This is a genomic window from Mesorhizobium sp. WSM3868, assembly GCF_002294785.1.
Taxonomy (GTDB): Bacteria; Pseudomonadota; Alphaproteobacteria; order Rhizobiales; family Rhizobiaceae; genus Mesorhizobium.
On the sequence record NZ_NSGB01000006.1, the window covers coordinates 283,977 to 330,642 of the forward strand.

Annotated in this window: 49 protein-coding genes and 1 riboswitch (1 of these 50 running past the window's edge); of the genes, 15 read left to right on the forward strand and 34 right to left on the reverse strand. The window is 64.0% G+C overall.

What is annotated here, in order from left to right; genetic code table 11:
* Window positions 1-521: the 5' portion of a YqgE/AlgH family protein gene (locus tag CK221_RS12865; protein ID WP_095777977.1), read on the reverse strand. It extends 88 nt beyond the left edge of the window; the window shows 521 of its 609 coding nt (coding positions 1-521); the start codon lies at window positions 519-521; its stop codon lies off the left edge, out of view.
* 127 nt (window positions 522-648) lie between these two features.
* Between CK221_RS12865 and CK221_RS12870 the strand changes: the two genes are divergently transcribed.
* The 3 genes from CK221_RS12870 (at window position 649) to CK221_RS12880 (ending at window position 2,553) form a co-directional block, all read left to right on the forward strand.
* Entirely contained in the window at window positions 649-1,455 is an 807-nt protein-coding gene (locus CK221_RS12870; protein WP_095777978.1) for a protein-disulfide reductase DsbD domain-containing protein, read from the forward strand.
* Window positions 1,456-1,594: 139 nt separating this feature from the next.
* Entirely contained in the window at window positions 1,595-2,077 is a 483-nt protein-coding gene (locus CK221_RS12875; RefSeq protein WP_066998201.1) for a peroxiredoxin, read from the forward strand.
* Window positions 2,077-2,553 carry a DUF2938 domain-containing protein gene (locus CK221_RS12880; RefSeq protein WP_095777979.1) on the forward strand — a complete coding sequence of 159 codons (477 nt, stop codon included), beginning with the start codon at window positions 2,077-2,079 and terminating at the stop codon, window positions 2,551-2,553. The genes CK221_RS12875 and CK221_RS12880 overlap by 1 nt, the downstream gene beginning before the upstream one ends.
* A 15-nt stretch (window positions 2,554-2,568) precedes the next feature.
* On the opposite strand, the gene rnhA is transcribed toward CK221_RS12880, so the two are convergent.
* The 11 genes from rnhA to coxB all read right to left on the reverse strand — a co-directional run bounded on the left by rnhA (window position 2,569) and on the right by coxB (window position 11,636).
* A complete protein-coding gene (rnhA, locus tag CK221_RS12885) occupies window positions 2,569-3,102 on the reverse strand; it encodes a ribonuclease HI (RefSeq protein ID WP_095777980.1) in 534 nt (177 codons plus the stop codon).
* Complete coding sequence (locus tag CK221_RS12890; protein WP_095777981.1) at window positions 3,099-4,061, reverse strand: homoserine kinase; 963 nt, start codon at window positions 4,059-4,061, stop codon at window positions 3,099-3,101. Before CK221_RS12890 ends, rnhA begins: the two co-directional genes overlap by 4 nt.
* 6 nt (window positions 4,062-4,067) lie before the next feature.
* Window positions 4,068-5,072 (reverse strand): 4-hydroxy-3-methylbut-2-enyl diphosphate reductase, encoded by a 1,005-nt coding sequence (ispH, locus tag CK221_RS12895; protein ID WP_095777982.1) that lies wholly within the window; start codon window positions 5,070-5,072, stop codon window positions 4,068-4,070.
* 73 nt (window positions 5,073-5,145) lie between these two features.
* Window positions 5,146-5,901: an SURF1 family protein gene (locus CK221_RS12900; RefSeq protein WP_179295118.1), complete on the reverse strand. Its 756-nt coding sequence runs from the start codon at window positions 5,899-5,901 to the stop codon at window positions 5,146-5,148.
* Complete coding sequence (locus tag CK221_RS12905) at window positions 5,898-6,284, reverse strand: DUF983 domain-containing protein (protein ID WP_067327857.1); 387 nt, start codon at window positions 6,282-6,284, stop codon at window positions 5,898-5,900. The genes CK221_RS12900 and CK221_RS12905 overlap by 4 nt, the downstream gene beginning before the upstream one ends.
* Window positions 6,285-6,365: 81 nt before the next feature.
* Complete coding sequence (locus tag CK221_RS12910; RefSeq protein ID WP_095777983.1) at window positions 6,366-7,247, reverse strand: cytochrome c oxidase subunit 3; 882 nt, start codon at window positions 7,245-7,247, stop codon at window positions 6,366-6,368.
* Between the two features lies 1 nt (window position 7,248).
* Window positions 7,249-7,875, reverse strand: a complete 627-nt coding sequence (locus tag CK221_RS12915) for a cytochrome c oxidase assembly protein (protein ID WP_066998010.1) — start codon at window positions 7,873-7,875, stop codon at window positions 7,249-7,251.
* A gap of 7 nt (window positions 7,876-7,882) precedes the next feature.
* Window positions 7,883-8,065, reverse strand: coding sequence for a hypothetical protein (locus tag CK221_RS12920; protein WP_066998013.1), 183 nt, complete (start codon window positions 8,063-8,065; stop codon window positions 7,883-7,885).
* Window positions 8,062-9,006 carry a heme o synthase gene (locus tag CK221_RS12925; protein ID WP_066998016.1) on the reverse strand — a complete coding sequence of 315 codons (945 nt, stop codon included), beginning with the start codon at window positions 9,004-9,006 and terminating at the stop codon, window positions 8,062-8,064. Before CK221_RS12925 ends, CK221_RS12920 begins: the two co-directional genes overlap by 4 nt.
* Before the next feature lie 69 nt (window positions 9,007-9,075).
* Window positions 9,076-10,725: a cytochrome c oxidase subunit I gene (gene ctaD, locus CK221_RS12930; RefSeq protein ID WP_066998019.1), complete on the reverse strand. Its 1,650-nt coding sequence runs from the start codon at window positions 10,723-10,725 to the stop codon at window positions 9,076-9,078.
* Window positions 10,726-10,763: 38 nt separating this feature from the next.
* On the reverse strand, window positions 10,764-11,636 hold the full coding sequence (coxB, locus tag CK221_RS12935) for a cytochrome c oxidase subunit II (protein WP_245299655.1): 873 nt from the start codon (window positions 11,634-11,636) through the stop codon (window positions 10,764-10,766).
* A gap of 339 nt (window positions 11,637-11,975) precedes the next feature.
* Here coxB and CK221_RS12940 point away from each other — a divergent pair, with 339 nt between their 5' ends.
* The 4 genes from CK221_RS12940 (at window position 11,976) to CK221_RS12955 (ending at window position 15,258) form a co-directional block, all read left to right on the forward strand.
* Window positions 11,976-12,509 carry an invasion associated locus B family protein gene (locus CK221_RS12940; RefSeq protein ID WP_066998026.1) on the forward strand — a complete coding sequence of 178 codons (534 nt, stop codon included), beginning with the start codon at window positions 11,976-11,978 and terminating at the stop codon, window positions 12,507-12,509.
* Between the two features lie 131 nt (window positions 12,510-12,640).
* The gene (gene tldD / locus CK221_RS12945; protein WP_095777984.1) at window positions 12,641-14,053 is read left to right on the forward strand and encodes a metalloprotease TldD; all 1,413 of its coding nucleotides are present in this window, start codon (window positions 12,641-12,643) and stop codon (window positions 14,051-14,053) included.
* Between the two features lie 80 nt (window positions 14,054-14,133).
* Window positions 14,134-14,409 (forward strand): AbrB/MazE/SpoVT family DNA-binding domain-containing protein, encoded by a 276-nt coding sequence (locus CK221_RS12950; protein ID WP_095777985.1) that lies wholly within the window; start codon window positions 14,134-14,136, stop codon window positions 14,407-14,409.
* A 255-nt stretch (window positions 14,410-14,664) separates the two neighbouring features.
* Window positions 14,665-15,258, forward strand: a complete 594-nt coding sequence (locus CK221_RS12955; RefSeq protein ID WP_245418640.1) for a transglutaminase-like cysteine peptidase — start codon at window positions 14,665-14,667, stop codon at window positions 15,256-15,258.
* Between the two features lie 126 nt (window positions 15,259-15,384).
* On the opposite strand, the gene CK221_RS12960 is transcribed toward CK221_RS12955, so the two are convergent.
* From CK221_RS12960 to CK221_RS12970, 3 genes are all read right to left on the reverse strand, one after another.
* The gene (locus tag CK221_RS12960; protein ID WP_095778032.1) at window positions 15,385-18,054 is read right to left on the reverse strand and encodes a caspase domain-containing protein; all 2,670 of its coding nucleotides are present in this window, start codon (window positions 18,052-18,054) and stop codon (window positions 15,385-15,387) included.
* Window positions 18,055-18,224: 170 nt separating this feature from the next.
* On the reverse strand, window positions 18,225-19,466 hold the full coding sequence (locus CK221_RS12965) for a class I SAM-dependent RNA methyltransferase (protein ID WP_095777987.1): 1,242 nt from the start codon (window positions 19,464-19,466) through the stop codon (window positions 18,225-18,227).
* Complete coding sequence (locus tag CK221_RS12970) at window positions 19,463-20,236, reverse strand: TlyA family RNA methyltransferase (protein ID WP_095777988.1); 774 nt, start codon at window positions 20,234-20,236, stop codon at window positions 19,463-19,465. Before CK221_RS12970 ends, CK221_RS12965 begins: the two co-directional genes overlap by 4 nt.
* Before the next feature lie 114 nt (window positions 20,237-20,350).
* Between CK221_RS12970 and CK221_RS12975 the strand changes: the two genes are divergently transcribed.
* On the forward strand, window positions 20,351-20,752 hold the full coding sequence (locus CK221_RS12975) for a GFA family protein (RefSeq protein WP_095777989.1): 402 nt from the start codon (window positions 20,351-20,353) through the stop codon (window positions 20,750-20,752).
* Here CK221_RS12975 and CK221_RS12980 read toward each other — a convergent pair.
* The 6 genes from CK221_RS12980 to CK221_RS13005 form a co-directional block, all read right to left on the reverse strand.
* Window positions 20,749-21,033, reverse strand: a complete 285-nt coding sequence (locus tag CK221_RS12980; protein ID WP_095777990.1) for a hypothetical protein — start codon at window positions 21,031-21,033, stop codon at window positions 20,749-20,751. The genes CK221_RS12975 and CK221_RS12980 overlap by 4 nt on opposite strands.
* 150 nt (window positions 21,034-21,183) lie before the next feature.
* Window positions 21,184-23,097: a 1-deoxy-D-xylulose-5-phosphate synthase gene (gene dxs / locus CK221_RS12985; protein WP_095777991.1), complete on the reverse strand. Its 1,914-nt coding sequence runs from the start codon at window positions 23,095-23,097 to the stop codon at window positions 21,184-21,186.
* A gap of 132 nt (window positions 23,098-23,229) precedes the next feature.
* Entirely contained in the window at window positions 23,230-24,150 is a 921-nt protein-coding gene (locus CK221_RS12990; RefSeq protein WP_095777992.1) for a pirin family protein, read from the reverse strand.
* Window positions 24,151-24,158: 8 nt separating this feature from the next.
* Complete coding sequence (locus CK221_RS12995; RefSeq protein WP_066998050.1) at window positions 24,159-24,425, reverse strand: DUF2277 domain-containing protein; 267 nt, start codon at window positions 24,423-24,425, stop codon at window positions 24,159-24,161.
* A 191-nt stretch (window positions 24,426-24,616) separates the two neighbouring features.
* Window positions 24,617-24,868: an exodeoxyribonuclease VII small subunit gene (locus CK221_RS13000; RefSeq protein WP_095778033.1), complete on the reverse strand. Its 252-nt coding sequence runs from the start codon at window positions 24,866-24,868 to the stop codon at window positions 24,617-24,619.
* A gap of 3 nt (window positions 24,869-24,871) precedes the next feature.
* Entirely contained in the window at window positions 24,872-25,798 is a 927-nt protein-coding gene (locus tag CK221_RS13005) for a histone deacetylase family protein (protein ID WP_095777993.1), read from the reverse strand.
* A 114-nt stretch (window positions 25,799-25,912) separates the two neighbouring features.
* Window positions 25,913-26,091: riboswitch (cobalamin riboswitch) on the forward strand.
* A gap of 42 nt (window positions 26,092-26,133) precedes the next feature.
* Here CK221_RS13005 and bluB point away from each other — a divergent pair.
* The gene (bluB, locus tag CK221_RS13010; protein WP_095777994.1) at window positions 26,134-26,871 is read left to right on the forward strand and encodes a 5,6-dimethylbenzimidazole synthase; all 738 of its coding nucleotides are present in this window, start codon (window positions 26,134-26,136) and stop codon (window positions 26,869-26,871) included.
* 30 nt (window positions 26,872-26,901) lie between these two features.
* Here the strand turns inward: bluB and CK221_RS13015 are convergent, their stop codons facing one another.
* Together CK221_RS13015 and CK221_RS13020 are read right to left on the reverse strand one after the other, a co-directional pair.
* On the reverse strand, window positions 26,902-27,882 hold the full coding sequence (locus CK221_RS13015) for a hypothetical protein (protein WP_095777995.1): 981 nt from the start codon (window positions 27,880-27,882) through the stop codon (window positions 26,902-26,904).
* A 144-nt stretch (window positions 27,883-28,026) separates the two neighbouring features.
* Window positions 28,027-28,617 (reverse strand): TetR/AcrR family transcriptional regulator, encoded by a 591-nt coding sequence (locus CK221_RS13020; protein WP_066998060.1) that lies wholly within the window; start codon window positions 28,615-28,617, stop codon window positions 28,027-28,029.
* 121 nt (window positions 28,618-28,738) lie between these two features.
* On the opposite strand from CK221_RS13020, the gene CK221_RS13025 reads away from it, so the two are divergent.
* A complete protein-coding gene (locus CK221_RS13025; protein ID WP_095777996.1) occupies window positions 28,739-29,962 on the forward strand; it encodes an MFS transporter in 1,224 nt (407 codons plus the stop codon).
* Between the two features lie 25 nt (window positions 29,963-29,987).
* Here the strand turns inward: CK221_RS13025 and CK221_RS13030 are convergent, their stop codons facing one another.
* From CK221_RS13030 to aroC, 3 genes are all read right to left on the reverse strand, one after another.
* Window positions 29,988-30,524 carry a GNAT family N-acetyltransferase gene (locus CK221_RS13030; RefSeq protein ID WP_095777997.1) on the reverse strand — a complete coding sequence of 179 codons (537 nt, stop codon included), beginning with the start codon at window positions 30,522-30,524 and terminating at the stop codon, window positions 29,988-29,990.
* 31 nt (window positions 30,525-30,555) lie between these two features.
* Complete coding sequence (gene ribB / locus CK221_RS13035) at window positions 30,556-31,656, reverse strand: 3,4-dihydroxy-2-butanone-4-phosphate synthase (RefSeq protein ID WP_095777998.1); 1,101 nt, start codon at window positions 31,654-31,656, stop codon at window positions 30,556-30,558.
* 101 nt (window positions 31,657-31,757) lie between these two features.
* Window positions 31,758-32,858 carry a chorismate synthase gene (gene aroC, locus CK221_RS13040; protein WP_095777999.1) on the reverse strand — a complete coding sequence of 367 codons (1,101 nt, stop codon included), beginning with the start codon at window positions 32,856-32,858 and terminating at the stop codon, window positions 31,758-31,760.
* 211 nt (window positions 32,859-33,069) lie between these two features.
* On the opposite strand from aroC, the gene CK221_RS13045 reads away from it, so the two are divergent.
* Window positions 33,070-33,327, forward strand: coding sequence for a DUF1344 domain-containing protein (locus CK221_RS13045; protein WP_066998075.1), 258 nt, complete (start codon window positions 33,070-33,072; stop codon window positions 33,325-33,327).
* A gap of 18 nt (window positions 33,328-33,345) precedes the next feature.
* On the opposite strand, the gene CK221_RS29755 is transcribed toward CK221_RS13045, so the two are convergent.
* The 5 genes from CK221_RS29755 to CK221_RS13070 form a co-directional block, all read right to left on the reverse strand.
* Entirely contained in the window at window positions 33,346-33,804 is a 459-nt protein-coding gene (locus CK221_RS29755; protein WP_141245808.1) for a hypothetical protein, read from the reverse strand.
* Window positions 33,805-34,136: 332 nt separating this feature from the next.
* A complete protein-coding gene (locus CK221_RS13055; protein ID WP_095778001.1) occupies window positions 34,137-34,724 on the reverse strand; it encodes a histidine phosphatase family protein in 588 nt (195 codons plus the stop codon).
* A 51-nt stretch (window positions 34,725-34,775) separates the two neighbouring features.
* A complete protein-coding gene (gene fabI, locus CK221_RS13060; protein ID WP_059186698.1) occupies window positions 34,776-35,594 on the reverse strand; it encodes an enoyl-ACP reductase FabI in 819 nt (272 codons plus the stop codon).
* A gap of 107 nt (window positions 35,595-35,701) precedes the next feature.
* A complete protein-coding gene (locus tag CK221_RS13065; RefSeq protein ID WP_095778002.1) occupies window positions 35,702-36,628 on the reverse strand; it encodes a DnaJ C-terminal domain-containing protein in 927 nt (308 codons plus the stop codon).
* Between the two features lie 99 nt (window positions 36,629-36,727).
* On the reverse strand, window positions 36,728-37,192 hold the full coding sequence (locus tag CK221_RS13070; protein WP_067327836.1) for an RT0821/Lpp0805 family surface protein: 465 nt from the start codon (window positions 37,190-37,192) through the stop codon (window positions 36,728-36,730).
* A gap of 40 nt (window positions 37,193-37,232) precedes the next feature.
* On the opposite strand from CK221_RS13070, the gene pdxH reads away from it, so the two are divergent.
* Window positions 37,233-37,850 (forward strand): pyridoxamine 5'-phosphate oxidase, encoded by a 618-nt coding sequence (pdxH, locus tag CK221_RS13075; protein ID WP_095778003.1) that lies wholly within the window; start codon window positions 37,233-37,235, stop codon window positions 37,848-37,850.
* Window positions 37,851-37,872: 22 nt separating this feature from the next.
* Here the strand turns inward: pdxH and CK221_RS13080 are convergent, their stop codons facing one another.
* Entirely contained in the window at window positions 37,873-38,625 is a 753-nt protein-coding gene (locus CK221_RS13080) for a crotonase/enoyl-CoA hydratase family protein (RefSeq protein WP_095778004.1), read from the reverse strand.
* 27 nt (window positions 38,626-38,652) lie between these two features.
* Window positions 38,653-40,419 carry an acyl-CoA dehydrogenase family protein gene (locus CK221_RS13085; RefSeq protein WP_095778005.1) on the reverse strand — a complete coding sequence of 589 codons (1,767 nt, stop codon included), beginning with the start codon at window positions 40,417-40,419 and terminating at the stop codon, window positions 38,653-38,655.
* A 250-nt stretch (window positions 40,420-40,669) separates the two neighbouring features.
* Between CK221_RS13085 and CK221_RS13090 the strand changes: the two genes are divergently transcribed.
* Entirely contained in the window at window positions 40,670-41,830 is a 1,161-nt protein-coding gene (locus CK221_RS13090) for a glycoside hydrolase family 25 protein (protein WP_095778006.1), read from the forward strand.
* Between the two features lie 11 nt (window positions 41,831-41,841).
* Here the strand turns inward: CK221_RS13090 and CK221_RS13095 are convergent, their stop codons facing one another.
* On the reverse strand, window positions 41,842-42,684 hold the full coding sequence (locus tag CK221_RS13095; RefSeq protein ID WP_095778034.1) for an AraC family transcriptional regulator: 843 nt from the start codon (window positions 42,682-42,684) through the stop codon (window positions 41,842-41,844).
* A gap of 251 nt (window positions 42,685-42,935) precedes the next feature.
* On the opposite strand from CK221_RS13095, the gene CK221_RS13100 reads away from it, so the two are divergent.
* Together CK221_RS13100 and CK221_RS13105 are read left to right on the forward strand one after the other, a co-directional pair.
* Window positions 42,936-44,402, forward strand: coding sequence for an alpha-glucosidase/alpha-galactosidase (locus CK221_RS13100; RefSeq protein WP_095778007.1), 1,467 nt, complete (start codon window positions 42,936-42,938; stop codon window positions 44,400-44,402).
* 107 nt (window positions 44,403-44,509) lie between these two features.
* Complete coding sequence (locus CK221_RS13105) at window positions 44,510-46,594, forward strand: ABC transporter substrate-binding protein (protein WP_095778008.1); 2,085 nt, start codon at window positions 44,510-44,512, stop codon at window positions 46,592-46,594.
* The last annotated feature ends 72 nt before the right edge of the window (window positions 46,595-46,666 follow it).

Genomic DNA, 46,666 nt, shown 5'->3' on the forward strand with positions numbered 1-46,666 from the left:
TCGAACAGCAGCTCAGGCGTCGCCGGGCAGGTCAGCCAGCCATTCTCGGCGATCTCGCTTTCGAGCTGGCCTGCGCCCCAGCCGGAATAGCCGAGCGCCATCAGGGCATGACGCGGCCCGCGACCCGTCGAGATGGCGCGCAGGATGTCGACCGTGGCGGTCAGGCAGATGTCGTCGGAGACGTTGAGCGAGGATTCCACGCGATAGTCGCCGGAATGCAGCACGAAGCCGCGGCTGCGGTCGACAGGCCCGCCATTGCGCACGACGAAATCGCGGGCATGCGCCGGCAAGCGGATGGCTTCCTGCTCGTTCACGATGCCAAGCTGCACCAGAAGGTCCGGGAACAGCATCTGCTGCGTCTGATTGATGATCAGGCCCATGGCGCCCTCGTCGCTGTGGGCGCAGATATAGATGACGGAGCGCGTGAAGCGGTCGTCCTTCATGCCGGGCATGGCAATCAGGAACTGATCGTCGAGAAAGCCGCGTCCGGCCAACTTCTTTTTGTGACGCAACAAGTCCATGGAGCTGAGGGTAACCCGTTTCCGCGGCGCCGAAAAGATGGTCAGGCTGCCCGATGTCACGCAAATATGATACGGGCGGGAACATGAAATCATTGCGCGGCCAAGAACGGGCGATCAAATCACCGTCATGCGATACCTGAAAATTGTGGCGCTCGGCGCCGTCGTCGGCCTGGCAGCGGGGCAGCCGGCCGAGGCATCATCCTCGGCCTGGTACAACAGCGAAGGCGGCAAGGTGCGGCTGGTGACCAGCGGCAAGCCGGACGAGACGGGCAAGATCCACGGCGTGCTCGACATCGCGCTGAAGCCAGGCTGGAAAACCTATTGGCGCGATCCCGGCGACGCCGGTGTGCCGCCGCAGATCGACATCTCGGCCAGCACCAACATCGCAGATGCAAAGCTGTCGTTTCCGCCGCCGCAGCGCCACGACGACGGCTACGGCAAATGGGCCGGCTACGACCGTCCCGTATCGCTGCCGGTGACCTTCACGCTGTCGGCGCCCGACCAGCCGGCGACGATCGATGCCAACGTCTTTCTCGGCATTTGCGAGACGATCTGCATTCCGGTGCAAACGAGGCTCAGCCTCGATCCTGCTTCCGATCCGGACAACCCCACCGACGCGGCGCTGGTGAAGACGGCGCTTGCAACGCTCCCTGCCCCGGCGCGACCTGATTTCGGCATCCGCGTGCTGCCCGGCGATCACGAGACGCTCATCGTCGAGGCGCATTCGCCCGGCGATGCCGAGTCCGTCGACTTTTTCATCGCGGGCGAGCGCGACTATATGTTCGGCGCGCCGGTGCGCAGCGAGAAGGACGGCAAGCTTGTTTTCACCGTGCCGATCCTCGACCGGCCGTCGGCGACGCCCACGGATGGCGGGCTCTACTACACGCTGACAAGCGCCGAAGGTGCGGTGGACGGGATGCTGCCTTTCCCTTGAGCCAATTCGTCGTGGAGCCGCAATTCCGAATGGAAAACCGCTGGGCACTTTTCCTGGCATTGCTCTGAACGGTTGCGGAATGCGCCCCGGTTCGATATCGCAGGCACAGATCCTTCCCAATCTCCCGAACGAGGAAACCATGACCATTTCGGTTGGCGAAAAACTGCCCGAGGCGACTTTCAAGGTGATGACCGCCGATGGCGCCAAGCCGATGACCAGCGCCGAGATTTTCGCCGGCAAGAAGGTGGTGCTGTTCGGCGTTCCCGGCGCCTTCACGCCGACCTGCAGCAACAACCATCTGCCGGGCTATCTCGAGAACCACGACGCCATCGTGGCGCGCGGCGTCGACACTATCGCGGTCGTCTCGGTCAACGACGTCCATGTCATGGGCGCCTGGGCACGCTTCACCGGTGGCGAAGGCAAGATCCTCTATCTCGCCGACGGCAGCGGAGACTTCGCCAAGTCGGTCGGACTCGACAACGACCTTTCCGCGAACGGCATGGGGCTGCGCTCGAAGCGCTTTTCGATGATCGTCGATGACAGCAAGGTCGTGGCGCTCAATGTCGAAGCCAAGCCGGGTGTCGACGAGAGTGGGGCGGCCAAGATCCTCGAGCAGCTCTGATGCTCGACATCGTCTGGCGCGCCATCGCGATCGGCATCGGCGCCACGGTCTTCATGGACGTCTGGGCGATTATCCTCAACAAGGCGTTCGGGCTGCCGCGGCCGAATTGGGGCATGGTCGGCCGCTGGGTCCGGCATCTGCCCGAGAAGGTCTTCCATGACGATATCAGTCAGGCCGCCCTCTACACGCATGAAAAGGCGCTGGGCTGGGCGTTCCACTATCTCGTCGGAATTCTCTACGGCGTGATCCTGATCGTGCTGGCGGGAACGGGCTGGCTGGCGGCGCCGACCTTCCTGCCGGCCTTCATCCTCGGCATCGTCACCGTCGGCGCCGGCTGGTTCCTGCTGGCGCCCGGCATGGGCGCCGGCTGGGCAGCGTCGAGGACGCCCAACCCGATGCTGGTGCGCGCGCTCAACCTCGTCTCGCACACGGTCTTCGCCCTCGGCCTGTTCTCCACGGCGCTGGCGATCCGGTAGAGAACGTCAGGCGCGTCAATAGCTCTGCGTCGAACGCCTGGCCGCCGGCTTACGGGTCGGAGCACCAGCCTTCTGCGGCGCAGCCGCAACCAGTGCCGGCCGCGCCTGCTTCGGCTTGAACGGCGCCATGCCTTGCCTTGCCAGTTCGTCGGCGCGCTCGTTCTCCGGGTGGCCGGCATGGCCCTTCACCCAATGCCAGATAACCTTGTGGCGCCTGTTGGCCTCGTCGAGCGCCTGCCAGAGCTCACCGTTCTTGACCGGCTTCCTCTCGCCGGTCTTCCAGCCGTTCTTCTTCCAGCCATGGATCCATTTGGAAATGCCGTCCATGACGTATTTGCTGTCGGTATAGAGATCGACCGTGCACGGCTCCTTCAGCGCATCGAGCGCGCTGATGGCGGCAAGCAGTTCCATGCGGTTGTTGGTGGTCTCGGCCTCGCCGCCCGACAGCTCCTTGGTGACGCCGTTGTAGCGCAGCACCGCGCCCCAGCCGCCCGGCCCGGGATTGCCCGAGCAGGCGCCGTCGGTGAAGATCTCGATTTGCTTGTTCATGTCAGTCCGTATTCGGATGGAGACTTGATCGCCCGGTGGAAGCGCATGCGGCGGATATATTCGGTCGGATCGCGCTTAATCACTAGCCCGCCGTTGGGAATGGTCAGCCAATCATAGAGCCTGGTCAGCATGAAGCGTAGCGCCGAGCCGCGCGCCAGCATCGGCAGCGCCGCTTTTTCCTCGCCCTCAAGCGGCCTCACCGACTGGTAGCCGGCAAGCAGCGCGGCCCCTTTGGTGAGGTTGAAGGAAAAGTCCTTCTCGAAGCACCAGGCGTTGAGGCACGTGGCGACATCATAGGCATAGAGGTCGTCGCAGGCGAAATAGAAATCGATCAGCCCCGACAGTTTCTCGCCAAGGAAGAAGACATTGTCCGGGAAGAGATCCGCGTGGATGATGCCTTGTGGCAGGTGGGTCGGCCAGTTGCGCCCAAAATCGAGGAAGTCCGCGTCGACTTCGGCCGCGAGCCCCGGCTCGACCTCGTCGGCGCGGTCGCGCGACGCCGCCCAGAGCTTGCGCCAGCCGTCGATGGCAAGCGCGTTCGGCCGCTTCATCGGGAAATCCCGCCCGGCGAGATGGAGCGCGGCCAACGCCTTGCCGACCTCGCCGCAATGCGCTGCCGTCGGGCGCCTCAGCGACAGGCCCTCGAGAAAGGTGATGATGACGGCCGGCCGCCCGGCGAGCGTGCCGATGACGGTTCCGTCATGCGCGGTGACCGGAAGCGGGCAGGAAATGCCTTTTCGCGCGAGATGGCCCATCAGGCCGAGGAAAAAGGGCAGATCGGCCTTGTCGACGCGCTTCTCGTAGAGCGTCAATATGTAGGAACCGGTGGAAGCATGGACGAGAAAATTCGAGTTCTCGGTCCCTTCGGCGATGCCCTTGTAGGACAGGAGCTCGCCCACCGGATAGGCTTTCAGAAACGCGCTGAGCTCGTTTTCGTTGACGTCGGTGTAGACGGCCATCTGGGTTTACGCGGCTCCGTTGACGAAGGCCATGTCGGCCGCCGTCAGTTCGACATCGCGCAACACCCGCATCACCGGAAAATCCTCCGTTTCCGTGGCCGTGATGGCCAGATCGATGGTGACGTCGAAGCGTTGCCGGAACGCGTCGATGATCTCGTCGACGATGATTTCCGGCGCCGAGGCGCCGGCCGACAGGCCGAGGGTCGAAATCCTGCCGATCTCATCCCACGGAATTTCGGAGGCGCGCTGCACGAGAAGCGACATCGCGGCGCCCGCGCGCTCCGCCACTTCGACAAGACGCCGCGAGTTGGACGAGTTCGGCGCGCCGACGACGAGGAAAAGGTCGGCACCGGCGGCCGTCTCCTTCACCGCCTCCTGTCGGTTGGTGGTGGCGTAGCAGATCGATTCGGCGGCCGGGGCGTGAAGCTCGGGGAAACGCTCTTGCAGCGCCCGGATGATGCCGGCGGTGTCCTCGACGGACAGCGTCGTCTGGGTGACGAAGCCAAGCGCAGCCGGGTCCGCCGGCACGAAGGTTGCCGCATCCGCCTCGGTCTCGATCAGGGTCACGGCTCCTTCCGGCAACTGGCCCATCGTACCGATCACTTCCGGATGGCCGGCATGGCCGATCAGGAGCACATGGCGGCCGAGCCGCTGGTGCCGCATCGCCTGCTTGTGCACCTTCGACACCAGCGGACAGGTGGCATCGAGGTAGAACAGGTTGCGCGCCTCGGCGTCGGCCGGCACCGATTTCGGCACCCCATGCGCGGAAAAGACGACCGGCGACTGACGATGCTCGGGCGGGATCTCGGACAATTCCTCGATGAACACCGCGCCCAGGCTCTGCAGCCCCTCGACGACATAGCGGTTGTGCACGATCTCATGGCGGACATAGACCGGCGCGCCGTATTTCTTCAGCGCCAGCACGACGATCTGGATGGCACGGTCGACGCCGGCGCAGAAGCCGCGCGGCTGGCAAAGCCTGATCGTCAGCGGTGGCTTTTTTTCAATCATCAAAACGGGCCGGTTCAGTCGGAAAGCTGAAGGCGAAATGAGGCGTGCACCCCTGCCCTGTCAAGAGCGGCGCTCACTCCTCCTTCGCCGGGCGGCGAAGCCTGAGGATCAGCACCGCGGCAAGGGCGGCGGCAAGGCCATACCAGGTGACGGCATATTGCAGGTGGTTGTTCGGCAGATCGATGATGGTGACGCCGCCGACCGGCAGACCGCCGGGGTTAGGGGTCTTGTCGGCATCGATGAAGAAGGGCACCAGCACGGCTCCCGCTGGCAGCCCGGCGCTCGAGGCCATGACGTCGCGGTCCTTCCAGTAGAAGATGTTCTTGGCGACGTCGTTGTCGGGCAGCATCATCGAGGGTTTTTCGGGCAGCGGATTGCGGGCAAGCCCGGTCACCGTCACCGTGCCGGCGACCTCGCCCTGCTTCCGCTTGGCAGGATCCTTGAGATCGTAAGGCACGAAGCCGCGGTTGACGAGCACGAAGCGGCCGTCGTCGAGCCGCAGGGGCGTGTAGACATTGAAGCCCGTGTCGCCTTCCCGAGTGGCGAAGAAATGCCGTTCGCCCTGGTGCAGGAAAGTGCCGGTTACAGTCACCGGCGTGTAGTCGACATCGTGTGTGGCGGCGAATTCTTTCTCGACATCGGTCAGTGGCAACGGTGCCGCATGGGTGCGCTTGTCGATGGTATCGATCAGCCCTTCCTTCCAGTGCAAGCGCTGGACCTGCCATGTGCCGAGGCCGAGGAGAATGGCGAACAGGACAAGGCCGAGCCCAAGCAGCAGTGCCGAGCGCGGCCGCGAAGCGCCGGCAGTCGAGGAGGTCGCATCGCTCATTGGCCGCTGTCCAGCCTGCCTTCCGCGGCCTTCTTGGAATATTGCAGGGTGATCAGCACGCCCTTGATCAGGCGCAGCGCCGCCAGGCTCAGCACCAGCGCCAGCGGTATCCACAAAATGAAATGCAGCCAGAGCGGCGGGCTTAGCGTCACTTCCATCCACAGCGCCAGGCCAACGACGATGAAGCCGATGATCAGGATGACGAAGACCGCCGGACCGTCGCCGGCATCGGCAAAGGAATAGTCGAGGCCGCAATTGTAGCAGCGCTTGCCGACGGTGAGGAAGCCGGAGAACAGCTTGCCCTCGCCGCAGCGCGGGCAATGGCCGCGCAGCCCGGCCGAGATCGGGTCGACGGGTGGCCAGATCGCCTTGTCTTCGCTCATGTCCGCACCGTAGACCCGTTCGGTTAAAAAGATAAGGCGGCCACGTCGCCGCAGCCGCCTCGTGAACTCAATCCATCGGTCTCAGTGGGCTTCGATTACCGCGCCGCTCGAGGCCCAGACATAGATCGCGGTGAACAGGAACAGCCAGACCACGTCGACGAAATGCCAGTACCAGGCGGCCGCCTCGAAGCCGAAATGCTGCTTCGGGGTGAAATCGCCCCGCATCGCCCGGATCAGGCAGACGAGCAGGAAGATGGTGCCGATGATGACGTGGAAGCCGTGGAAGCCAGTCGCCATGAAGAAGGTGGCGCCGTAGATCGAGTCCTTGAAGCCGAACGGAGCGTGCATGTACTCGTAGGCCTGCACCATGGTGAACAGCATGCCGAGGCCGACGGTCAGGATCAGGCCGTTGATCAGGCCCTTGCGGTCGCCGTGCAGCAGCGAGTGGTGCGCCCAGGTCACCGTCGTGCCCGACAGAAGCAGGATGATGGTGTTGTAGAGCGGCAGGTGGAAGGGATCGAGAACCTCCAGACCTTTTGGCGGCCAAACGCCGCCCGTGAAAGCGGTGCGGGCATATTGCGCGGCCTCGCCCGGGAATAGGCTGGCGTCGAAGAAGGCCCAGAACCAGGCGACGAAGAACATCACCTCGGAGGCGATGAACATGATCATGCCGTAGCGCAGGTGCAGCGAAACGACGCGCGTGTGGTGGCCCTCATGCGCTTCCTTGATGGTGTCCGACCACCAGGCGAACATCGTGTAGAGCACGATGATCAGGCCGATGAAAAACAGCCACGGATTGGCGATGTTGTGGCCGAAGATTGGGAAGCTGCCGGCCTTCAGATACTGCATAAGGCAAACGCCGCCGACGGCCGTGACCAATGCGCCGATCGAGCCCAGGAAAGGCCAAGGGCTGGGATTGACGAGATGGTAGTCGTGGTTCGGTTTTGCGTGCGCGTCTGCCATATCAACCCCCGAGGCTTGCTTCGGAATCTGGAACTTTGTTGCTGCTGCGAGCGGCCGGCGCGGACGACGCGATTGGCTGCTTCTTTTCGACCGGGAACATGGTGTAGGACAGGGTGATGGTCTTCAAGTCCTTCAGTTCCGGCACGTTGACGATGTCTGGATCGACATAGAACACGACCGGCATGTCCAGCGTCTCACCGGGCTTGAGCGTCGTGTCGGTGAAGCAGAAGCACTCCACCTTGTTGAAATAGGCGCCGGCCATTTCCGGCTGCACATTGAAGGAGGCGCGTCCGGTGATGGGGCGATCGAACTTGTTGGTGGCGCTGTAATGCGCCTGCGTGGTCTCGCCGATCTTGATCGTCACCGAGCGCGCGACGGGCTCGAACTGCCACGGAATGCCATTGGTGTTGGCGTCGAAGCGGATGGTGATGTCGCGGTCGAGCACGCGACCGGCATATTGCTTCTCGGCGCGCTGCGTCGTGCCGCCATAGCCGGTGACCTGGCAGAACATCTTGTAGAGCGGGACCGCCGCATAGGCCATGCCGACCATGCCAGTGAAGAAAGCAAGGCAGACCGCCACGACGATGCGGTTGCTGTTCTTCCCGATGGGTCCGGTCTCGCCGCTCATCGCCGCCTCACATCAAATTCGTCGGTATCAGGCCGGAGGCATGGTGGCCGAAGCGCACGATGGTGGCGATGTAGAAGATGATGACGAGCGCGGCCAGCGCGACGCCGATGGCAACGGAGCGGCTGCGCCGCGCCTTCCGCTGGCGTTCGGTCAAGGTGACCAGTTCGAGGTTCTTGTCGGCCACGATCATACTCCCCCCATGACGAGGGCACGCCCGACCACGCTGTCGACGAGATAGGCGGCAAAGATTGCGAAGAGATAGAGCAGCGAAAAGCCGAACAGCGCCTTGGCCGGCTTCATCGCGCGGTCGGCATCGCTCATGCCCAGCACCTTCCAGGCATACCAGACGAAGCCCAGGCCGAGCAGAACGGAGACCGCGCCATAGGCGGCGGTGGTGTAGCCGAGCAGCCATGGCAAGACGCCGACCGGCGCCAGGATCAGCGCGTAGGCAAAGATCTGGCGGCGGGTCGAGGCGTGTCCGGCGACGTTCGGCATCATCGGAATGCCGGCGCGGGCGTAGTCGTCCGACTTGAACAGCGCCAGCGCCCAGAAATGCGGCGGAGTCCAAAGGAAAATGATCAGGAAAAGAATCAGGCTTTCGAGGCTGACCGATCCGGTCACCGCCGCCCAGCCGATCACCGGCGGGATGGCGCCGGCGGCGCCGCCGATGACGATGTTCTGCGGCGTCCAGCGCTTCAGCCACATCGTGTAGATGACGGCGTAGAAGAAGATGGTGAAGGCAAGAAGCGCCGCCGACAGCCAGTTGATGAGCACGCCCAGCGTCATCACCGACAGCGCGGAGAGCACGAGGCCGAAGCTCAGCGCCTCACCCGGCGTGACGCGCCCGGCCGGCACCGGACGGCTCGCTGTCCTGGTCATCACCGCGTCGATATCGGCGTCGTACCACATGTTGAGAGCGCCCGAGGCGCCGGCGCCGATGGCAATCGCCAGGATCGCGATCACCGCCAGCAGCGGATTGATGGCGACCGGCGCCGCGACCATGCCGACAAAGGCCGTGAAGACGACCAGCGACATCACGCGCGGCTTGAGGAGGGCGAAGAAATCGCCCGCGGTGGCTTCCGACATGCGAAAGCCAACTTCCTCCATCAATTTGTGGTCGGCAAGGGCCATGCGTACTTAAAGTCCATCATTCCGTTGGCCAGGACCGCCGGGCGAGCCGGCGGTCCTGTATCTGCGGCCTTACTTGATCTTCGGCAGCTGTTCCCACTGGTGGAACGGCGGCGGCGAGGGCAGCTGCCATTCGAGCGTGGTGGCACCCTCGCCCCACGGATTGGCGCCCGCGACGCGCTTCTTCTGGAAGGCCTCGAACACGCCATAGAGGAAGATCGCAACGCCGACGGCGGCGATGTAGGAGCCGTAGGACGAGATCATGTTCCAGCCGGCAAACGCATCCGGATAGTCGACAGTGCGGCGCGGCATGCCAGCAAGGCCGAGGAAGTGCTGCGGGAAGAAGATCAGGTTGACGCCGACGAAGGTGACCCAGAAGTGGGTGTTGGCGATCACCGGCGAGTACATGTAGCCGGTCATCTTCGGGAACCAGTAGTACCAGCCGGCGAAGATGGCGAACACGGCGCCCAGCGACAGCACGTAGTGGAAGTGGGCGATCACGAAATAGGTGTCATGCAGCGAGCGGTCGAGGCCGGCATTTGCCAGCTGAACGCCGGTGACGCCACCGATCGTGAACAGGAAGATGAAGCCCAGCGCCCACAGCATCGGCGGCTTGAAGGAGATCGAGCCGCCCCACATCGTGGCGATCCAGGAGAAGATCTTCACGCCCGTCGGAACCGCGATGACCATGGTGGCGAACACGAAATAGCGCTGCGTGTCGAGCGACAGGCCGGTCGTGTACATGTGGTGCGCCCAGACGATGAAGCCGACGGCGCCGATCGCGACCATGGCGTAGGCCATGCCGAGATAGCCGAAGACCGGCTTCTTCGAGAAGGTCGAGACGATGTGGCTAACGATGCCGAAGCCCGGCAGGATCAGGATGTACACCTCGGGATGGCCGAAGAACCAGAACAGGTGCTGGAAGAGCAGCGGGTCGCCGCCCTGGTCCGGCACGAAGAAGGCGGTGCCGAAGTTGCGATCGGTGAGCAGCATGGTGATGGCGCCCGCCAGAACCGGCAGCGACAAGAGCAGCAGGAAGGCCGTGATCAGCACCGCCCAGGCGAACAGCGGCATCTTGTGCATGGTCATGCCAGGCGCGCGCATGTTGAAGATGGTGGTGATGAAATTGATCGCACCGAGAATCGACGAGGCGCCGGCGATGTGGAGCGACAGAATCGCAAGGTCCATTGCGGGGCCCGGCTGGCCGGATGTCGAGAGCGGCGGATAGATCGTCCAGCCGCCGCCGACGCCGAAGGCGCCGGGCGCGCTCGGTACGAACATCGAGCCGAGCAGCAGGAGGAAGGCCGGCGGCAGCAGCCAGAAGGAGATGTTGTTCATGCGCGGGAAGGCCATGTCCGGCGCGCCGATCATGATCGGCACCATCCAGTTGGCGAAGCCGCCGATGAGCGCCGGCATCACCATGAAGAAGATCATGATCAGGCCGTGCGCGGCGCCGAAGGCATTGTACATGCTCTTGCCGCCGTCGATGGCGGCATCACCCTGCATGCCGTAGACCATCTGCGCCAGACCGCTGAAGATCTGGATGCCCGGCTCCTGCAGCTCCATGCGGATGGCGACCGAAAGCGCGCCGCCGATAATCCCGGCCATGATCGCGAAGATCAGGTAGAGCGTGCCGATGTCCTTGTGGTTGGTCGAGTAGACCCAGCGGACCCAGCCATGCGGCCTGTGGTCGTGGTGGTCGTGAGCTGCAGCCTCTGCCATATTCCGCTCCGTTCCCTAATTCTTGCTAACCCGCGGCGTCAGTTGCCGGCGGCCGCTACCTTGTTGGTACCATCGATCTCGGCCATCAGCGCCTTGTTGGCGGCGGGCACGTCGGTCTTGGCCGTCTCCAGCCAGGTCTTGAACTGCGCGTCCGAGACGACGCGAACCGCGATTGGCATAAAGGCGTGATCCTTGCCGCAGAGCTGCGAGCACTGGCCGTAATAGAGGCCTTCCTTCTCCGCCTTGAACCAGGTCTCGTTGGTGCGGCCGGGCACGGCATCCATCTTGATGCCGAAGGACGGCACGGCGAAGGAGTGGATGACGTCGGTGGCGGTGATCAGCACGCGGGTCATGGTGTTGACCGGCACCACCAGCTCATTGTCGACGGCGAGCAGGCGCGGATAGAGATTGCGGTCTTCCTTGCCGGCCTTGGCGCGGTCACCGTCCTGAAGGATCGCCGAGTTGAAGGAGAAGCTCTTGTCGACCTGGTATTCGTAGTCCCAATTCCATTGGTTGCCGGTCGCCTTGACGGTCAGCTTGGCTTCTTCCGGCGGGGTATACTGCGCGGTGAGCAGTTGGAACGAGGGGATGGCGATGAGCAGCAGCACGATGACCGGGCCGACGGTCCAGATCACCTCGATCAGCGTGTTGTGGCTGGTCCGGGAAGGAACCGGGTTGGCGCTCGCGCGGAACCGCAGGATGACATAGGCGAGCAGGACCAGCACCAGCAGGGTGATGACCACGATGAATACGAAGGTGTAGTTTCCGAACCATTCGATTTGCCGCATCATGTCGGTCGCAGGCGCCTGGAAGGCGGTTTCCCATGGCCGCGGCTGATCCGCATAGGCGGATGCGCTGGAGAGGAGCGTGCCCGCGGCCGCAGCACCTGCCAGAAGTCTGGCGCTTGCCATGAATTTTCTCATCGCCCTCTCGTCTCCCACTTCCTGCAATCGGATCGCACCAATAACGAACGACGCCGGGATGGGGAATCCCGGTCTGTCCCTAAGGTGGTTCAAACCATACTCTATTTCCCTCCGCAAGGAAGGAGCGGGCGAAACCGTGCGGCATTTTTGCGCGCAGCCCGAAGGGCATCCCCGACCATCGCCGCCCCCGCGCCGGGTGGTCGCAATTCGGGCGAATTTGCTCTGGAAAAGCGCGTAATTGCCGGTATCTCGGCGGGCTGGCGACGGTCTCGTCCTTTACTTGGCCTTGGCGCAGCTTAAAGTGCCGTGATTCGCAATGGAGCCGTTATGACTTCCTGGCTTTCGAGACCCTTGGCGAAGGTTATCTTCCTTGCCGCCTCGCTTAGCGCCAGCGTGGCGAACGCCGCGCCGCCGCAGACCGCGGCGCCGCCCAGCGGCACGGTCAAGTCGACGCATGGCGCGTGGTCGATCATCTGCGACACGCCGGCCGGCGCGACCTCCGAGCAATGCGTGATGATGCAGAACGTCGTCGCCGAGGACCGTCCGGAGATGGGGCTTTCCGTCGTGGTGCTGCGCACCGCCGACAACAAGGCGGAGATCCTGCGGGTGCTGGCACCGCTCGGCGTGCTCTTGCCCAACGGGCTCGGCCTCAATGTCGACGGCAAGGACATCGGCCGCGCTTATTTCGTGCGCTGCTTCCAGGACGGCTGCTACGCGGAAGTGATCCTCGAGAAGCCACTGCTCGACACGCTGAAGAACGGCACGTCGGCCACCTTCATCGTGTTCCAGACGCCGGAGGAAGGCATCGGCATTCCCGTCGATCTGAAGGGATTCGCCGAAGGCTTCTCGGCTCTGCCCTAAGTCCAGCGGCGGCAACGCGGCCGCCAGTCGGCTCGCGGCGATGACGATCGCGTGTGAAGGCCGGCGATTGTCTTGATCTCACTTCGCCCCTACATCGGGGGAATGCGAAACCGCCAGCGGACAGCCCTGCCATGAACAGCCTGATCGGCCAATTCGACATTTCCGACGACCGCGTCAAAGAGATCGTCGCCGATACCATCAAGGGCGCCGACGACGGCGAACTGTTCCTCGAATACAGCGAGAACGAAGCGCTGATGTTCGACAACGGCCGGCTGAAGACGGCGAATTTCAACACCGACCAGGGTTTCGGGCTGCGCGCCGTCGCCGGCGAGGCGAGCGGCTATGCCCATTCGAGCGACCTGTCGGAAGCCTCGCTGCTGCGCGCCGCCGATGCCGTCTCCGCGGTCAAGGGCGGCTATTCCGGAATGCTTGCCGCAGCGCCCGCGCGCACCAATCGCCACCTTTACGGCGACGAGAATCCCATCCCCTCGCCCAGTTTCGAGGCCAAGGCGAAGCTGTTGCAGGAGATCGACGCCTGGCTACGCGCCGCCGATCCGCGCGTGCGCCAGGTGACGGCTTCGCTCGCCGCCTCGTGGCAGCATGTCGAGATCGTGCGCGGCGACGGCCAGGTGGTGCGCGATATCCGCCCGCTGGTCAGGATGAACGTCTCGGTGGTGGTCGGCGATGGCGACCGCCAGGAGAGCGGCTCCTACGGAATGGGCGGCCGCAAGAGCTTTGGCGAGTTCCTCACCGAGGAGAGTTGGAAGCACGCCGCGCGCGAGGCGCTGCGACAGGCGCTGGTCAATCTCGAGGCCGTTCCGGCGCCGGCAGGCACATTCGACATCGTGCTTTCCAGCGGCTGGCCGGGCGTGATGCTGCACGAGGCTGTCGGCCATGGCCTCGAGGGCGACTTCAACCGCAAGAAAACATCCGCCTTCGCCGGCCTGATGGGCAGCCAAGTAGCGGCAAAGGGCGTCACCGTCGTCGATGACGGCACCATCGCCGAGCGGCGCGGCTCGCTTACCGTGGACGACGAAGGCACGCCTTCGGCGCGCAATGTGCTGATCGAGGACGGCAAGCTGGTCGGCTACATGCAGGACCGCCAGAATGCGCGGCTGATGGGCATGAAGGCGACCGGCAACGGCCGGCGCGAAGGCTATGCCCACCAGCCGATGCCGCGCATGACCAACACCTACATGACCTCGGGCGATACCGCGCCGGAAGAGATCATCGCCTCGGTCAAGAACGGCATCTATGCCGTCTCTTTCGGCGGCGGCCAGGTCGACATCACCTCAGGCAAGTTCGTGTTCGGCTGCACCGAGGCCTACATGATCGAGGACGGCAAGGTGACGCAGCCGATCAAGGGCGCAATGCTGATCGGCAACGGGCCCGACGCCATGCACCGCGTCACCATGGTCGGCAACGACATGAAACTCGACAACGGCATCGGCATGTGCGGCAAGGCCGGACAGGGCGTGCCGGTCGGGGTCGGCCAGCCGCATCTGAGGATGAACCAGATGACGGTGGGCGGCACCAGGGTTTGAGCACGCTCAATCCGGCAGGTTTGAATAGCACTCCGCCGCTTGAGTATCTTACCTGTGTCTTACATGGGGGTAAGCTTGCGATGGCTGGTGCCGAAAAACTCATAACCACCGTCTCGACCAAGGGACCAGTGATCCTCCCCAGCGCGATCCGGAAACGGAGGGACTGGGGTGCCGGCACACGTCTGCAGGTCGAAGACACACCAGACGGTGTTCTTCTGAAGCAAGTGCCGGCCTTCACCCCGACGCGACCGGAAGACGTGGTTGGCCTGCTGCCGCACCGCGGCAAGCAGAAGACGCTTGAAGAGATGAACGCGAGTGTCCTTGCCGAAGCGCGGCGGCGCCATGCTCGCAATTGATCCCAACCTTGTCGTCAGATACCTGACGAACGACCATCCTGAACGTCACCTCGATCCGGCCGGAAAGCTCACACCTAGCTAGCCGCCGGAGCGCGAACACAATCGTGTTAGCAGATTATTAATTGTTCAATTGCTTTGGCCGACGCTTCCGACTTAACTATCAGCAGTCTTCTCGTTGCGGTGGTGTTGGCAGTGCTGCGTTCCCCTGGCGTCCTGACCTCTTCATTCCTCCTTGGCCTTTGCTCATTGATCGGTGTGACGTCGCTTTGCGTCGACACGGCGGCGGCGCAGTCGACATTGTTCAAGCGGCCATCGAGTCCGGTCGACCTGCGCTCCGCCGCAGTGGGAGGACGTACCAGCGTCCCTTATGGCTGGATCGATTTCTGCCACCGCCGGCCGAAAGAGTGCAAAGTGCCTGCCCTGCAGCCGGCGAACGTCAAGCTGACCGCGCAGAACATGCGAACCCTCAAGCGCATAAACCAGAAGGCGAACCGCGCCATCAAGCCCGTCAGCAACTATGATCACTGGGGCACGATGATGGACCACTGGGACTATCCGGTGGACGGCAAGGGCGACTGCAAGATCTACGCGCTCTACAAGCGCAAGCTTCTCATGGAAGCGGGATTTCCCCGCCAGGCGCTGCTGATGACGGTCGTGCGCGACCTGAACAACGAAGGCCACACCATCCTGACCGTGAAGACCGACAAGGGCGATCTCGTGCTCGACAATCTGGTCGACGAAGTCCGGCCCTGGAACGCGACCGGCTATTATTTCCTGAAGCGCCAGTCGCAGCAAAACCCGAATATTTGGGTATCGATCAATCAGCGCGGCGGCACGCCGAAAACCTGACGGATGCCGCCAGGCTCAACCGAGCGGCCTCGACAGCCGATACGCGCAGACCGGCGCCTCTGCCTTGCACGTTCATGGCCGAAAAATCGGCTCGCAAAGATAAGGCGCAGCCTCGACCGCGCCAACCTACTGGTTGCAGGCCGGCTCGCCCTGCTGTCCGCAAGAGAGCTTCTTCTTGGGCTGCGGCTTCTCTCGGGGGACACTCCGCTCTTGCATCCGCGGCCTCGGCTGCGAACGCAATTCCGGGCGAGGCTCCGATCTCTGCCGCCGCAGCACTTGCTCGTTAGGCCTTTCCTGCCTGAACTGGCGCTGCGCATTCTGGTTCGGCCTGTTGACCTTGAAGTTGCGCTGGACGGTGACATCCCGGCCGGCGGAACCTTCTTCGCTCTGCAGCCGGCGCACCGTCCTGCGTCTGTCGTTCCCGCTGGCCGAGCCCTGATTCTCGTCGGAGAACACGGTCGGATTGTTCCTCCTGAGCCGCTTCTGCACGGCCGGTCCATTGTCGGTTGGCCCAGCACTAACGCTCGGCAGTCTGCGGAACTTCTTGCTCTTGGCCGAGCCCTGGTTGTCATCAGAGAACACGTCGGGATTGTTCTTTCTGAGCCGCTCGCCCACGCTCGGCCGGTTCTGGGCCGGCATCCGGTTGACGGTAGGCAGCTTGCGGACCTTCCTGCCCTTGTCGCTCGCGGCGGCCGAACCTTGATCGTTCGGTTCGACCACGGATTGGCCTGCGGACAAATCCTTGCGCGTCAGCTTCCTCGGCTTGCCACCGCTCCGTTCGGATAAAGCCTTGGGACTGTTCTGCCTGAACTTCTCCCGCGCGCTCTGCCCGTTGTCGGCCGGCATGCCGTTGGCGGCGGGCAGGTTGCGGAGCTTTTTGCCCCTCTTCCGATCCGTGTCCTGCTTCCCGGTCCGGTCGGGACCGGCATTTCCCGTCGCCTCTTGGTTGCCGCCCGAGACGCCTTGCCTGCCGGGTTGCCTCTTCAACTTGTTGCCGGGCAAGTCCTGGCCGTCGAGCGCCGGCTTGCCGTTGACCAGCGGCAGTCTCTTGCCATCGGCCCCGGGCAAGGCGTGATCGGTTGAGAGCTTGCCGGTTCTGGACGAGGTCTCCGGCGAGGTGTCAGGCTGCTGGCGCTGGATAACACGCTGACCAGGCTTCGGCGGCGAGGCGCCCTGTTGCTGATTGGCCTGACGGAACTTGGCCGCCCTCTTCTGCAGGAGCGGCGGCAGGGGGACCTTGGCCGCGAGCGCATCGGCGCGGCCACCAACGGCGCCTTCCGTCGTCTTCTGGGCTGTGCGGCGGTCAAGCCGAACACCGGCGCTCGGCTGCGCGGCCCGATTGATGGTCTCGTTGTTGATCGTCGTGTTGATGGTGTTGATGACCGTCGTGTTGTGGATGTTGTTGAAGATGATGGCGTTCGGGGGAGGCACGACGTGGCGCGGCGGGTTGATGAATACGGGGATCGGCACGAATACGGGCGTCGGCAGGACGAACACGTCGATCGGCGGTGGAGGTGGCGGAAGCACGATGAAATCCGGCGGCGGCGGCGGCAGGAAGATCACCGTGATCGACGGCGGCGGTTCGAAGTCGAAATCGGGATCGTCGAAATAGAGCACCGGACGGTCGATATAGATGATTTCCTCCTCCGGCGGCGGCGGCAAATCATACTCATAGACGGTGAACTCCTCCGGCGGCTCCAGGGCAGCGTCGAAATGTTCGAGCCGCCGTCGTGCGTCCCAGGCATGCGGACCACGCGGATAGCGCCGCAGATAAGACCAGTAGGCTTCCGGCGTGTCCTCCAGCCAGGTCTCGCGCCAGGTGATCGCCTCGCGCCGCGCAGCGACAATGGCGCGCACGCGCTTAGCCATCGGATCGTGTGGATAGGCGGCGAGGAAATCCTCGTAGCCGCGCATCGTGTCGCGGTCGAGAGCCGCGATATAAGCGTCACGAGCGTCGAAATCCTGGATCGCCCTGGTCCGATTGGAGCGGGATTCGGCCTCCGAAACCTTGGGCGCGGGCGCGTCCGCGGCACGGTCGAAGAAGACGAAAGGCGCGGTGATCTTCGAGGCATGCCACGGAACTTCCGCGCCTTGCGTCATCTCGTTGACGCGCAGCCGCGTGCGGTCGAACACCTCGTCAAGCGACAACCCGCCCTCGCGTATCATTTCGGCGAGCGCCTGAGCATAGGCGCCGTAAGGGCCTTTGCCTTCCGGCGCGACCGTTCCCGGAGCCGCGTTGAACGCAATCAGCATGTTCGGGTCGGGATCGACAAGCGCGAGACCACCGGCCAGGGGCTGGCTCATCTTGGGCAAGGCATCAGGCCGCGCCGCGTCGAGCACGACGATGTTTACCTTCGTCGGCAATCCGGCCAACGACCGGGTGACATCGGAGAGCCGCATTGCCTGAAGCGGCACGTCGGCTGGACTGGCGATCTGGGCATCGACCGGAAGAAAGTAGTTCTCCCCCTCGAACTGCACGCCGTGGCCGGCAAGATAGACGAAGACGACCGCGTCGGGACCGGCGGCGGAAACCTTGCCGAGAAAATCGCGCAGCGCGCCGCGCAGCGAGTCCTGATCGACATCGCGCGCGCCGACGACGTCGAACCCTGCCGCCTGCAGGGTCTGCGCGATCAGGCCGGCGTCATTGGCGGCAGTCGCGAGCTCGCCGGACTGATAGGCGCCGTTGCCGATGACGAAGGCGAGACGTTTTTGCTCTTGCGCGAGCGCACCGGTCGCGGACGCGGCGCCAAAAGCGATGAGAACGATGAGGCTGAGGAATTTTAGAAGCGTCTGCATGGCAATGCGCTGTCCGTTACCGCCATCCGCCATCCGCTTATTTCAGTAACGCCGAAAGAGCAGGAATGTTTCCCTAACAGCGCAAAACTAAGACCTCCAAGAAGGCGGCTTTAGGGCGCAAATTTCGGAAAAGAGAGGCTTCAAGTTTCTTGCGAACCGGCTCTCGCGGACTACCGGCGCCGCTTCGGCTTCTCCAGCAGCGCGACGGCCTCGACATGCGGCGACCACAGGAACTGGTCGATCGGCGTCACGCTCTTCAGTTGATAGCCGCCGTCGATGAGGATGCGCAGATCCCGCGCCAGCGTCGTCGGATTGCAGGAGACGGCCGCGACCAGCGGCACGTCTGAGCGGGCGATCTGCTTGGACTGATCCTCCGCGCCGGCGCGCGGTGGATCGAAGACGAGGCCGTCGAAGCCGCTCAACTCCTTGAAGGTCAGCGGCCTGCGGAAGAGGTCGCGACGCTCGCTGGTCACGCGCTTCAAGCCGCTGGCGAAGCGGGAGGCACGGTCGAGCGCGGCAAGCGCCGGGGCGTCTCCCTCCACGGCGTGGACCTCCGACTTCGCCGCCAGCCGGAGCGCGAAGCTGCCGCAGCCGGCGAACAGGTCGGCGACCTTCTTGGCACGCGACAGGTGCTGGCAGACGAGACCGGCCATCGTCTGCTCGGCGGCCTCCGTCGCCTGAAGAAAGGCGCCGGGCGGCAGGGCGACGGCGACCGAGCCGAACTGCACCACCGGCTTCTTCGGCTCCACGATCACCTCGCCGTCTATCGAAAGCCTCGCCAAGCCCGCGGCCATCACGAAATTGGAAGCGATGCGGCGCTGGTTTTCGCCGAGCTTGCCCGCGTCATGGACGGCGACATCGAGGCCGGACGCCGTCGCGGTGACGGTCATGTGGAAGGCTTTCGGCGTCGCGCAGACCAGTCCTGCCAGCCTTCGCAGAGGATCGAGCGCATCAACGATTGCCGGCAACGAGATCGGGCATTCCTCGATAGGAATGATCTCGGAGGAGAGCGCGCGCACGAAGCCGAGCAGCATGCCGGCCTCGGTGCGCCGAGCGCTGAAGACGACGCGGCGGCGCGTGTGCGGCGCGCAAGGCACCAGCGCGTCGATCTGACGAGCGATGCCCTTGATCTTGAGCGCCTGCACCACCCGTTCGCGCTTCCACTGCCGGTAGCCGTCGGCCTCGAAATGCTGCAACGCGCAGCCGCCGCATTCGGTGAAGTGTCGGCAGGGCGGATCAACCCTACGCGGTGAAGCCTCAACAACCGACATCAGCGTCGCGCGGTCCTTCTGGCGCGCGGCGGTGACCGTCTCGCCAGGCAGCGTGAACGGGATGAAGACCTCGCCGCCATCGGCACCGGCGATGCCGTCGCCCTGCGAACCGAGCCTTGTGATGGTGAAGCGCGCGCTCATGGCGATGCCGCGTCCTTGATCGCGGCGAGCAGGAACTCGCGGTTGCCGTCGCCGCCCTCGATCGGCGATGGATGCAGCCCGAGCACGCGCCAGCCCGGCATGCCGGCAAGCCAGTCGCGCAAACCGGCGGCGATGCGCTCGGCCTCGCTCGGGTCCTTGAGCAGTCCGCCCTTGCCGATCGCCTCGCGACCCGCCTCGAATTGCGGCTTGACGAGAAGCAGCGCCCTGGCGCCCTCGCCCGCCAAGGCCAGCGCCGGCGGCAGCGCCAGCTTCAGCGAGATGAAGCTGACATCGCAGACCAGGAAGTCCGGAACGCGGTCGCCAAGATCGGCGGCGGTCAGGTCCCGCGCATTCAGCTCTTCAATGACCGTGACCCGCCGATCGGCGGCAATTTCCGGGTTCATCTGGCCGTGACCGACATCGATCGCCGTGACATGGGTAGCGCCACGCTCGAGCAGCACCTGGGTGAAGCCGCCGGTCGAGGCGCCGATATCGAGCGCCTCATGCCCAGAGGGATCGAGGCCGAAATGGTCTAGGCCGGCAATCAGCTTCAGCGCCGCGCGCGACACATAGGCCTGCGCCGGATCGTCGACGGCAACGACGCAGTGTGGCGCCACGGGCTGGCCCGGCTTGCGGGCGACTGCGCCGTCGACGGTGACGGTGCCGCGTTCGATCGCGTCGCGGGCGCGGGAACGGCTGGCGAACAGGCCACGTGCGACGAGCAGTTCGTCGAGACGCGGACGCGCGCTGGCGGGCAGAGAGGAACTCATCGGCCTTCATTGGCGAAACCCGGCGGCGAAGGCAATGGCAGCCCTGTTGAATATGGCGCGGGGCACGGCAGAATGCCGGCGCCGAAAGTCCGCTCACCCGGTCGAGGAAGAGCCATGCTGAAGGGAACATGCCATTGCGGCGCCGCGCACTGGACGCTGGAAGGCGATCCGGGATCGATCACCGCCTGCAACTGCACCCTTTGCCGCCGCTACGGCACGCTCTGGGCCTATGACTATGTCGACGAGCGCATCCGCATCGCAGGTCCGACGAGCTCCTACAGGAGGGTCGAGGTGGCCGAGCCCGCGCTGGAAATCCTGTTCTGTCCGAAATGCGCCTGTGTGCTCGCCTGGCGCGGGTTGCGCCCCGGCTCGAGCGGCCGCACTCGCATCGCCGTCAATATCAGGCTGGCCCCGCCGGAGGCGGTCGCCGACCTGCCGATCGAGCATTTCGACGGCCTCGAAACGTTCGACGACCTGCCGCGCGACGGCCGCTGCGTGCGCGATATGTGGTTTTAGAAAATAGTCCGCGAGACCGGGCGCTCGACCGCCGGCATCAGGCCGTCATTGTTGGAGGCCTGCTCGCGCGGCTCAGCCGGAGCTGGCGCTGTCGGCGCGGCTTCCGGCAGCACCACCAGTTGGGGAGCCTCCTTGTAGGAAAAGCCGCCGCGGATGTTGCCCATCTTGCCGGCGACGATGTCCATCACCGCCTTTTCGAGGTTGCGGTCGTAACGCGTTTCGGCTGCCATCGGAGCGGCCATGGCACTCAGCAAGGCCATGCCGCAAAGGAACGATTTCATTGTTCTTATCCCCTGCCTACGACCAGGGTCTTAGCAGGGCGCCCGTTGAAAATCGGCCAAAAGACAACGTAACCGAACGGCCAAATGAAAACCTAAACAAACAGTTGCAGCCGCAGCCGGCAGACTCAATCGGAGAGCTGAGTTTTCGATTCAGGCGCGCTGCGCCTGCATGCCATGGCCGAGTGCGGCGAAGACCGTACGCACGATGCCGGTCGTGTCGAGGCCCGCGTCGGCATACATCTTCTCAGGCTTGGCATGATCGGTGAAGTCGTCCGGCAAGACCAGCGGGCGCACCTTGAGGCCGTTTTCCAACAGGCCTTCATGGGCAAGGAAATGCAGCACCTGGCTGGCGAAGCCGCCGACCGCGCCCTCCTCGACCGTGACGAGAACCTCATGCGAGCGCGCGAGGCGGCGGATGAGATCCTCGTCCAGCGGCTTGGCGAAGCGAGCGTCGGCAACGGTGGTCGAAAGGCCCGCGGCGCCGAGTTCCTCGGCGGCCAGCAGGCAATCCTGCAGCCGCGTGCCGAACGAGAGCAGCGCCACCTTGGTGCCTTCCTTGAGAATGCGGCCTTTGCCGATCTCGAGCACTGAGCCGCGCTCCGGCATGTCGACGCCAACGCCGTTGCCGCGCGGATAGCGGAAGGCGATCGGGCCGCCGTCGTAGTCGGCTGCCGTGCGCACCATATGGCGAAGCTCCGCCTCATCGGCGGCGGCCATGACGACGAAGCCAGGCAGCGAGGCGAGGAAGGTCGTGTCGAAGGCGCCGCAGTGCGTGGCGCCGTCGGCGCCGACGAAGCCGGCGCGGTCGATCGGGAAGCGCACCGGCAGTTTCTGGATCGCCACGTCGTGCACCACCTGGTCGTAGGCGCGCTGCAGGAAGGTCGAATAGATGGCGGCGAAAGGCTTGTAGCCTTCGGTGGCGAGGCCAGCGGCGAAAGTCACCGCATGCTGCTCGGCAATGCCGACATCGAAGGTTCGGGCCGGGAACACCTCGCCGAAGAGGTCGAGGCCGGTGCCACTCGGCATGGCGGCGGTGATCGCCACGATTCGTTCGTCCTCGCGCGCCTCCTGGATCAGGCTCTCGGCGAAGACCTTGGTGTAGCTCGGCGCGTTGGCCGGCGCTTTCGCCTGCGCGCCGGTAATGACGTCGAACTTGTTGACGCCGTGATACTTGTCGGCGGCGGCCTCCGCCGGCCCGTAGCCTTTGCCCTTCTGGGTGACGACATGGATCAGAATGGGCCCGTCGCCATTATCGCGGACGTTCTTCAGCACCGGGATCAGGTGCTCCAAATTGTGTCCATCGATCGGGCCGATGTGGAAGAATCCCATCTCCTCGAACAGCGTGCCGCCGGTGACGTAACCGCGCGCGTGCTCGACGGCGCGGGTGATGGCGCTGTCGGCGCGCTTGCCGAGATAGGAGGTCAGCTTCTTGCCGAAATCGCGCAGGCCGAGATAAGTCTTGCCGGAGGCAAGCCTCGCCAGATAGGCGCTCATCGCGCCGGTCGGCGGGGCGATCGACATGTCGTTGTCGTTGAGGATGACGATCAGGCGGGCATTGAGCGCGCCGGCGTTGTTCATCGCCTCATAGGCCATCCCGGCGGACATGGCGCCGTCGCCGATGACGGCGATGACATTGTTGCGGCCGCCCGCAAGGTCGCGGCCCATCGCCATGCCGAGGCCGGCCGAAATCGAAGTCGAGGAATGCGCTGCGCCGAAGGGGTCGTATTCGCTCTCTGCGCGCCGGGTGAAGCCGGAGAGACCGCCTTCCTGGCGAAGCGTGCGGATGCGGTCGCGGCGGCCGGTCAGGATCTTGTGCGGATAGGCCTGGTGGCCAACGTCCCAGATCAGCCGGTCTTCCGGCGTGTTGAAGACATAGTGCAGCGCAACCGTAAGCTCGACGACGCCGAGACCGGCGCCAAGATGGCCGCCGGTGTGCGACACCGCGTCGATCAGCTCCGCGCGCAGTTCGGTCGCCAGCTGCGGCAGCTCGCTTTCATCAAGCGCCCGCAAATCCGCGGGGATGCGGACTTTGTCGAGGAGCGGCGTGTCAGGCTTCGGGTTCACTCTGGGACGGCCTGTCAACTTAACCTTGGGTTAACCTTCAAATATGCGCTTTGCTATGCGCGAGATAGGCTGACGGCGCGCCAATGTAAATGCGTGTCAGTGACGCGCCCGGCGCAGAATGTCCATTCTGCGCTAACCTTCCGGCAGCGGAATGAATTCTTCCTCATCGCCAGGAACGATATCGAAGCGGCCCGTCTTCCATTCTTCCTTGGCCTGCTCGATGCGTTCTTTCGAGGACGAAACGAAATTCCACCAGATATAACGCTTGGAGCCCAGCGACGCTCCGCCGAACAGCATGAAATGCGCGCCGCGCTCGGACGACACGACGATTTCCTCGCCCGGTTTGAACACCAAAAGCCGCTCGGCCGGGAAACGGTCGCCGGCAATCGAAACCTCGCCCTCCAGCGTGTAGATGGCGCGTTCCTCAGCGTCGCCGGGGATTTTGACGCTGGCGCCCGCCGCCAGCCGCAGATCGGCATAGAGCGTTTCCGAGGCGGTCGCGACGGGCGAGCGCAGCCCGGAAAATTCGCCGATGACGACGCGGCCGCTAACGCCCTCGGCATCGATTTCGGGCAGTTGGACGACCGACGTGTTCGCGAACACCGGGGCGATTTCTTCCTTGCTGTCCGGCAGCGCCAGCCAGGTTTGCAGGCCGGAAATCGACATCGGCGCGCCGCGCAATTCCTCGGGCGTGCGCTCGGAATGAACGATGCCGCGGCCGGCGGTCATCAAATTCACGTCGCCCGGCGCGATCACCATTTCGGTGCCGAGCGAGTCGCGATGCCTGATCTTGCCGTCGAACAGATAGGTGACGGTGGACAGCCCGATATGCGGATGCGGGCGCACGTCGATCGCGTGGCCGGCACGCAGGATGGCCGGGCCCATGCGGTCGAAGAAGATGAACGGACCGACCAGCCTGCGTTTCGCCGTCGGCAAGGCGCGGCGAACCTCGAAGCCACCAATGTCCTTGGCGTTGGGAATGACCATCAACTCGATCTGGTCGCAGGCGAAGGCGTCGCCGGCCTCGGGATCGTTGCCCGGAAAGAAGCTCATGACCGGCGTCAGGCGAAGCGGAGCGCGGATCGGGCCTTCGCCTTGGCGGCCTCTTCCTCGCGGTTGCGCGGATGCTGGGTGGTTTCGAGGCTGTCAAGCAGCTCGCGCGCGGCGGCGGCGATCGCCTCGACGGCGTGGTTGAAGGCATGCTCGTTGCGCTTGGACGGCTTGGTCGCGCCGCTCAGCTTGCGCACGAACTGCAGCGCCGCGTCATGGACCTCGTCGTCGGTCGCCGGCGGATCGAAGTTGAACAGGGTCTTGATGTTTCGGCACATGCTTTAACTCCTTACCTGCTTTCTGCCCGAACCGGTCTGACATTGTGCACCGAGGTGTGTTGAGATTCAGGTCAGACCAAGCCGAAAATGGCGGGTTCCGAGAACCGGACCAGAGCGTACTTGAAGCACCTGAGCACCGGAACCGCAGAAAGCCGCGTTTGCAGGCGGCCTCACCTGAATATCAATACACCTCACTCGGCGTCGAGCGGCTCCGTTCCAACCGGCTTGCCGTCGCGCGAGAGCCTGATCTTCTCGACCTTGTCCTCGGCGGCCTTGAGCAAGCGGTCGCAATGAGCCTTCAGCGCCTCGCCGCGCTCGTAGATCTTGATCGACTGGTCGAGCGGAACGTCGCCGCGCTCCAGATCATCGACGATCTTCTCCAGCGCGTCGAGCGCCTGTTCGAAGCTCATCGCCTTGACGTCTTGGTTAGCTTCATCAGCCATCATTCATCCCTTCATCAGCCGCCCGACATGGGCGGCGACCGAAAATGCCAATCCTTGCAGATCGTAACCGCCCTCCAGCAGGCTGACGAGCCGGTTGCCGCTGTGGCGCCCGGCGCGCTCCATCAGCTGGCCGGTCGCCCAGTCGAAATCATCCTCGGTCAGGTTGATCGCGGCCAGCGGATCGCGATGGTGCGCATCGAAACCGGCGGAAATGATGATCAGATCCGGCTGGAAGGTGTCGATCGACGGCAGCACGCGCGACAGGAAGGCGTCGCGGAACGTGTCGCTGCCGGTGCTCGGCGCAAGCGGCGCGTTGACGATGTTGCCGGCGCCGGTCTCGCTCTTGGCACCGGTGCCCGGATAAAGCGGCATCTGGTGGGTCGAGCAATAGAGCACCGACGGATCGTCCCAGAAAATGTCCTGCGTGCCGTTGCCGTGATGCACATCCCAATCGACGATGGCGACGCGCTCGGCCAGATGCTTCTCCTGCGCATAACGGGCGGCGATCGCCGCGGTGTTGAACAGGCAAAAGCCCATCGCGGTCGCTTTTTCGGCGTGATGGCCGGGCGGACGCGCGGCAACGAAGACATTGGCGGCACGGCCCTCGAACACATCGTCGACTGCGGCGTTGGCCGCGCCGATCGCCGTCACCGCCGCCTGCCAGCTTTTCGGGCTGGCGCTGGTGTCGGCATCGATCGAGACGATCCCCGTCTCAGGAATCGCAGCGCGGACACGGCCGACGAAATCCTCCGGATGCGCGTAAAGGATCGTCGCCTCGTCGCCTTCCGGCGCCTCGACGCGGTCGAGGGCCGAAAAAGCCTCGTCGTCGAGCACGCGCTCGATGGCGCGCAAACGGTCGGGCCGCTCGGGGTGGCCGGGCGGCGTGAGGTGTTCCAGGAATACCGGATGAGTGTAAAGACGAGTGGTCATGGCGCCTAATCTAGGCACCTGTCGCACGGATAGCCATGTTTCAGCGCCGAATGATTGGGGAAATCGCGCCCAATCGTGTCGCTGGCGGCATTGGCCCGGCTTCGGCTTCGCGATAAGGTCGCGTCGCTGCCTGGTGCCCGCAACGCGGGAGAATCGGGAACACGGTTGAAATCCGTGGCGTGCCCAACGCTGTGAGGGGGACCGCGCCGGCAAACGCCACTGTCCCAGACGGGAAGGCGCCGGATGCGGGTCGATCCCGAGCCAGAAGACCGGCCCGGCAGACATGGTCATCCGCATGGTCAGGCGGAGGACTGCTTATCGCAAGGGGACAAGCGATGCAGGCACGAACAGCCGCCGCCGGCGGCGATGACTTTGACCAATTGGCGCGCGACGCCGTCTACCGAGCCATGTTCACCCGGCGCGACGTGCGCAGCCATTTCCTTGCCGACGATCTCGACGACAGCGTTTTGGCGCGGCTGCTCACCGCGGCACACCACGCGCCGTCGGTCGGCTACATGCAGCCCTGGAACTTCATCATCATCCGGGACGCCACAAGGCGGCGGCAGGTGCGCGACCTGTTTTTGGCCGCGCGCGAACAGGAACTGCCGGCGATCGAGGTGGAGCGGCGGGCGCTCTACCGCAAGCTGAAGCTCGAGGGCATCTGCGAAAGCGCGCTCAACCTGTGCATCACCTGCGACCGCCAGCGCTCGAAGAACTCGCCGCTCGGGCGCTGGCACAATCCGGAGATGGACCTCTACAGCACCGTCTGCGCGGTGCAGAATTTCTGGCTCGCGGCGCGGGCGGAAGGCGTCGGGGTCGGCTGGGTGAGCATCATCGAGCCCGAAGCACTGAAGCGACTGCTGTCGATCCCCGAGCACGTCACGCCGATCGCCTATCTCTGCGTCGGCCGCGTCTCGGAATTCGCGCCGAGGCCCGACCTCGAAGCGCATGGCTGGGGCAAGCGCCTGCCGCTGCCCGAGCTGGTGATGAGCGAGACCTTTTGCGGCGCCGGCGAGGCGCCGCTCAAATCGGCGATCGCTCGCCTTGGATCCCGTGAAGGGGCGAAGCCGTGATCAGGCGGCCTTCGTGGCCGGGGCTGCTGCTCAAGCGGTCCTTGGCGAATCCCAGCGCGAGCCGCCGAAGGGGCTGAGCGCCTTGTCGCGCAGCTCCCTGAACTTGGACGAGGCTTCGGCCAGGCGCCGGTCCCATTCCGGATTGGGGACCTGGCCCTCGATGGTGGCGAAGTAGACCTGCATCAGCGAAGCGATGGCGAAGGGCTCGATGAAAGCCGCCTTGAAGGCCCAGGCGAAGACGATGGCCAACACGAAGGCCCAGCCGGCAAGCTGGCCCGGCATGGCCCAGAGGATCGCGGCGGCGGGCGCCAGCATCAAAAGGAAGATGACGAAGGAAACACCCCACATGATCACCGCCAGCCAGACGGCGTTCTTGACCATCAACTTGCCGTTCTGCGCATAGAGCACGACGCCTTGCCTGGCGGTCTCGAAAGGCGAGTTGGAATTGGTGCGGATGTTGTAGCCGAGGATGATCTCGTCGACATAGGTCAGCGACAGGCGGATGACGGTGTTGATGAAGCTCACCAGACCGCTCAAGCCTGGAATGGGTAGGAACGCAGCAATGCCGCCGATCAGCCCGGTGATGGCGCGGATGGCGCCTTTCACCAGCTGGTCGACGACGAAAAGGATGTTGGCCTCGGCGAAGCGCTTCGTCACCACTTCGCGCGCATAGGCGATCTGGCCCTGGCCGTCGGGAACGTCCTGCCCGTCGATCAGATGGACCATGACGGCGATATGGCCTGCCTTGAGCACATAGAGAATGTATTCGCGGATCCAGTAGACGGCGATCGAGACCACGCCGAAGCCGACCACCCCACCCCACAAGGCAAAGGACATCGGCCCGTCCGGATCGGTCGAGATGTGGCCGACGCCGTAACCGACGCTGGCGCCGGTGCCGGTCGCTGTTATGTAGGCCACCGTGATGCCGAAATAGACGATGATGCGAAAGACGATGAACGGCCACGTCCGCATCATGATGGACACCGACCGGCCGATGCTGAAGTCCCACATGGCCCCGACCCTCCGCCTCAGAGAATTGGCGGGAGAGGATGCGCTCGCTCCTGCCAAAGTCAATGTCGGAGGGATTTTGAGCGGGGGACAATTGTCTGAGGCAGCGCGGACCCGAGTGATTGCCCGGAACGCCGCGACCGGATGCTATTTGGTTTTCAGGCCTTCCAGCAGCTGCTTGAACGCCGCCACAACCTTCTTCGACGTCGCTTCCGGATCCTTGGCATTGGCGATGCGCTGCGAGGCCTGGCTACTGGCGCCGTTGATGAGCCGCGCTGCGGTCTCGGGATCGAGATCGGGAACGACGACGCCCTCCTCCTGCAGCTTTGACAGGTGATCGGTCATTGAAGCCGTGCAGGCGCTGGCGTTGGGCCACTGAGCCGGATCGCCGAGCACGGCCGGGCCGTCCCTGAACATGATGCGCTGGATTTCCGGCTCAAGCGCCATCTCGATATAGGTGGTGCATTCGTCGACGAAATGCTGCCAGCGAGTAGGCGCCCGCGAGGCCACCTCGTTCACCCGCGCCGCCATCTCGGCGTCAATCTCGGCGATCACCGCCTGCAGCAGCCCCTTCTTGTCGCCGAAATGATGATAGAGCGCGCCGCGCGTCAGACCCGCCGAAGCGGTGAAATCGTCCATCGAGGCCTCGGCATAGCCGATCGTGCCGAAGGCATGGCGCGCGGCCGCGATCAGCTTGGCGCGCGTCTCGGCGATCATCTCCTTGCGGGGCTTATGCATGGCTCCTGGCCTTATTCACATACGCGTCGTATGCTAATTGACATACGCGACGTATGAACTATCTGACATTCATACGCTGCGTATGTAATTGCGGCGCCTTCCCTTGTCGAGGAACGGGACCATGCGAAACCCATATTCGGAAATCTTTCGGGCTCCTGGCACGAAGAGCTTCGCCGCGGCAGCCTTCATCGCCCGGCTGCCGATCGCCATGGCGCCGATCGGCATTGTGGCGATGCTGTCGCAAACGCATGGCGAGTACTGGCTGGCCGGCGCCGTCTCGGCCACATACGCTTTGGTCAACGCCTTCCTGTCGCCGCAGGTCTCGCGGCTGGTCGACCGCCTCGGCCAGAGCCGGATTGCCGTGCCGACGACACTTGTCTCGGCGCTTGCCTTCGCGACCTTGATCGTCGCGGCCAACCAGCACTGGCCGGTGTGGACCTTGTTCCTATCGTCGCTGCTTGCCGCCTTAATGCCCAGCATCCCGGCGCTGGTCAGGGCGCGCTGGACCGAGATTTTTCGCGACCGCCCCGAGCTCAATACGGCCTTCGCCTTCGAATCGGCCGCGGACGAGCTGGTCTATGTCGCTGGGGCTTCGCTGTCGGTGGGCTTGAGCGCCGCGCTGTTCCCGGAAGCCGGGATGGTGGTGAGCACCTTGCTGCTCGCCTTCGGCTCGGCGGCATTCCTGCTGCAGCGTTCGACGGAACCGCCCATTCGTCCGGCCGAGGGTGGCGCGGCCGGTTCGGCGATCCGCCTGCGGCCGGTGCAGATCATCACCTTCGCGCTGATCTTCGTCGGCGCGACCTTCGCAACCACGGAAGTCACCACCGTTGCCATTACCGAAGAGCTCGGCCAGCCCGAAGCAGCCAGCCTCGTCATCGGCGTCTATGCACTGGGATCCTTCGTGCTCGGCATCATCGTCGGCGCGCTCAGCCTGCGCACGCCGCTGCAACGCCAACTCGCGATAGCGGTCGCCGTCATCGCGCTTACCACTCTGCCACTGCTTTTTGCCGACACGGTGCCGACGCTGGCGCTTGCCGTGTTCGTCAGCGGCGTTGCCATCTCGCCGACCTTCATCACCGCCTTTGGACTGATCGAACGCCACGTGCCGCCGGCAATGCTCACGGAAGGCGTGACCTGGGTGACCACCGGGATCGGCATCGGCATGGCGCTGGGCTCCTTCGCCGCCGGCTGGATGGTCGACACTTTTGGACCGCAGAACGGGTTCTGGGTGTCGGTGGCGGCAGGCTCAGTCGCTTTGGTCACCGTGCTCGCCGGCCAGTGTCGGCTGGCGACGCCGGACTGCGCTCCGGATGAATGCGAAGCGGCGATTGTTCCGGCTGGATGATACCGATGCATCCGGCTCTGGCTGGCTATATGTCCTGCTTTGGAACGAACTTCGCCGCCGGGACTGCGTAAAGCCCCGTCGGCGCGCCATGGAGCATGATCTCTCGCTCGAAGACGAAGCCGCATTTCTCCAGCACGCGCCGCGATGCGGGATTGGCGGGACGCGCCAGTGCGATCACCCGATCGGCGCGCAAGGGGCCGAAAGCCGCGTGCAAGCTCCCCCGGACCAGTTCCGTCGCGTAGCCATGCCCCCAGGTCTCGGGGTGAAGATGATAGGACAGGTTCAGCCCATCGAAATCGCTCGATAAGGTGACACCGCCGAAGCCGATCAGCCTCTCGTTGGCTTCGACCGCCCAGCGACCAAATCCGTGCTTCTCCCAATGATCGATGTCGCGAGCGAGCCTTGCGGCACTCTGCTGCGGCGTGTCCGGCGTCGGGTCGGGGCGATGCGCCACCAGTTCGGGGCGCGAGAAAAGATCGGCCAGAAACTCCAGATCCGCCTGTTTGGGCCGGCGTAGCAGCAGTCGTTCGGTCTGCTGGCTGAGAGGCAATGGCGCGGCCATCGTTTTTCTCCGCCGCCTGTCGGCCGAAACGTCAGAGAATTTCCGTCTTGGCGATGTGAATGCCGAATCCTTCGAGCCCGACATAGTGGCGCTCGCGCGAGGCGATCAGGTTGATCGAGGAAATGCCGAGATCCTTGAGGATCTGCGCTCCGAGCCCGATCTCGCGCCACTCGTTCTCGCGCCGGCGCGCCTCTTCGTGATCCTCGCGGTCGCCGCTCTGGGGCCGTTTGCGCTCCTGATGGGCGACGCCGACCGAGCCTTCGCGCAGGTAGACGATGACGCCACGCTTGCGCTCGCCCATCGCCTCCATGATGTGGTCCAAGCGGTGGCTGGTGCCGAAGACGTCGGTGACGACGTCTTCCGAATGCAGCCGCACCGGCACCTCCTCGCCGTCGCGGATGTCGCCAAAGACGACCGCGACATGGTGCATGGAATCCCAGGGCAGCGTGTAGGTGAAGACCTGCGCCTTGCCGCCGGGCGTCTCGATGTCGGAGCAGGCGACGCGCTCGACCAGCGTTTCCTTGCGCTGGCGATAGGCGATGAGATCGGCGACCGAAACCTGCTTCAGCCCGTGCTGCGCGGCGAAAGCCTGCACCTCAGGTCCACGCTTGACGGTGCCGTCGTCGTTGACCAGTTCGGAGATGACGCCGATCGGCGGCAGCCCGGCGAGCTTGCACAGGTCGACCGCGGCTTCCGTATGGCCCGAGCGCATCAAGACACCGCCTTCGCGCGCGATCAGGGGGAAGATGTGGCCGGGCCGCACGAAGTCGGAGGCACCAACATTGCCATTGGCGAGGTTACGCACGGTGAGCGTGCGGTCGTCCGCCGAAATACCCGTCGTGGTGCCGTGCTTGAAGTCGACGCTGACGGTAAAAGCCGTGGTGTGGGCGGAATCATTGTCGGCCACCATGGGCGCAAGGTTCAGCCGCCTTGCGTCCTCGCGCAGCATCGGCGTGCAGACGATGCCGGAGGTGTTGCGGACGATGAAGGCCATCTTTTCCGGCGTGCAGTGGACGGCGGCAACGATCAGGTCGCCCTCGTTCTCGCGCCCGTCATCGTCCATGACGACGACGATCTCGCCGCGCTCGAAAGCGCGGATCGCTTCGACGATCTTCTTCTGGTCGTATGGCATGGACGCTCGCTAGCTCGCTTGGGGAATAGGGCAGTAAGGGAGTAGGGAAAAGGAAAAAGTTTGGCGTCGCCGAATGCGACGTAACATACTCACCTACTGCCTTACTGCCTTCCCGTCTGTCCTCTATGCCGCAGATAATGATCCGCAATCGCGCAGGCAACCATGGCCTCGCCGATCGGCACGGCGCGGATGCCGACGCAGGGATCGTGGCGGCCCTTGGTCATGACCTCGACGTCTTTGCCGTCCTTGTCGATCGATTTCCGCGGCGTGAGGATCGAGGAGGTCGGCTTGACGGCGAAGCGGGCGACGATCGCCTGGCCGGTCGAGATGCCGCCGAGGATGCCGCCGGCATTGTTGGACAAAAACACCGGCTTGCCGTCATTGCCGATCCGCATCTCGTCGGCATTCTGTTCGCCGGTGATGCGGGCGGCTTCGAAGCCGTTGCCGATCTCGACGCCCTTGACGGCGTTGATCGACATCAGGCCGGAGGCGATGTCCTGGTCGAGCTTGGCATAGATCGGCGCGCCGAGGCCCGCCGGCACACCTTCGGCGACGATCTCGATCACCGCGCCGACCGACGAGCCGGCCTTGCGAATGCCGTCGAGATAGGCGGCAAAGACCGGAACCGAGGCCGGGTCGGGGGTGAAAAACGGGTTTTCCGCATCGCCAATGAAATTCCAGTTCCAATTGGCGCGATCGATCGACTTTTCGCCCATCGAAACCAGCGCGCCGCGCACCACCATGCCCGGCACCACCTTGCGTGCCAGCGCGCCGGCCGCCACTCTAGCTGCCGTCTCGCGCGCCGAGGAGCGGCCGCCGCCGCGATGGTCGCGCAACCCGTATTTGACCTCATAGGTGTAATCGGCATGGCCCGGCCGGTACTGGCGGGCGATCTCGCCGTAATCCTTGGAGCGCTGATCCACATTCTCGATCAGCATCGAGATCGGCGTGCCGGTGGTGATCATCGTCTCGCCGTCCTCGTCGAGGATGAAGCCGGAGAGGATCTTGACCTCGTCCGGCTCGCGGCGCTGGGTGACGAAGCGCGACTGGCCCGGGCGGCGCCGGTCGAGCTCGGCCTGGATGTCCTCGCGCTTGAAGCGGATCCCGGGCGGGCAGCCGTCGACAACGCAGCCAAGCGCGGCGCCATGGCTTTCACCCCAGGTGGTGACGCGGAAAAGATGGCCGAAGGTGTTGTGAGACATGGAAAAACGCCCTGCCCGGCGCGGACCCGGTTCGCCGGTTCAAGCGTGCCTTCTATTGGCGTTTTCCACAGCGGTCAAACGGTGATCGGATGCATCAATCTGTGATCTGGAGGATTTAGTTTTGACACATTCGGTTGGTTTCTGCTCTCTTCCATCCGCCGTTGAGGATCCGCCGTTGCTCATGCCGGCGCAATGACCAAAGAGGACGACGATGCGTACCCTGATTGGCGCCGCCTGCGCCATGTTGCTCATTTCCACCGCTGCCGCGTTCGCCGGCCAGACCGAAGGCTTGATCAAGAAGGTCGACAAGGACACGCTGACGCTGACGCTGGACGACGGAAAGTCCTACAAGCTCAACGCCGAAACCGATCTCGACGCGCTGAAGCCCGGCATGGATATCGTCCTCGCCTACGACGTGACCAATGGCGAGAATGTCGTGACCGATATGCAGCTGCCGGACAGCGACTAGAATTAGGTCGCAACCTGGTCAACGAAACAACGGCGCCGGTCGTCCGGCCGCTATCTTGGTGGCTTCATCCTTCGCCTTTACGAGGATAGTCGACCCTCGGGCTATAGCGAACTGCTGACAAAATGCGTCGAGGCGATGCTGACCTTCGTTCAGCCGCCCCAAAGCGATTAGGATGAGGCCCCATGCCAGGTCAGTTTGCACGTAATTCTCCAACGCGAAACGTTTGAACTCCATCTTTGCCCGTTGCTCGAAGATGTGGGCGACGTCCCCCAATGCAGTGATCTTCGACCAATCCAGTCGAGCGGCTTTTACAGCAGCCAATGCAACCCGTTCGACATGATAGTCACGATCGTTGGCGTAGAAAGAACACCAGCCTGGAATCGAGCCTGACAGGTCAATGGGGTCGATACAGAGATCAAAGGCGGCCGACTTTGCCGTTCTTTTCCACTTAAATTTTCCACGGCCGAAAATCGGCACAAAGTCGACCGATACGCCCCAGCAAGCAAAAAAGTCATTCCTTTCATCGTTTGAAACTTCAACAGATAGCGCATGTGGTCCCTTGGGTCGCTCACCCAGAACAAATCGCCCACTCGCTGAAAATCTGGTGCCAGAGTGTCCGCCAGCGCTCCTGCGACTATGTCGCCTAGGGCCTGCCCGCGGCGAATTGGGCGACCTAACTCAAGCCGTCGGCGAATTCTATCGATCAAACTGGAGAACATGCAGTCCTAACCGGCCCAAAATCGTAAGCTGAGCATGACAGGTAAGCATTGCCGACTGCTACGATCAATTCGTTGCCAGGGTGTAGAGGCTTACAGCCACTCCAGGGTGCGGCCCTCGAGCCGTAGCAGGCGGTCCTGCGGTACGTCGAGGCTGGCGGCGTCCTGCTTGGAAATGCCGGTGACGAAGCGGAAGAAGCAGCGCATGATCCCGCCATGGGTGACGCAGACGGTCGGCTGGCGAAGCGCGTCGAACCAGGGTTTTATCCGCTCGAGCAGCATCTCGTAGCTTTCGGCGCCCTCGCCGGGCGGCTGGAAATCCCACTTCGCGGCGCGGCGGCTTTTGGTCGAACCCGGGACACGCTTTTCGAGTTCGGCAAAGGTGAAACCCTGCCAGTCGCCGAAGCTTAGCTCCACCAAGCGCGGATCGGTGCGATAGGCGAGCGGGTCGAGACCCATCGCCGCGCGCATCAGTTCCATCGTCTCACGCGTGCGGCGCATCGGGCTGGCGACAAAATCGAAATCCGCGGCGTTTCCGATAAGGTCCGCCAACCGTCGGCCGTTTTGCGTCGCCTGCTCGCGGCCAAGTTCGTTGATATCGGTATCCGCCTGGCCTTGCAGCCGACCCTCGGCGTTCCACTGCGTCTGGCCGTGGCGCGCGATGTAGACGAGCGGATACATCAGGTCTCCGGAGGTCGGGCCAGGGCCTGGACGATAGACAGGCGGAGAGAACTAGTCCTTGACGGTCGAGATGTCGGGCGCGTCGACCGCCTTCATGCCGACGACATGGTAGCCGGAATCGACGTGATGGACCTCGCCGGTCACGCCGCGCGACAGGTCCGACAGAAAGTAGACGCCGGAATCGCCGACCTCTTCCTGCGTCACCGTCTGCTTGAGCGGCGCGTTGTACTCGTTCCATTTGAGGATGTAGCGGAAGTCGCCGATGCCGGAGGCGGCAAGGGTCTTGATCGGGCCGGCCGAGATGGCGTTGACGCGGATCTTCTTGGCGCCGAGGTCGACGGCCAGATAGCGCACGCTGGCCTCGAGCGCCGCCTTGGCGACGCCCATGACGTTGTAGTGAGGCATAACCTTCTCGGCGCCGTAATAGGTCAGTGTCAGCAGCGAGCCGCCTTCACTCATCAGCGGCTCGGCGCGCTTGGCGATGGTGGTGAAGGAAAACACCGAAATATCCATGGTGCGCAGGAAATTATCGCGCGTCGTCTCGACATAACGGCCGGTCAGCTCATCCTTGTCCGAGAAGGCGATGGCATGGACGAGGAAGTCGAGCTTGCCCCAGTGCTTGGCGATGTCGGCAAAGACCGCGTCCAGGCTTTCCGGATCGGTCACGTCGCAATGGCCGGCGACATGCGCGTTGAGTTCCGCCGCCAGCGGCTCGACGCGCTTCTTGAACGCCTCGCCCTGATAGGTCAGCGCGATTTCGGCGCCGTGATCGACGCAAGCCTTGGCGATGCCGAAAGCGATCGACCGATTGTTTGCGACGCCAAGGATGAGGCCTCGCTTACCGGCCATCAGGCCCTGTCCACCCGCCATGTGCGCAATTCTCCGCAAGAATGTCTGCTTTGTGGAGCCCTATCGCACAGGCACAGGGCCCCTTCAAGCGTCGAAAACAGACTGGCTTGAGGAGAAAACCGCTTCGATCAGCCTTTCCGCTTACGCATCAGGGCTTCGAGATCGGCGTCTCCACCCTCCGGCAGCATCAGCCGCACATGGGCGTAGAGATCGCCATGGCCACCTACTTTTTCCGGCAGGCCCCTGCCCTTCAGGCGCAACACCTTGTCCGAGCTCGACCATGCGGGAACGTTGACCGCGAGCTTGCCGGTCGGCGTCTCGACGGCCACCTTGGCGCCGAGCACCGCGTCGGCGAGTTCGATAGGCAGGTCGACATGCAGGTCGCGGCCCTCGATGCGATAGCGCGGATGGCGGCGAATGTGAATTTTGACCAGCGCGTCGCCCGGCTGGCCGGGCCCCTGCTCGCCCTGACCCTTCAGGCGGATGGTCTGGCCCTCCTCGACATAGGTGGGAAGCTTGACCGCCATCTTGCGGCCGTCAGGGAACATCGCCGTCACCTTCTCCGCGGTGGCCGCCTCTTCGACGGTGATGTCCAGCGTGACATTGAGGTCGGGCGCCTGGACCGGCTGGCGACGGTCGCCACGGCCTGGACCCCGCCCACCCGAAAAGGCCTCGCCGAAGATCTGGCTGAAGATATCGCTGTTGCCGTCGAATGGATCGCCGCCGGGACGACCGGTGCGGAATTCGAAATGCGCCCCGCCGGGGCCCTGCTGACGGCGGAACCCGGCAAACGGATCGCCGCCGGGCGCGCCCTCGAAGCCTTGGAATCTCGGCTTGCCGTCGGCGTCGATCTCGCCGCGATCGTAAGCTGCGCGGCGCTTCTCGTCGCCGACGATCTCATAGGCCTGGTTGGCGGCCGCAAAACGCTCTTTCGCCTTCGGATCATTCGGATTCTGGTCCGGATGATGCTGCTTGGCGAGCTTGCGGTACGCCGATTTTATTTCCTTGGCCGAGGCGTTCTTGGCAACGCCCAGCACCTCATAGGGGTCGCGCATGCTTCCTGCCTGAAAGAGAGATTGGGTCCACAGTTGCCCTCTATATGCGCTCGCATAGGAAGAAATTCCAGTGGTGCAAGATGCCAATGGAGAGTGAAATTAGAGCGCCTTGAACTCCTGCATGCGCCAGCCTCCGGCGTCGGCAATGCAGAGCTCGCCCTGGTACATGGCGACGCCATCGAAACTTTCCCGCGTCGCGTTGAAGCGGCGGCAGGTCAAGCCGCCATCCTTGAGTTCCACCAGCTCGGTGATCGAGCCGCGCGAGCCGGTGCCGGCATTGGCCCATGGCACCGCCTGGCCGCCGAGCTCCTGGATGTCGGCGGAAGACACCGCATTGCCAATCGTGGTCTGGTCCGAGTCGTTGTCGCTGCTTGCCGGCACGGCGGGCGCGGACGGCGCGCTGGAGGTGATGATCGAGCGGTCAACCTCCGCCTTCTCGAGGCTGAAGCCGCCGGCGCCACAGGCCGCGAGCGGAAGCGCCAATGTCAGCAACGCAGCCTTGGCGCTGGCCGAAGCAATAACGCTCCATTGCCCGCTGTCAAAAGCTTGCGCGATACGCGACAATCGGCGAACTCCTCCCGCAACGTTAAAAATTTGGAAAACTATGAACGAAAGTGAGTTAACAAGCGGTGACTTCGCCGAGGCTTTGGAGCCGTTCCGGCTGTTTGCCGAGTGGCTGGACGACGCCGTCAAGAGCGAGATCAACGACCCCAACGGCGTTGCGTTGGCAACCGTCGACGCCGACGGCATGCCGGATGTGCGGATGGTGCTGCTCAAGGGGTTCGACGAAAGGGGATTTGTCTTCTACACGAATTTCGAGAGCGCCAAGGGCCGCGAGATTCTTGGCAGCATGAAGGCGGCGATGTGCTTCCACTGGAAATCGCTGCGCCGCCAGGTGCGCGTGCGCGGGCCGGTGGAGATCGTCAGCGACGCCGAGGCCGACGCCTATTATGCGACGCGGCCGCGCGGCAGCCGCATCGGCGCCTGGGCCTCGAAACAGTCGCGGCCGCTGGAAAGCCGCTTCGCGCTGGAGAAGGCGGTGGCCGAATACACGGCGCGCTATGCGATCGGCGAAATCCCGCGGCCGAAACACTGGTCGGGCTTCCGCATCCTGCCGCAGACGATCGAGTTCTGGCACGACCGGCCGTTCCGGCTGCATGACCGCATCGTGTTCTCGAAAAACGACGCCGGCGGCTGGGACAAGACGCGGCTCTACCCCTGATGTCGCCGAGAGCGGAGATTTTTCAGCCTTTCTTGCGGGTCATGAAGGCGGTCAACGCGGCGCGCGCCTCGTCGGACTTCAGCCGCTCGCGGAAATGCTCGCTCTCGAGCTTGATGCGGGCGACGAGTTCCTCGCGCGGCTCACGCATCAGATCGCGGGCAATCTTAAGCGCCTGCGGCGGCTTGGCGGCGATCTCGGCCGCCGCAGCCAGCACCGCGCCTTCCAGCTCGTCTTCCACGACCACATCGTAGATCAGGCCGGCGGCCTTGGCGCGCTCAGCCGAAAAACCTTCGCCGAGACCGAGCAGCGCGAAGGCGCCCTGGCGGCCGAGGATCTGCGGCGCGAGCAGGCTGGAGCCGGCCTCCGGCACGAGGCCGAGGTCGACGAAGGGGGTGCGGAAGAGCGTGCGCGGCGTGGCGAAGGTCAGGTCGCAATGCAGATTGAGCGTGGTGCCGATGCCCACCGCTATGCCATCGACACCCGAGACCATCGGCTTCTCCGCCTTGGCCAGCGCCATCAGGAAATCCCACACCTCATTCCCGCCCTCGCCGCCGGTGGCGATCACCAGGAAATCCGCAAGATCGTTGCCGGCGGAAAAGGCACCGGGCACGCCGAGAAAGACATGGACGCGAACCGTCGGATCGGCATCACCTTCAGAAAGGGCGGCCGACATTTTCGCGTACATGGCACGTGTCAGCGCATTCTTCTTCTCAGGCCGGTTCATGCGGATGATCTGCACGGCGCCCCGGCGCTCGATGAGGATATGGTCGGTCACGATCGGTTCCTTCGGCTGACTGGCTGTTCAGGCGATCAGCGCCTTGCCGGCGGCGGCGAGGCTTTCGGCGCCGTCGATGACGCGCTCCTTGAGCGCGCGCGTCTCGCCTAGGAGGTTCTCGGCAAAGAAGCGGCAAAGCGCGACGCGGCCGCGGTCGGCTAGGCCGCCTTGCGCCAAATAAGCGCCGCCGGCGGCGAGCGAGATTAGGCGCAGATAGGGCGTGGCGCCGGCCATTGCGGCATCGGCCTTGCCGTCGGCCATCAGCCTTTGCAAGAAGCGGGTCGCCTCGTCGAGATCGGCAAGCGCGCGATCGAGATTGTCGGCGGTGCGGCCGAAACCCTCGATGTTGGAGGTGCGGACCGCATCGGCCATCGCTTTCAATTCGCCGATATAGCGATGCACGTGCTCGCCGCCGCCGAGCGGCAGTTTTCGCGAGACGAGGTCGATCGCCTGGATGCCGTTGGTGCCTTCATAGATCGGCGCGATGCGGGCGTCGCGATAGAGCGCCGCCGCGCCCGTCTCCTCGATGAAGCCCATGCCGCCATGCACCTGGATCCCCAGCGAAGCGACCTCGACGCCGACATCGGTCGAAAAGGCTTTTGCCAGCGGCGTCAAGAGATTGGCGCGGTCGCGCCAGTTGGCGGCGGCCTCGCCCTCGGCGACACGGGCACGGTCGATGGCGTGCGCACAGGTATAGGCGATAGCACGCGCGATCTGCGTCAGCGCCTGCATGGTGAGAAGATTGCGCTGCACGTCCGGGTGATGGACGATCGGCGCCATGCCGGACCCTGAATAATCAGATGCCTTGCCCTGCCGGCGCTCATTGGCATAGGCGATCGCCTTCTGCGTGGCGGTTTCGGCCACTGCAACGCCCTGCATGCCCACCGCGAGACGAGCGTTGTTCATCATCGTGAACATGCAGGCCAACCCCTTGTTCTCCTCGCCGATCAGCCAGCCGATGGCGCCGGGCGTCATGCCCGCAAAACCGTCGCCATAGATCATGGTGCAGGTCGGCGAAGCGTGGATGCCGAGCTTGTGCTCGAGGCCGGAACAGAAGACGTCGTTGCGGGCGCCGAGCGAGCCATCGTCATCGACCAGGAACTTCGGCACCAGGAAGAGCGAGATGCCGCGCGTGCCGGCGGGCGCGTCGGGCAGCCTAGCCAGCACCAGATGCACGATGTTGTCGGTGAAATCGTGCTCGCCATAGGTGATGAATATCTTCTGGCCGAAGATGCGGTAGGTGCCGTCGCCGGCAGGCTCGGCACGGGTGCGCAAAGCGGCGAGGTCCGAGCCCGCCTGCGGCTCGGTCAGGTTCATCGTGCCCATCCACTCGCCCGAGACGAGCTTCGCCAGGTATTTGGCCTTGAGCGCCTCGGAGGCGTGCTTGTCGAGCGCCTCGACCGCGCCCATGGTGAGCGTCGGGCCGATGCCGAAGGCCATGGCGGCGGAGTTCCACATTTCGAGCGCGGCGACGGCTAGCATGGTCGGCAAGCCCTGGCCGCCATATTCGGCCGGCCCGGACAGCGCGTTCCAGCCGCCTTCGATCCAGCGCCGGTAAAGCTCCTTCCAGCCGGGCGGTGTGGTGACAGAAGCGCCCTTCAACACCGCGCCATGCTCGTCGCCGATCTTGTAGAGCGGCGCAACCTCCTCGCTGGCGAAGCGCCCGGCCTCGGCCAGGATCGCGTCGACAAGGTCCTCGCCCAGATCGCCGAAGGTGCCGGCATCCAGCGCCGGCTTCAGGCCGGCTACCTGCTTCAGCGTGAAGGCGATGTCCTCGACCGGTGCGCGATACATTGTGCCTGCTTCTCCTCCAGTGCGGCCCACCGTAGTCGCGTAGCCGAAGCGAGGCCATCCATACTTGGGGTTGGCCTGCGTCCTTCTTTTTACGTAAACGTCAAACACGCGGATTTTGCAAGCGTAGACTTCGTCGTCCACGGCCGGAGAGGTTCAGTCGCTGTTCCGGCGCTGAACACGTCGCGGTTTGACAGCACTTCCTTAACCATAGCGGTTCAGGATCGTCCTCTGGTCAGTGGGGACACCCTGATTGAAAAAGCCGGCGCGCCCTCTTCGCCGCCTGGCGCTTCTCGCGGCTGCGGTTGCGCTGGGCACGGCGGCAAAGGCCTCGGATTTCTCCGAGCCGTGGAAGAATCTCGACCGCGCGCTGGTGATCGACGCCTACGAATATAACTCCATCGACTGGGCTGAGCTCGCCACCGACAAACGCATTGTCGGCTTCATCAACAAGGCGTCCGACGGGCTGCCGCCGCCCTATTTCTGCTTCGGCGACGAGACCGAGGTGAAACTCTGCAAGGCGCTGTGGAAGCGCCATGCGGTGACGCGCGAGCTTTTCCAGACGCGCAAGGTGGTGGCGAAGGCGCTCGGCCTGAAATGGGGCGCCTATCACCTCGCCCGCCCCGGCAATCCGGTCGAGCAGGCCAACAATTTCATCGATTTCGCCGAGCCGGCGCCGGACGATCTCATTGCCCTCGACATCGAGGGCATCGATCCCGCGCAATGGATGTCGCTCGAGGACGCGGAAGAATTCGTGCGCCAGGTGCATCGCCGCCTCGGTCGCTTCCCGGTGCTCTACTCGAACGGCAAGACCGCCCAGTACATAGCCGACAACCGTTACACCTACCGGCTGTTGTCGCGGCTGCCGCTCTGGTATGCGCGCTACAAGCCGGACATCGACGTGCATTTCCCGATGGGCAACTGGCAGGGTTACGCGCTCTGGCAGTTCGCGGCAAAGGCGAATTGCGGCCGCTTCAGCTGCCCCTATCGCGTGCCGGGCACGCCCAACGACATCGACGTCAGCGTCGCGCCGATGAAAGCCGATGCGTTGCGCCAGCAATGGGCCTTTGGCGGCCTGATCGACGTGCCGGCGGATTACCTCGCCTCGATCCCGGTGCCGATCCCGCGCGAAGCGGGCCTCGCCGGCAAGGTCACCATCACCTACGCCGATGTAGCGACGCCGCCGACCATCGAGGAAATGGTCGCGGTGCTCGGCGCGCGCTGGGAGAAATTCCGCGACGGATTCCGCATGCCGGTGGTCAAGACCGTGCCGCAGCGCCCGAGCTTCGGCATCGTGCAATATGTCGCCTGGAAACGAGCCGGACAGCGCACGCCCGAACAGCTCGACGCCGCCTTCGCGGCCGCCGATCCGGTCAGCACTGCATCGACGACGCTCGACCACCGCAGGCAGTAGTCAAGGCAGCGTCAACGATGATTGCCCAGGCTGGCATACATGCCGGTGGTGCGGAACTGTGTGGGCGTGATGCCGTAGCAGCGGCGAAACACCTTGGAAAAGTAGTTGGGGTCGTCGAAACCGCACAGAACAGCGACTTCCTTGACCGGCAGGAAATCGGCCTTGGTCAGCAACTTGGCGGCGCGCTGCAGCCGCTGCTGCAGGACGAACTCGGCCGGCGGCAATCCTTCGCTCTCGGCGAAGCAGCGCGAGAAATGGGCGCGGCTGAGGCCGCTGATTTCGACCAGCTCCGCCACCGGCAGCGGCTTGTCGAGATTGGCGTTTATGTGATCGATGACCGGCTGCATGGCGCTCTGCTTTTCGGCGAAGGCGTGCGAGCCGAAGACATCGTCGTAAAGCGCCATCGCCGCCTCATAGGCGATTGCCGAGGCCGCGCCCGGCGAGGCGGCGCCCTTGATGAGGCGCAGGCTGCAATCGGCAAGGTGATCGATGGTCGCCGGCTGCAGCCGGAACACGGGACCTGAGACGCTGAGGATCGACTTGTGGACGCGCAGCGCCTCCTCGCCGTTCATCGAGATCCAGAAATATTCCCAGCGGTCGCCCTTGGCCAGCCAGTAGCGATGGTTGTGCGGCACCAGCACCAGCAGCGTATCGTTCGCCTGCAGGCGGTAATTGCGGCTTTCATAGCGCAATTGCCCGGTGCCGCTGATCGTATGCTGGAGCACGGTAAACGGGGTCTGGCCGCGCTTTCGCCCGTCCCAGTCGTAAGTCTCGTCCTCGCGCACCTCGTAGCCGGTGCTGGTCGGCATGGCATGCAGGCGCTGGCGCCCGCGCGGCAGCGAAATCGTGCGCATCAGCTTTCCATTGGCGATCAGATCCTGCAGCACAAAATTACCCTCGAAAGCATAATCCTTCTCTGGCCGCGCTGGCGAATAAGCGCATAATCCGGCTCACTCAAGAACGGGAAAGACCCGCGGTCGAGGAGCGGGCGGGAGGAGAAAGAGCTGGATTTGCGGCTCCACATGGCGAGCGCGCCTGCCGGCGCGCGGCCATACCCTCCCTTGCTGCTCCTTGCCTAACATTCGATTGGATCGAGGTGAAGGTGATGAGCTTCAAAATCGCTATTATTGGCGCCGGCAGCGTCGGCTTCACCAAGAAGCTGTTCACCGACATTCTCTGCGTGCCCGAATTCAAGGACATCGAATTCGCGCTGACCGACATCAGCGAGCACAATCTCGGGATGATCCAGGCGATCCTCGATCGGATCGTGGAAGCAAACGGGCTGCCGACCAAAGTGACGGCGACGACCGACCGCCGCAAGGCGCTGGAAGGCGCGCGCTACATCATCAGCTGCGTGCGCGTCGGCGGCCTCGAAGCCTATGCCGACGACATCCGCATCCCGCTGAAATACGGCATCGACCAATGCGTCGGCGACACGATCTGCGCCGGCGGCATCCTCTACGGCCAGCGCAACATCCCGGTGATCCTCGACTTCTGCAAGGACATCCGCGAAGTAGCCGAGACAGACGCCAAGTTCCTGAACTACGCCAACCCGATGGCGATGAACACCTGGGCCGCGATCGAATACGGCAAGGTCGACACGGTCGGGCTCTGCCACGGCGTGCAGCACGGCGCCGAACAGATCGCCGAGGTGCTCGGCGCGAAGTCGCCCAGGGAGCTCGACTATGTCTGCTCCGGCATCAATCACCAGACCTGGTTCATCGAGCTCAGGTTGAACGGCCGCGCGATCGGCAAGGAAGAGCTGGTCGCCGCCTTCGAAGCGCATCCGGTCTATTCGAAGCAGGAGAAGCTGCGCATCGACGTGCTGAAGCGCTTCGGCGTCTATTCGACCGAAAGCAATGGGCATCTGTCCGAATACCTGCCCTGGTACCGCAAGCGCCCCGACGAGATCACACGCTGGATCGACATGTCGGACTGGATCCATGGCGAGACCGGCGGCTATCTCCGCTACTCGACCGAGACCCGCAATTGGTTCGAGACCGAGTATCCGCAGTTCCTCGAAGCGGCGTCGAAGCCGATCGACCCGGCCAAACGCTCCAACGAGCATGCCAGCCACATCCTCGAGGCGCTGGAAACAAACCGCGTCTACCGTGGCCATTTCAACGTCAAGAACAACGGCGTGATCACCAACCTGCCACAGGACGCCATCATCGAGTCACCCGGCTTCGTCGATCGCTTCGGCATCAACATGGCCGCCGGCATCACGCTGCCCGAGGCATGCGCCGCCACCTGCATGTCATCGATCAACGTCCAGCGCATGTCGGTGCATGCCGCGATCGCCGGCGACATCGATCTTTTGAAGCTCGCCATGCTGCACGATCCGCTGGTCGGCGCGGTGTCGACGCCGGAGGAGGTCTGGCAGATGGTGGACGAGATGGTCGTCGCCCAGGCCGCCTGGCTGCCGCAATATGCGGACGCCGTGCCGGCGGCAAAGGAGCGACTTGCGAAGTCGAAGGTCAAGACCCGCGAATGGGCGGGCGCGGCGCGGCGCAACGTGCGCTCGATCGACGAACTGCGCGCCGAAAAGGCGGCACTGAAACAGGCCGGCTGAGATTTCGGGCAGGCGGACCTGCAGGAGGCAGACCGCCGAAACGGCCCTCAAAATAAAGATCAAGCGGCGGGCAAGCAGCAGACGTTCAAAACATCTGGGAGGAGACAATGAGGAACTTACACAGAATTGGCATTGCCGCCGGACTGGCGCTCGGCGTTTCTATTCCGGCGCTCACCGCTTTCGCTTCGGAACCGACGATCCCGCCGGAGCCGGCGACATTCCCGGCCGAGGGCAAGATCCATTATGTGGCGCGCGACTCCATCTTGGAGTTCAAGGCGCTGCCCGATTACCACGAGCCGGACTGGGTGACGCAGAAATACGTCAAGACCGGCAAGCTGCCGCCGCTCAAGGACAGGCTGCCCAAGGAACCGCTGGTCTTCAAGACCGCCAACATGCCGGACGGCATCGGCGTCTATGGTGACACGATGCGCCATGTCATCGGCGGCAGGCCGGAAGGCTGGAACTACGGTGCCGGCCAGACGCAAGGCTGGGGCGGCATCGACATCGCGCTTTCCGAATGTCTGACACGCACCGCGCCGCTGTTCCAGGTCGACGCCAAGGACACCGAGCCGCTGCCGAACCTTGCCAAGGGCTGGGAATGGTCGAAAGACGGCCACAAGCTCACCATGCATCTCGTCGAAGGCGCCAAATGGTCGGACGGCGTGCCCTTCAACGCCGACGACGTCATGTTCTACTGGGATGACGAGGTCGTCGACCCCAACGTGTCGCCGCTCAACGGGGCGACGCCCGAAACCTTCGGCGTCGGCACGACGCTCAAGAAGATCGACGACTACACTGTCGAATGGACGTTCAAGGAAGCGTTTCCGAGGCAATATCTCTACGCGATGGCCTACGGCACCTTCTGCCCCGGCCCGGCGCACATTTTGAAGCCGCAGCATCCGAAATATTCGAAGAACACCTACGACCAGTTCAAGAACGCCTTCCCGCCGGAATACATGAACATGCCGGTGATGGGCGCCTGGGTGCCGGTCGAATACCGCCCGGACGACATCATCGTCATGCGGCGCAACCCTTACTACTGGAAGGTCGACGAGAAGGGCAACCAACTGCCTTATCTCAACGAGCTGCAATACAAGCTCTCGACCTGGGCAGATCGCGACGTCCAGGCCGTCGCAGGCTCGGGCGACTTCTCCAATCTCGAGCAGCCCGAGAACTTCGTCGCCTCGCTGAAGCGCGCGGCTGACAAGAACGCGCCGGCACGGCTTGCCTTCGGTCCGCGGCTCATCGGCTACAATCTGCGTATGAATTTCTCCGCCAATGGCTGGGGCAACCCGGACGAGCGCGGCCAAGCGATCCGCGAATTGAACCGCAACGAGGATTTCCGCAAGGCCGTAACCATGGCGATCGACCGCAAGGCGCTCGGCGACTCGCTGGTCAAGGGACCGTTCACCGCCATCTATCCCGGCGGCTTCTCCTCCGGCACCAGCTTCTATGACCGCAAGTCGACGGTTTATTACCCGTTCGATCTCCAAGGGGCCAAGGCCGAGCTCGCCAAGGCCGGTCTCAAGGATACCGACGGCGACGGCTTCGTGAACTTCCCGGCGGGCACCGCCGGCGGCAAGAACGTCGAGATCGTGATGCTGGTCAACAATGACTACACCACCGACAAGAGCCTTGCCGAGGGCGTCGTGGCGCAGATGGAGAAGCTTGGGCTGAGGGTCGTGCTCAACGGGGTCAACGGCACGCAGCGCGACGCGATCCAGTATTCCGGCCGCTTCGACTGGCTGATCCGGCGCAATGACCAGGAGCTCACCTCCGTTGTGCAGAACACGGAGCAACTCGCTCCGGTCGGTCCCAAGACCAGTTGGAACCATCGCGCGCCTGAAAGCGGCGAAGTCGATCTGATGCCGTTCGAGAAGGACCTCGTCGACATCGTGAACAAGTTCGTCACGACGCAGGACAACGACCAGCGCGCCGACCTGATGAAGAAGTTCCAGAAGATCTCGACCGAGCACGTCTACAATGTCGGGCTGACGGAATATCCCGGCGCGCTGATCGTCAACAAGCGCTTCTCCAACATCCCGCAGGGAACGCCGATCTTCATGTTCAACTGGGCCGAGGATTCGATCATCCGCGAACGCGTCTTCGTCGCAGCCGACAAACAGGCGAAATATGAGCTCTTCCCCGACGAGCTTCCCGGCAAGCCCGGAGACAAGGGGCCGATGAACTAGGCTGAATCGACATTCAGCGCATCCATAGCATAGCTGCGGCGAGATGGATGAAGGCGAGGAAGTGGCCGGCGC

Excerpts from the sequence above, each read along its gene's own strand:
- coxB (WP_245299655.1), bottom strand. The coding sequence starts at position 11,636 with ATGGCAAGCGCCAGACTTCTGGCAGGTGCTGCGGCCGCGGGCACGCTC.
- CK221_RS12870 (WP_095777978.1), top strand. The coding sequence starts at position 649 with ATGCGATACCTGAAAATTGTGGCGCTCGGCGCCGTCGTCGGCCTGGCA.
- CK221_RS12915 (WP_066998010.1), bottom strand. The coding sequence starts at position 7,875 with ATGAGCGGCGAGACCGGACCCATCGGGAAGAACAGCAACCGCATCGTC.
- ribB (WP_095777998.1), bottom strand. The coding sequence starts at position 31,656 with ATGCCATACGACCAGAAGAAGATCGTCGAAGCGATCCGCGCTTTCGAG.
- ctaD (WP_066998019.1), bottom strand. The coding sequence starts at position 10,725 with ATGGCAGAGGCTGCAGCTCACGACCACCACGACCACAGGCCGCATGGC.
- CK221_RS12995 (WP_066998050.1), bottom strand. The coding sequence starts at position 24,425 with ATGTGCCGAAACATCAAGACCCTGTTCAACTTCGATCCGCCGGCGACC.
- CK221_RS12880 (WP_095777979.1), top strand. The coding sequence starts at position 2,077 with ATGCTCGACATCGTCTGGCGCGCCATCGCGATCGGCATCGGCGCCACG.
- CK221_RS13055 (WP_095778001.1), bottom strand. The coding sequence starts at position 34,724 with ATGTATCCGCTCGTCTACATCGCGCGCCACGGCCAGACGCAGTGGAAC.
- CK221_RS12970 (WP_095777988.1), bottom strand. The coding sequence starts at position 20,236 with ATGAGTTCCTCTCTGCCCGCCAGCGCGCGTCCGCGTCTCGACGAACTG.
- CK221_RS12920 (WP_066998013.1), bottom strand. The coding sequence starts at position 8,065 with ATGATCGTGGCCGACAAGAACCTCGAACTGGTCACCTTGACCGAACGC.
- CK221_RS13030 (WP_095777997.1), bottom strand. The coding sequence starts at position 30,524 with ATGGCCGCGCCATTGCCTCTCAGCCAGCAGACCGAACGACTGCTGCTA.
- CK221_RS13095 (WP_095778034.1), bottom strand. The coding sequence starts at position 42,684 with ATGCGCACGATTTCGCTGCCGCGCGGGCGCCAGCGCCTGCATGCCATG.
- CK221_RS13020 (WP_066998060.1), bottom strand. The coding sequence starts at position 28,617 with ATGCATAAGCCCCGCAAGGAGATGATCGCCGAGACGCGCGCCAAGCTG.
- CK221_RS12965 (WP_095777987.1), bottom strand. The coding sequence starts at position 19,466 with ATGAGCGCGCGCTTCACCATCACAAGGCTCGGTTCGCAGGGCGACGGC.
- CK221_RS12890 (WP_095777981.1), bottom strand. The coding sequence starts at position 4,061 with ATGGCCGTCTACACCGACGTCAACGAAAACGAGCTCAGCGCGTTTCTG.
- fabI (WP_059186698.1), bottom strand. The coding sequence starts at position 35,594 with ATGGCGGGTGGACAGGGCCTGATGGCCGGTAAGCGAGGCCTCATCCTT.
- CK221_RS12905 (WP_067327857.1), bottom strand. The coding sequence starts at position 6,284 with ATGAGCGAAGACAAGGCGATCTGGCCACCCGTCGACCCGATCTCGGCC.
- CK221_RS12960 (WP_095778032.1), bottom strand. The coding sequence starts at position 18,054 with ATGCAGACGCTTCTAAAATTCCTCAGCCTCATCGTTCTCATCGCTTTT.
- CK221_RS12875 (WP_066998201.1), top strand. The coding sequence starts at position 1,595 with ATGACCATTTCGGTTGGCGAAAAACTGCCCGAGGCGACTTTCAAGGTG.
- bluB (WP_095777994.1), top strand. The coding sequence starts at position 26,134 with ATGCAGGCACGAACAGCCGCCGCCGGCGGCGATGACTTTGACCAATTG.
- CK221_RS13065 (WP_095778002.1), bottom strand. The coding sequence starts at position 36,628 with ATGCGCGACCCCTATGAGGTGCTGGGCGTTGCCAAGAACGCCTCGGCC.
- CK221_RS13025 (WP_095777996.1), top strand. The coding sequence starts at position 28,739 with ATGCGAAACCCATATTCGGAAATCTTTCGGGCTCCTGGCACGAAGAGC.
- CK221_RS13105 (WP_095778008.1), top strand. The coding sequence starts at position 44,510 with ATGAGGAACTTACACAGAATTGGCATTGCCGCCGGACTGGCGCTCGGC.
- CK221_RS12910 (WP_095777983.1), bottom strand. The coding sequence starts at position 7,247 with ATGGCAGACGCGCACGCAAAACCGAACCACGACTACCATCTCGTCAAT.
- rnhA (WP_095777980.1), bottom strand. The coding sequence starts at position 3,102 with ATGAACAAGCAAATCGAGATCTTCACCGACGGCGCCTGCTCGGGCAAT.
- pdxH (WP_095778003.1), top strand. The coding sequence starts at position 37,233 with ATGAACGAAAGTGAGTTAACAAGCGGTGACTTCGCCGAGGCTTTGGAG.
- CK221_RS12980 (WP_095777990.1), bottom strand. The coding sequence starts at position 21,033 with ATGAAATCGTTCCTTTGCGGCATGGCCTTGCTGAGTGCCATGGCCGCT.
- CK221_RS13000 (WP_095778033.1), bottom strand. The coding sequence starts at position 24,868 with ATGGCTGATGAAGCTAACCAAGACGTCAAGGCGATGAGCTTCGAACAG.
- CK221_RS13015 (WP_095777995.1), bottom strand. The coding sequence starts at position 27,882 with ATGTGGGACTTCAGCATCGGCCGGTCGGTGTCCATCATGATGCGGACG.
- CK221_RS12975 (WP_095777989.1), top strand. The coding sequence starts at position 20,351 with ATGCTGAAGGGAACATGCCATTGCGGCGCCGCGCACTGGACGCTGGAA.
- tldD (WP_095777984.1), top strand. The coding sequence starts at position 12,641 with ATGAACAGCCTGATCGGCCAATTCGACATTTCCGACGACCGCGTCAAA.
- CK221_RS13005 (WP_095777993.1), bottom strand. The coding sequence starts at position 25,798 with ATGACCACTCGTCTTTACACTCATCCGGTATTCCTGGAACACCTCACG.
- CK221_RS12940 (WP_066998026.1), top strand. The coding sequence starts at position 11,976 with ATGACTTCCTGGCTTTCGAGACCCTTGGCGAAGGTTATCTTCCTTGCC.
- CK221_RS13085 (WP_095778005.1), bottom strand. The coding sequence starts at position 40,419 with ATGTATCGCGCACCGGTCGAGGACATCGCCTTCACGCTGAAGCAGGTA.
- CK221_RS12925 (WP_066998016.1), bottom strand. The coding sequence starts at position 9,006 with ATGGCCCTTGCCGACCACAAATTGATGGAGGAAGTTGGCTTTCGCATG.
- CK221_RS12900 (WP_179295118.1), bottom strand. The coding sequence starts at position 5,901 with ATGAGCGATGCGACCTCCTCGACTGCCGGCGCTTCGCGGCCGCGCTCG.
- CK221_RS13045 (WP_066998075.1), top strand. The coding sequence starts at position 33,070 with ATGCGTACCCTGATTGGCGCCGCCTGCGCCATGTTGCTCATTTCCACC.
- ispH (WP_095777982.1), bottom strand. The coding sequence starts at position 5,072 with ATGATTGAAAAAAAGCCACCGCTGACGATCAGGCTTTGCCAGCCGCGC.
- CK221_RS13100 (WP_095778007.1), top strand. The coding sequence starts at position 42,936 with ATGAGCTTCAAAATCGCTATTATTGGCGCCGGCAGCGTCGGCTTCACC.
- CK221_RS12990 (WP_095777992.1), bottom strand. The coding sequence starts at position 24,150 with ATGAGCTTCTTTCCGGGCAACGATCCCGAGGCCGGCGACGCCTTCGCC.
- CK221_RS12950 (WP_095777985.1), top strand. The coding sequence starts at position 14,134 with ATGGCTGGTGCCGAAAAACTCATAACCACCGTCTCGACCAAGGGACCA.
- aroC (WP_095777999.1), bottom strand. The coding sequence starts at position 32,858 with ATGTCTCACAACACCTTCGGCCATCTTTTCCGCGTCACCACCTGGGGT.